This is a genomic window from Candidatus Tisiphia endosymbiont of Myopa tessellatipennis (assembly GCF_964031105.1).
Taxonomy (GTDB): domain Bacteria; phylum Pseudomonadota; class Alphaproteobacteria; order Rickettsiales; family Rickettsiaceae; genus Tisiphia.
Window position 1 is genome coordinate 1268772 of sequence record NZ_OZ035005.1, and the last position, 57671, is coordinate 1326442.

56 protein-coding genes, 1 tRNA gene and 2 pseudogenes (2 of these 59 cut by a window edge) are annotated in these 57671 nt (G+C 32.2%); 35 read left to right on the top strand and 24 right to left on the bottom strand.

All coding sequences use genetic code 11. The annotated features are described in order from the left end of the window. A protein-coding gene (locus AAHN03_RS06340; RefSeq protein ID WP_342278511.1) for a uracil-DNA glycosylase family protein crosses the window boundary here: on the top strand, positions 1 to 489 show its 3' portion. Its footprint begins 420 nt before the window's first position; only the last 489 of its 909 coding nucleotides appear in the window; the start codon falls outside the window, past its left edge; the stop codon is at positions 487 to 489. 274 nt (positions 490 to 763) lie between these two features. Here AAHN03_RS06340 and AAHN03_RS06345 read toward each other — a convergent pair whose 3' ends face one another. The 6 genes from AAHN03_RS06345 to AAHN03_RS06370 all read right to left on the bottom strand — a co-directional run bounded on the left by AAHN03_RS06345 (position 764) and on the right by AAHN03_RS06370 (position 5430). Then, positions 764 to 1405, bottom strand: a complete 642-nt coding sequence (locus tag AAHN03_RS06345; RefSeq protein ID WP_342278512.1) for a hypothetical protein — start codon at positions 1403 to 1405, stop codon at positions 764 to 766. Positions 1406 to 1624: 219 nt separating this feature from the next. After that, complete coding sequence (locus tag AAHN03_RS06350; protein ID WP_341763335.1) at positions 1625 to 2293, bottom strand: glutathione S-transferase family protein; 669 nt, start codon at positions 2291 to 2293, stop codon at positions 1625 to 1627. A gap of 9 nt (positions 2294 to 2302) precedes the next feature. Next, positions 2303 to 3400, bottom strand: a complete 1098-nt coding sequence (gene ychF / locus AAHN03_RS06355; protein ID WP_342278513.1) for a redox-regulated ATPase YchF — start codon at positions 3398 to 3400, stop codon at positions 2303 to 2305. Next, the gene (locus AAHN03_RS06360) at positions 3397 to 3822 is read right to left on the bottom strand and encodes a GNAT family N-acetyltransferase (protein ID WP_342278514.1); all 426 of its coding nucleotides are present in this window, start codon (positions 3820 to 3822) and stop codon (positions 3397 to 3399) included. Before AAHN03_RS06360 ends, ychF begins: the two co-directional genes overlap by 4 nt. Positions 3823 to 3824: 2 nt before the next feature. Further along, the gene (pth, locus tag AAHN03_RS06365) at positions 3825 to 4406 is read right to left on the bottom strand and encodes an aminoacyl-tRNA hydrolase (protein ID WP_341760955.1); all 582 of its coding nucleotides are present in this window, start codon (positions 4404 to 4406) and stop codon (positions 3825 to 3827) included. A 409-nt stretch (positions 4407 to 4815) separates the two neighbouring features. Next, positions 4816 to 5430, bottom strand: coding sequence for a 50S ribosomal protein L25/general stress protein Ctc (locus AAHN03_RS06370; RefSeq protein WP_342278515.1), 615 nt, complete (start codon positions 5428 to 5430; stop codon positions 4816 to 4818). Between the two features lie 280 nt (positions 5431 to 5710). Between AAHN03_RS06370 and AAHN03_RS06375 the strand changes: the two genes are divergently transcribed. The 7 genes from AAHN03_RS06375 (at position 5711) to AAHN03_RS06405 (ending at position 13786) form a co-directional block, all read left to right on the top strand. Next, the gene (locus AAHN03_RS06375; RefSeq protein WP_342278516.1) at positions 5711 to 8065 is read left to right on the top strand and encodes a WH2 domain-containing protein; all 2355 of its coding nucleotides are present in this window, start codon (positions 5711 to 5713) and stop codon (positions 8063 to 8065) included. Between the two features lie 423 nt (positions 8066 to 8488). Then, positions 8489 to 9079, top strand: coding sequence for a signal peptidase II (lspA, locus tag AAHN03_RS06380; RefSeq protein ID WP_342279207.1), 591 nt, complete (start codon positions 8489 to 8491; stop codon positions 9077 to 9079). Positions 9080 to 9090: 11 nt separating this feature from the next. Continuing rightward, the gene (locus AAHN03_RS07730; RefSeq protein WP_410521332.1) at positions 9091 to 9573 is read left to right on the top strand and encodes a hypothetical protein; all 483 of its coding nucleotides are present in this window, start codon (positions 9091 to 9093) and stop codon (positions 9571 to 9573) included. 97 nt (positions 9574 to 9670) lie between these two features. Next, on the top strand, positions 9671 to 10846 hold the full coding sequence (gene nuoD, locus AAHN03_RS06390; RefSeq protein ID WP_342278517.1) for an NADH dehydrogenase (quinone) subunit D: 1176 nt from the start codon (positions 9671 to 9673) through the stop codon (positions 10844 to 10846). Next, the gene (gene nuoE, locus AAHN03_RS06395) at positions 10843 to 11340 is read left to right on the top strand and encodes an NADH-quinone oxidoreductase subunit NuoE (RefSeq protein ID WP_342278518.1); all 498 of its coding nucleotides are present in this window, start codon (positions 10843 to 10845) and stop codon (positions 11338 to 11340) included. Before nuoD ends, nuoE begins: the two co-directional genes overlap by 4 nt. A gap of 425 nt (positions 11341 to 11765) precedes the next feature. Continuing rightward, positions 11766 to 12026, top strand: a complete 261-nt coding sequence (locus AAHN03_RS06400; protein ID WP_342278519.1) for a hypothetical protein — start codon at positions 11766 to 11768, stop codon at positions 12024 to 12026. 494 nt (positions 12027 to 12520) lie between these two features. Further along, a complete protein-coding gene (locus AAHN03_RS06405; RefSeq protein ID WP_342278520.1) occupies positions 12521 to 13786 on the top strand; it encodes an MFS transporter in 1266 nt (421 codons plus the stop codon). On the opposite strand, the gene AAHN03_RS06410 is transcribed toward AAHN03_RS06405, so the two are convergent. The 6 genes from AAHN03_RS06410 to ubiE all read right to left on the bottom strand — a co-directional run bounded on the left by AAHN03_RS06410 (position 13698) and on the right by ubiE (position 17258). Further along, positions 13698 to 14426, bottom strand: a complete 729-nt coding sequence (locus AAHN03_RS06410) for an HD domain-containing protein (RefSeq protein ID WP_342278521.1) — start codon at positions 14424 to 14426, stop codon at positions 13698 to 13700. The genes AAHN03_RS06405 and AAHN03_RS06410 overlap by 89 nt on opposite strands. Before the next feature lie 123 nt (positions 14427 to 14549). Continuing rightward, entirely contained in the window at positions 14550 to 15209 is a 660-nt protein-coding gene (locus AAHN03_RS06415; RefSeq protein WP_342278522.1) for a hypothetical protein, read from the bottom strand. Between the two features lie 47 nt (positions 15210 to 15256). Next, complete coding sequence (locus tag AAHN03_RS06420) at positions 15257 to 15874, bottom strand: hypothetical protein (protein WP_342278523.1); 618 nt, start codon at positions 15872 to 15874, stop codon at positions 15257 to 15259. Between the two features lie 26 nt (positions 15875 to 15900). After that, the gene (locus AAHN03_RS06425; RefSeq protein WP_342278524.1) at positions 15901 to 16239 is read right to left on the bottom strand and encodes a hypothetical protein; all 339 of its coding nucleotides are present in this window, start codon (positions 16237 to 16239) and stop codon (positions 15901 to 15903) included. Beyond that, the gene (locus AAHN03_RS06430) at positions 16224 to 16394 is read right to left on the bottom strand and encodes a hypothetical protein (protein WP_342278525.1); all 171 of its coding nucleotides are present in this window, start codon (positions 16392 to 16394) and stop codon (positions 16224 to 16226) included. The genes AAHN03_RS06425 and AAHN03_RS06430 overlap by 16 nt, the downstream gene beginning before the upstream one ends. 99 nt (positions 16395 to 16493) lie before the next feature. Then, positions 16494 to 17258, bottom strand: coding sequence for a bifunctional demethylmenaquinone methyltransferase/2-methoxy-6-polyprenyl-1,4-benzoquinol methylase UbiE (ubiE, locus tag AAHN03_RS06435; protein WP_342278526.1), 765 nt, complete (start codon positions 17256 to 17258; stop codon positions 16494 to 16496). Positions 17259 to 17335: 77 nt separating this feature from the next. Between ubiE and mutM the strand changes: the two genes are divergently transcribed. Next, a complete protein-coding gene (mutM, locus tag AAHN03_RS06440) occupies positions 17336 to 18154 on the top strand; it encodes a bifunctional DNA-formamidopyrimidine glycosylase/DNA-(apurinic or apyrimidinic site) lyase (RefSeq protein ID WP_342278527.1) in 819 nt (272 codons plus the stop codon). Between the two features lie 339 nt (positions 18155 to 18493). Further along, positions 18494 to 18649, top strand: a complete 156-nt coding sequence (locus AAHN03_RS06445; RefSeq protein ID WP_342278528.1) for a hypothetical protein — start codon at positions 18494 to 18496, stop codon at positions 18647 to 18649. On the opposite strand, the gene AAHN03_RS06450 is transcribed toward AAHN03_RS06445, so the two are convergent. Together AAHN03_RS06450 and AAHN03_RS06455 are read right to left on the bottom strand one after the other, a co-directional pair. Continuing rightward, entirely contained in the window at positions 18601 to 19452 is an 852-nt protein-coding gene (locus AAHN03_RS06450; protein ID WP_342278529.1) for an IS110 family transposase, read from the bottom strand. The two genes, AAHN03_RS06445 and AAHN03_RS06450, sit on opposite strands and share 49 nt — an antisense overlap. A 310-nt stretch (positions 19453 to 19762) precedes the next feature. Beyond that, positions 19763 to 20548 carry a metal ABC transporter permease gene (locus tag AAHN03_RS06455; protein WP_341763320.1) on the bottom strand — a complete coding sequence of 262 codons (786 nt, stop codon included), beginning with the start codon at positions 20546 to 20548 and terminating at the stop codon, positions 19763 to 19765. Between the two features lie 96 nt (positions 20549 to 20644). Between AAHN03_RS06455 and ubiG the strand changes: the two genes are divergently transcribed. From ubiG to AAHN03_RS06475, 4 genes are all read left to right on the top strand, one after another. Further along, positions 20645 to 21403, top strand: a complete 759-nt coding sequence (gene ubiG / locus AAHN03_RS06460) for a bifunctional 2-polyprenyl-6-hydroxyphenol methylase/3-demethylubiquinol 3-O-methyltransferase UbiG (protein ID WP_342278530.1) — start codon at positions 20645 to 20647, stop codon at positions 21401 to 21403. A gap of 282 nt (positions 21404 to 21685) precedes the next feature. After that, positions 21686 to 23092: a glutamate--tRNA ligase gene (gene gltX / locus AAHN03_RS06465; protein WP_342278531.1), complete on the top strand. Its 1407-nt coding sequence runs from the start codon at positions 21686 to 21688 to the stop codon at positions 23090 to 23092. Then, the gene (locus AAHN03_RS06470; protein WP_342278532.1) at positions 23074 to 23670 is read left to right on the top strand and encodes a DUF6314 family protein; all 597 of its coding nucleotides are present in this window, start codon (positions 23074 to 23076) and stop codon (positions 23668 to 23670) included. The genes gltX and AAHN03_RS06470 overlap by 19 nt, the downstream gene beginning before the upstream one ends. Positions 23671 to 24017: 347 nt before the next feature. Beyond that, positions 24018 to 24962, top strand: a complete 945-nt coding sequence (locus AAHN03_RS06475; protein ID WP_342278216.1) for an IS110 family transposase — start codon at positions 24018 to 24020, stop codon at positions 24960 to 24962. A 183-nt stretch (positions 24963 to 25145) separates the two neighbouring features. On the opposite strand, the gene AAHN03_RS06480 is transcribed toward AAHN03_RS06475, so the two are convergent. From AAHN03_RS06480 to AAHN03_RS06490, 3 genes are all read right to left on the bottom strand, one after another. After that, positions 25146 to 25880: a Bax inhibitor-1/YccA family protein gene (locus AAHN03_RS06480; RefSeq protein WP_341760938.1), complete on the bottom strand. Its 735-nt coding sequence runs from the start codon at positions 25878 to 25880 to the stop codon at positions 25146 to 25148. A gap of 128 nt (positions 25881 to 26008) precedes the next feature. Then, positions 26009 to 26236 carry a hypothetical protein gene (locus AAHN03_RS06485; RefSeq protein WP_342278533.1) on the bottom strand — a complete coding sequence of 76 codons (228 nt, stop codon included), beginning with the start codon at positions 26234 to 26236 and terminating at the stop codon, positions 26009 to 26011. 72 nt (positions 26237 to 26308) lie between these two features. Beyond that, positions 26309 to 27823: a hypothetical protein gene (locus AAHN03_RS06490; RefSeq protein WP_342278534.1), complete on the bottom strand. Its 1515-nt coding sequence runs from the start codon at positions 27821 to 27823 to the stop codon at positions 26309 to 26311. Between the two features lie 268 nt (positions 27824 to 28091). Here AAHN03_RS06490 and AAHN03_RS06495 point away from each other — a divergent pair. From AAHN03_RS06495 to AAHN03_RS06510, 4 genes are all read left to right on the top strand, one after another. Beyond that, positions 28092 to 28176: transfer RNA gene (locus tag AAHN03_RS06495), tRNA-Leu, on the top strand. 252 nt (positions 28177 to 28428) lie between these two features. Next, complete coding sequence (tolQ, locus tag AAHN03_RS06500; RefSeq protein ID WP_342278535.1) at positions 28429 to 29154, top strand: protein TolQ; 726 nt, start codon at positions 28429 to 28431, stop codon at positions 29152 to 29154. Beyond that, a complete protein-coding gene (gene tolR, locus AAHN03_RS06505; RefSeq protein ID WP_341755720.1) occupies positions 29154 to 29588 on the top strand; it encodes a protein TolR in 435 nt (144 codons plus the stop codon). Before tolQ ends, tolR begins: the two co-directional genes overlap by 1 nt. Continuing rightward, positions 29578 to 30480, top strand: coding sequence for a cell envelope integrity protein TolA (locus AAHN03_RS06510; RefSeq protein WP_342278536.1), 903 nt, complete (start codon positions 29578 to 29580; stop codon positions 30478 to 30480). The genes tolR and AAHN03_RS06510 overlap by 11 nt, the downstream gene beginning before the upstream one ends. A gap of 269 nt (positions 30481 to 30749) precedes the next feature. On the opposite strand, the gene AAHN03_RS06515 is transcribed toward AAHN03_RS06510, so the two are convergent. After that, positions 30750 to 31274 carry a disulfide bond formation protein B gene (locus tag AAHN03_RS06515; RefSeq protein WP_341763314.1) on the bottom strand — a complete coding sequence of 175 codons (525 nt, stop codon included), beginning with the start codon at positions 31272 to 31274 and terminating at the stop codon, positions 30750 to 30752. A gap of 80 nt (positions 31275 to 31354) precedes the next feature. Between AAHN03_RS06515 and AAHN03_RS06520 the strand changes: the two genes are divergently transcribed. The 16 genes and pseudogenes from AAHN03_RS06520 to AAHN03_RS06595 all read left to right on the top strand — a co-directional run bounded on the left by AAHN03_RS06520 (position 31355) and on the right by AAHN03_RS06595 (position 53108). Beyond that, complete coding sequence (locus tag AAHN03_RS06520) at positions 31355 to 32932, top strand: lysine--tRNA ligase (protein ID WP_342278537.1); 1578 nt, start codon at positions 31355 to 31357, stop codon at positions 32930 to 32932. 190 nt (positions 32933 to 33122) lie between these two features. Further along, positions 33123 to 33284 (top strand): hypothetical protein, encoded by a 162-nt coding sequence (locus AAHN03_RS06525; protein WP_341761540.1) that lies wholly within the window; start codon positions 33123 to 33125, stop codon positions 33282 to 33284. A gap of 255 nt (positions 33285 to 33539) precedes the next feature. After that, the gene (locus AAHN03_RS06530; protein WP_342279209.1) at positions 33540 to 34442 is read left to right on the top strand and encodes an AAA family ATPase; all 903 of its coding nucleotides are present in this window, start codon (positions 33540 to 33542) and stop codon (positions 34440 to 34442) included. A gap of 28 nt (positions 34443 to 34470) precedes the next feature. Further along, a complete protein-coding gene (locus tag AAHN03_RS06535; protein WP_342278538.1) occupies positions 34471 to 37215 on the top strand; it encodes a hypothetical protein in 2745 nt (914 codons plus the stop codon). Between the two features lie 18 nt (positions 37216 to 37233). Then, the gene (locus tag AAHN03_RS06540; protein ID WP_342278539.1) at positions 37234 to 39510 is read left to right on the top strand and encodes a hypothetical protein; all 2277 of its coding nucleotides are present in this window, start codon (positions 37234 to 37236) and stop codon (positions 39508 to 39510) included. Positions 39511 to 39728: 218 nt separating this feature from the next. Further along, positions 39729 to 41267: a hypothetical protein gene (locus AAHN03_RS06545; protein ID WP_342278540.1), complete on the top strand. Its 1539-nt coding sequence runs from the start codon at positions 39729 to 39731 to the stop codon at positions 41265 to 41267. Positions 41268 to 41401: 134 nt separating this feature from the next. Continuing rightward, entirely contained in the window at positions 41402 to 41959 is a 558-nt protein-coding gene (locus AAHN03_RS06550; RefSeq protein WP_342278541.1) for a hypothetical protein, read from the top strand. A 293-nt stretch (positions 41960 to 42252) separates the two neighbouring features. Beyond that, a pseudogene (locus tag AAHN03_RS06555) lies at positions 42253 to 42640 on the top strand (helix-turn-helix domain-containing protein). 239 nt (positions 42641 to 42879) lie between these two features. Beyond that, the gene (locus AAHN03_RS06560) at positions 42880 to 44220 is read left to right on the top strand and encodes a hypothetical protein (protein ID WP_342278542.1); all 1341 of its coding nucleotides are present in this window, start codon (positions 42880 to 42882) and stop codon (positions 44218 to 44220) included. Beyond that, on the top strand, positions 44217 to 46448 hold the full coding sequence (locus AAHN03_RS06565; protein WP_342278543.1) for a tetratricopeptide repeat protein: 2232 nt from the start codon (positions 44217 to 44219) through the stop codon (positions 46446 to 46448). Before AAHN03_RS06560 ends, AAHN03_RS06565 begins: the two co-directional genes overlap by 4 nt. A gap of 113 nt (positions 46449 to 46561) precedes the next feature. Continuing rightward, the gene (locus AAHN03_RS06570; RefSeq protein ID WP_342278544.1) at positions 46562 to 47761 is read left to right on the top strand and encodes a hypothetical protein; all 1200 of its coding nucleotides are present in this window, start codon (positions 46562 to 46564) and stop codon (positions 47759 to 47761) included. Next, the gene (locus tag AAHN03_RS06575) at positions 47748 to 48785 is read left to right on the top strand and encodes a hypothetical protein (RefSeq protein ID WP_342278545.1); all 1038 of its coding nucleotides are present in this window, start codon (positions 47748 to 47750) and stop codon (positions 48783 to 48785) included. The genes AAHN03_RS06570 and AAHN03_RS06575 overlap by 14 nt, the downstream gene beginning before the upstream one ends. A 111-nt stretch (positions 48786 to 48896) precedes the next feature. Beyond that, positions 48897 to 49277, top strand: coding sequence for a hypothetical protein (locus AAHN03_RS06580; protein WP_342278546.1), 381 nt, complete (start codon positions 48897 to 48899; stop codon positions 49275 to 49277). After that, entirely contained in the window at positions 49261 to 50970 is a 1710-nt protein-coding gene (locus AAHN03_RS06585) for a tetratricopeptide repeat protein (RefSeq protein ID WP_342278547.1), read from the top strand. The genes AAHN03_RS06580 and AAHN03_RS06585 overlap by 17 nt, the downstream gene beginning before the upstream one ends. 122 nt (positions 50971 to 51092) lie before the next feature. Beyond that, the gene (locus AAHN03_RS06590) at positions 51093 to 52763 is read left to right on the top strand and encodes an IS1634 family transposase (RefSeq protein ID WP_342278361.1); all 1671 of its coding nucleotides are present in this window, start codon (positions 51093 to 51095) and stop codon (positions 52761 to 52763) included. 72 nt (positions 52764 to 52835) lie between these two features. Further along, the gene (locus AAHN03_RS06595) at positions 52836 to 53108 is read left to right on the top strand and encodes a hypothetical protein (RefSeq protein ID WP_342278548.1); all 273 of its coding nucleotides are present in this window, start codon (positions 52836 to 52838) and stop codon (positions 53106 to 53108) included. Between the two features lie 36 nt (positions 53109 to 53144). Here AAHN03_RS06595 and AAHN03_RS06600 read toward each other — a convergent pair whose 3' ends face one another. Continuing rightward, complete coding sequence (locus AAHN03_RS06600) at positions 53145 to 53573, bottom strand: helix-turn-helix transcriptional regulator (RefSeq protein WP_342278549.1); 429 nt, start codon at positions 53571 to 53573, stop codon at positions 53145 to 53147. A gap of 222 nt (positions 53574 to 53795) precedes the next feature. Between AAHN03_RS06600 and AAHN03_RS06605 the strand changes: the two genes are divergently transcribed. Beyond that, positions 53796 to 54149 carry a hypothetical protein gene (locus AAHN03_RS06605; RefSeq protein ID WP_342278550.1) on the top strand — a complete coding sequence of 118 codons (354 nt, stop codon included), beginning with the start codon at positions 53796 to 53798 and terminating at the stop codon, positions 54147 to 54149. A gap of 52 nt (positions 54150 to 54201) precedes the next feature. On the opposite strand, the gene AAHN03_RS06610 is transcribed toward AAHN03_RS06605, so the two are convergent. The 5 genes and pseudogenes from AAHN03_RS06610 to AAHN03_RS06630 all read right to left on the bottom strand — a co-directional run. Beyond that, positions 54202 to 54810 carry a hypothetical protein gene (locus AAHN03_RS06610; protein WP_342278551.1) on the bottom strand — a complete coding sequence of 203 codons (609 nt, stop codon included), beginning with the start codon at positions 54808 to 54810 and terminating at the stop codon, positions 54202 to 54204. Next, entirely contained in the window at positions 54807 to 55364 is a 558-nt protein-coding gene (locus tag AAHN03_RS06615; RefSeq protein WP_342278552.1) for a type IV secretion system DNA-binding domain-containing protein, read from the bottom strand. The genes AAHN03_RS06610 and AAHN03_RS06615 overlap by 4 nt, the downstream gene beginning before the upstream one ends. A 17-nt stretch (positions 55365 to 55381) precedes the next feature. Beyond that, positions 55382 to 56827: pseudogene (locus AAHN03_RS06620) on the bottom strand (type IV secretion system DNA-binding domain-containing protein); the annotation flags it as partial. A 151-nt stretch (positions 56828 to 56978) separates the two neighbouring features. Next, positions 56979 to 57560 (bottom strand): mobile mystery protein B, encoded by a 582-nt coding sequence (locus tag AAHN03_RS06625; RefSeq protein WP_342278553.1) that lies wholly within the window; start codon positions 57558 to 57560, stop codon positions 56979 to 56981. After that, a protein-coding gene (locus tag AAHN03_RS06630) for a mobile mystery protein A (RefSeq protein WP_342278554.1) crosses the window boundary here: on the bottom strand, positions 57557 to 57671 show its 3' portion. Its footprint extends 338 nt past the window's final position; only the last 115 of its 453 coding nucleotides appear in the window; its start codon lies beyond the right edge, outside the window; its stop codon occupies positions 57557 to 57559. The genes AAHN03_RS06625 and AAHN03_RS06630 overlap by 4 nt, the downstream gene beginning before the upstream one ends.

Below are 57671 nucleotides of genomic sequence, written 5' to 3' on the forward strand. Positions count from 1 at the left end.
AATCCACAAAGTTCTATAATGTTTATTGGGGAAGCACCGGGTAGTAACGAAGATGCACAAGGGATACCATTTTGCGGGGAAAGTGGTAAGTTACTCGATAATGTATTAGCCTCTATCAATATTTCAAGAGAACATAACGCTTATATTACTAACACTGTATTTTGGCGACCACCAGCTAACCGCCAACCGACGCAAGAAGAAATAGATATTTGTAGACCTTTTGTTGAGAAACATATTGCTTTAATAAACCCAAAACTAATTGTTTTAGTGGGAAATGTTGCAGCAACTAGCTTACTTGGCAAAAATGCTGGTATAAGTAAAATCAGACAAGAATATTATTTATACACAAATCAGTATCTTAGCAAACCAATTCAAACCACTTCTATCTTCCATCCTGCCTATTTGCTTAGACAACCAATGCAGAAAAAAACCACTTGGTATGATTTACTAAAAATCCATGAATATATCAATACAAATATCGGGATATAGAGCTAACTAGACTAGCATTACTCTCAATTCACAAACGTCTATTAGCGAGGAGACCATAGCACAACTGTTGAAAGTTAAAATCGTCATCGCGAGGCGTCGACAGACGCCGTGGCGATCTCATGAGGCAAGCTCTCCTTCACAAGATTGCCACGAAGCCGCTATAAGCGGCTTCTCGCAATGACGGTTTAGGGCTTGCAAAGCTCATCACAATGACGGTTTAAGCCTTACAACAGCACTTCGCTAATAGACGATTTTTTAACTTTCAACAGTTGTGCTAAACACCCCTAGTTGCTTGTTTCACTCCTTTTCCTACAATGCTATCTTTTATTGCTACACCTAGATTAACAACACTTTTGGCAAGTTCTCCAGTAGCTATCGCATTGTTTAAAGTACCTTTAGCTATAGTACCAACCGCATGACATGCAGATTTTATCACATTCCCTACTGCATTTAAAATTGGATTGTTTCTAACTGCATTAGTTGACCCTTCAAATATTTTTTCAACTTTCTTTAATTGCTCTTTGGCGAAATCTTTTAAGCGACCGGTAAGAGTTAATGAATCATTCAAGCTGTCTAGGGGTTTTTTATGATCTACACTATCAGCAAATGTCCTCAGTTTCTCAAATGAACTCATAAATTTCTCAAAAACCTCTCCAGCTTTTTCAAATTCTAATTTCTCTACCCCAGAAAGAGCCTTACTAGTAGTACCAGCAAAAAGCCCACGGGCTTTTTCAAGATTCTTTTGTACATCCTCTAGTTGTTGCAAAGCTAGAAAAGTGTTAGGCATTTCTCCTATATGACTCTTTAAATCTTCTTCAGGCAAACGTTCTTGGACTGCTTCTGCTTTTTGAGCTATAGCTTCCTTATAAGACGGTAGAGAACCCACTTTTGGATTATTATCGTCATCTTTACTCATAATATCCTCTATTTTAATTATATACTGCTCGTAAATGAAGAGTTGATAGACGATAGAATCAAAATCATGATAGTAGCAGGAGTCAAAAGGTCGAGGTGCGAGGCGTACATATTAGTACGTGGCTACCTACGATACCTGAAGACAACAACGCAATTCTTGATTTTCATCGAGTATACTATTCACCTAGAAGCTATCATAAAAATAACTATATCGCAACCACTAAAAATCTAAATCAGCATAACAGGTGGGTGGAGTAAAACCTGGTATTTGGTCGTGTAATAGGAAGCGGAAGCTAGGTCTAGATTTTATGATTGCATACCAATGACGAATAGACAGCCATTTGTCCCAATTAATTTCGCCAAAATAATCTAGAACTGATATATGACAGGCAGCAGCTATATCTGCACAACTTAAAGAATTTGATGCAATAAAGCTACGCTTTTCAAATAAATTTGACATATAGCTTAAATGATGTGATAGATTATTTTTTGCTGCCCTAAGAAAATCGGTTCTAGGACCACCTAATTGGCAGAAGGACCTTACTATTTTTTCATCGATAATAATTTTTGTTACTTCGCGGTAAAATTTTTCATTAAACCAACTGAGCAACCTACGAATTTCACATCTAATATCAATATCTTCATCGATAAAATTAAAATTTGGATATTTTTCATGTAAATACTCAGTGATGGGATAAATTCCTGCTATAATTAGAGTGGACGCCTCTTGTAAGACAGGTGTCGCCCCCGCCTGATTTAAAGACAAAAATTCCTTATCCCGAAGCCAATAATCCTCCTTAACCATAGTAAACTGCACATCTAGCTCTTTTAAATACACCCGAACTTGACGTGATAACGGACAAATAGGATAATGGTATAATTTTCTCATATCCCTTATTTAAACATTAAATCTAAAATGCACTACATCTCCATCCTGCATTTTATACTCCTTGCCCTCTAAACGCATTTTACCCATTTCTTTAGCTTTCACTTCACCATTAAAATTTATATAATCCTCATAACTAATAACCTCAGCCCGGATAAAACCTTTCTCAAAATCAGTATGAATAATACCGGCTGCTTGAGGGGCTAGCGTACCATTACGAAAAGTCCAGCCATGTGTTTCTTTTGGACCTACAGTAAAAAAGCTTCTTAGGTCTAATAAGTTATACATTTCTTTGATAATTTTACTTAGACCCGTTTCCACAAGACCCATACTATTTAAGAATTCAGATTTCTCTTCGTCATTTTCTAAAATTGCAATATCCGCTTCAATTTTTGATGAAATAATAACATGTTTTGCACCTTCTTCCCAAGCTTTTTTGGCTACAAGTTCCGTAAATTTATTACCAGTAACCGCATCTTCTTCCAGTACATTGCAAGCATACAAAACCGGCTTAGAAGTTAATAATTGTAATTGATCTAAAGCCTCTTTACTATAAGTTCCAATCATGCTACGCACCGGTTTACCTACCGCTAGAGTTGCTTGAATTTCTTTTAATAACTCTATTTGGTCTTTTAAAGTTTTATCACCTGTTTTTAAACGTTTCTCAACATTTATTAAGCGTTTCTCCACCGACTCAATATCTGCTAAAATTAATTCTGTCTCTATTATTTCAGCATCATATATTGGATCAATTTTATTATGTACGTGAGTAACATCTATATCCTCAAAACAACGTAGTACGTGCAAAATAGCATCAACTTCTCGTATGTGAGATAAGAATTTATTACCCAGCCCCTCCCCTTTACTAGCACCTTTTACCAAACCTGCAATATCGACAACTTCTATGTAAGTAGGAATAATTTTACTAGAACCAGCAATAATGGATAGCTCATTTAGCCTAACATCTGGTACTAATACTATAGCAGAATTTGGTTCTATAGTACAAAAAGGATAATTAGCCGCTTCTGCTGCAATACTTGAAGTTAAGGCATTAAATAGGGTTGATTTTCCTACATTTGGCAAGCCAACAATACCACATTTTAATGTCATAAATCTTTCTTTAAAAAATACAATTCTGAATCTTTATCATAGCCACTTCTTACAAACTCTAATTTAAACCCTAATTTCTCATAAAATGGTCTAGCTTGCCAATCGGTAGTACATAAACTCATAAATCTACAATTACGCTCTCGTGCTAGATTTTCTGCCTTGGACATTAGTAAAGTACCGTAATTCTGACCTCGAAAATCTCCAGAAACCCATAACGTATCAACGTATAAACAACCATAAATAAGTACACCTTTTATACCAGCAACAAAGTTTTTATCATTATCAAAACACGAGAAGGAAAATGATTGGACAGCATCAAGACCCTTCTTGTTTTTGGCAAGTTCATCTAATCCATCCTGCATTATCTTCGAATATTGTGCATCCATGTCATCTGCATAAACACAAGTTAATTGTTGTTTCATATTTAAACGATGCTCCTTTTAAACTCTTCCATTTCACCTGAAAGCAATAAACGGAAATTATTAATTATTACCTCAATGGAATTAACAATAATTTTATATTCCTCTTTAGAAAAAGAAGCTAAAACGTAATCCGACACATCATCATACGCCGCTGGTCTTCCTACCCCTATTCTTATACGATGATAATCATTTCCTATACACTGATCCAATGATTTTAAACCATTATGCCCACCACTACCACCAGCCAATTTATATTTTATTCTACCAGTTTCTAAATCTATATCATCATGCACTACAAAAATATTTTGTAATTTGACATTATAGTAAGAACATATTGCTTGTACTGCTTTTCCAGACAGATTCATATAAGTCAGAGGCTTTGCTAATAGTAATTTATGTCCGCCTATTATCCCTTGTGCAAGTTCTGCATGAAATTTAGCTTTGGTATTCCAAGAAAATTTATAGTATTCTGATAAACGTTCCACAGCTGTAAAGCCAACATTATGGCGAGTATTTTGGTACTCTTTGCCTATATTGCCCAAACCTACAACAACTATATACCCTTTGTCTTCAGATTTAAGCATATTATAATATCATTAGAGAGCGATTTGCACTTATATTTAATCTCATGTAAGACATCGGTTTAATAGCCTAGAGTATCCCTGTACCGATGTCATCCATGCGAAGGCACATAGGCGTCATATATGGACGAAGTCCATGCCATCAACTTAAGAGCGTAGTGATTGAAAATGTATAAATAAATTAAACTCAATGTCATTGCGAGGAGCTGTGCAAAGCACAGCGACGCGGCAATCTAGGATACGCGAAGCGTTACTCTAAAAAAACAGCTTCGCTGTTTACCTAGATCGCCACGGCATCTACAGAGCCTTGCTATGACGGTTTAGGGCTTACAAAGCTCATCGCAATGACGATTTTTTAACTTTCAACAGTTGTGGGTGACAAGACATAGTACCCTTGTAGCTTCAAAAACAACTACTTTGTCGGCTTCACTTCCTCAGTTACAGCTTCTTCATCTTCTGACTTACTACCCTTACGACCAATTATAGTAGCCATAATAAAATCATTTTTACTAGCTAGCTGGACTCCTTCAGGGAGTTTAATGCTTTTTGCTTTTAAAGACTGACCGATATGCATGTTGGTAACATCAATATTAATATTTTTAGGTATATTATTGACATCACATAAAAGAGTTATAGTTCTTTTTATTATATTAAAGAATCCTCCTCTTTTAACTCCCAAAGCTCTTTCTTTACCCTCATAGACTACCGGTACTTCCATTCTTTGGGTCTTTTCCTCTAAATGTACAAAGTCAACATGCCTTACTATGTCAGTAATAGGATGCAATTCTACAGCCTTTGGTAACACTTTATGCGTTTTACTACCCACTTTAATTTGAATAACTGTAGAGATAAAACCAAGTTTTCTATAATGCTTAGTTATCTCTTTTTCTTCGATAGAAACGGCTAGCACTTCTTTACCTGCTCCATAAACCATGGCTGGAACCATACCTTTCCTACGTAGTTCTCTTGCGACTCCCGTACCAAATTTCTCTCGCATTTCTGCTGCAAGTTCTAATAGTTCACTCATCTTTCTCTCCTAAGAGCTTTTAAAACATAGATGATAGTATTAAATGCTAAAAAATTCAAGTATTAATTTGACAAGCTGCTTTAAAGCTGCTTACATAATGCCACAGGGTAATTTCAAAGTTGTAATCAATGCAAAAAAGATGTCATTCCTGCCCGCGTAGGCGGAAATCCATAATCATTTAATAGCCTTTCAGGCTATTTTGTAGATTCCGCTAGCTACGCGGGAATGACATCTTTTTTGCTTACCCTAGATTTAGTAGAGTTAATAAGGAGGTATTTACATGTCGAAAGATAAAGATCAACAAATAGAAAGCGTGTTATCACAGGAAAAAGGTAAATTACTGGATACAATAAATTCTGTAGAGAATCTTTTAAAGGCTAATAAACAACTAGACGATAGTAGACATCTACAACAGAAAGTAGAAGATTTAAAGAAAGAATACCCTTCTTTACCTTGGTTTGAAAGGTTTGTACATACTGTTGCACAAGTAAAATATCTGTTTATAAAAAATGATGAGGAAATTGCTGAAGAAAAGAGAAGAACCAATAGAGCTGTACTCAAAGATGTTGACAATACATTAAGAGATGTAGGTAAAAAAAACTTATCTTTACAGAGAATTATAGATACAGAGTTACAAGCAGGATTTGATAAGATCATAACCAAAAAACTATCAGAGGAACAACTAAAACGGGTACAACGATTAACAGAATCCTTAGTAAATTTGGGTATATCTCATGAAAATTTTAGCCAAATTGTATCACAAGTTTATAATACTGATGAAGCGAAGGCACTACATCAAGAAAGAATAAGACTGGTACACGTACAACAAGATCTAGTTAAGTTGGTAAAGGCTAATGATAATATTAAAGAACTTCTTTCAATAAAGCAAGAATTAGCAGAATTGCGGGAAGAATTACCATCAACATGGCTAGACGGTCTTAAAAAAATTACTGCAAAAATCAAGCATATTTTTGTAAATACTCCAAAACAAATTTTAAAAGATAACATAACCCACAATAATGAAATATTAAAAAAGGTTGATCAGGGATTAGAGATCGCTGGTAAAAACATAGAAGATTCAACAGTAGCTAGAAAAAATAGGTTGCAGAAAGAATTAGAAAAGCTTAAAGGAAGAGATCCAATAAACCTTAGGTTAAACAAAGTAGAAGCTTTAAGCAGTGAGCTTGAGTCCACTTTTACAGCTGCAGTTACTGCTTCACAGCCATTGTCTACAAGCCAAGATTTGGCTCAATCTCAAGCCCTGTCATCATCAATGCCTGAACGGATACCTACACGCCAAGCACCACCTCCGCCACTTATGGGTACTACGTCGATGCCAGATCTAGCTATTCATCAAGCAGCGGAAAACACTATAACAAGATCTCTTTCATCTTCATCCCTTCCCCATACATCATTGCAGGATTCACAAAATATTCAGCATAGAGAGGAAACTAAACAGAAAGCACATACAGCTGGTAAAGGTAAAGCACCATCTCCTCCACCGTTGCAAAATCAAGAGGTTCAGCAAGCAACAGAATTTGCTATACCTCCAGCTCCTCCGTTACCGGGTCAAAATACAGCGCTGCGTCAAGCACCACCGTCTCCATCAGTGCAGCATCAAGAGGGGCAGCAAGCAGTGGAAAGAAATATACCAACACCTCCACCGTTACCACCTGTAAGTAATATACCTTCACCTCCTCCGATAGAAGGTTTACATGCCGCTCAGCAAGCAGTAGGAAATGCTATGGCAGCACCACCTCCTCCATTGCCACAAGGTACTCAGCACACAACTGGAAGTGTGCCACCACCGCCTCCTCCTCCACCAGCTCCGCCACCGCCTGTAGAACCTACGGCAGGTCAAGCTCAGAAGGCAGCAGCAGTAGTAACACCGAAAGGAGAAGATAGGGAAGCATTATTGGATGAAATTAGGACGGGGATACAACTTAAAAAGGTAGCATCCACAACAACTCATCCAGTACCTCTACCACCTTCGCTGTCAGGTTATGATCATGACAAAGCAACAGTAGCAACAGCGAAAGGACAAGGGAACGAGAGGGAAAACTTATTGGCTGAACTGGTACTGAAGGCACAGATGAGGGAAAAAAAGCTATCTGAATCAGGAGAAAATAAAGCACTAGAAGAACTAGAGAAAGAACAAAAAACACCCCCTACTCGCTTTCCTAGCCCACTGGGAGCTGATTTTGATAAGACTATAGAAAAGAGATATCAGGCATTTCATGATGATGAAGATGATGAACCTGAACATGCTGATCTTGTGAAACTTATTGAGGAAAAGATTGTTGATGAGAATACCCTTAAAACTCTTATTAACAAGGCTGGCATTAAAAATGATAAGGAGCTAATTGAACTGATTAATGATAACGACATTTGGGATGATGACGATAGGGAGAAAAAACGAGACAAAGTCATCCAGCAGCTAGAGAAGATTAAGTCTAACCCTGTTGCTAACGTTGATGCAACAAAAGGACAATTCCCTCCAAAGTTACAATCAGCAGCAAAAGCTATTGGAGAAAATCTCCCCATAACCCCAAAAGATGGATACAAAACCCTTCCTCCTACTCCATCCCCCAAACTAGTTGGTATCAAAAAAGAGACTGGTTCTAGGGACGTGTAGCGATTTATGCGAATTTGGGATGACATCTAAGCTGCCTCATGTCTTGTATACTACTCATAAGAATTAACTAATTCTTATCCCAAATTCGGTGAAATTATTGCTTTGTCGACCTACGGTTTCCTCGCTAATAGACGTATATGTCTATTAGCGAGCGAACGTACGTGAGCGCGGCAATCCATTTTGCTAAAAACATGATTTTAAAAGATTAAAATCATGTTTTTAGCAAAATGGATTGCCGCGCTCACGTACGTTCGCTTGCAATGACGGTTTAGGGCTAACAACGCTCATCGCAATGACGTTTATTGAACTTTCGACAGTTGTGCATGCTAGGCGTACATGTAGTATAGTTACGCATGCGAATCCATGATATTTTCAAAAAACAATTCTTCAAAGAAGAGTATAATCAAAAATTCTAATATGCGTATACCATCAATATTTAAGAAAATATTACTAATTATTCGCCAAAGTAGTCGTATAATTGTTAAATTAGTAATTATAGATCAACTAGTAAAATGGTATTTTATAAATTATCTAAGAGGTAAAGTTGGTCTAACACTAGAAGTAACCAGCTTTTTAGATATGGTTTATGTTTGGAATTATGGAATTAGTTTTGGGATACTTCGAAATTATTATCAGTATAGTAATATGCTTTTTATAGTTGTTAACTCTGCCCTTATAGCATATTTGTGGTATATCTTATTAAAATGTAAGACTATGCCAAGCTTTGTTGGTTGTAGTTTTTTCATTGGTGGTGCTATTGGTAATTTGATCGACCGTTTTGTTCATGGGGCGGTATTTGATTTTATTTATTTTCACTATAAAGATTTTAGTTTTCCGGTATTTAATCTAGCAGATAGTTTCATTTCATTAGGTGCAATATTCTTATTGCATGATTATTATAAGACCAAGAAAATTGTTGAACAACAACAAGATGTTGAATATAATCACGCTCGATTGCAAGCTGAAGCGGATAGGATTCGTGAACTTGATTTTAAGAAAAATATAAATTTATAAAGAGGATTGATATGTACCCAAATGATTTGAAGCATGGGAACAATAAACAAGGGGTGAACGAACTAGGCATACATGAAGTACGTGAGCACGCGAATTCCCCGATAATATTTACAGAAACCAATTCTTTAAAGCAAAAGAGTATACAAGATGAATTTCAAGAGTTGGCTAGGCGTAGTCAAACCATTGTTCCTACGCGAAATTCCATCGTGCCACAACGCCAACACTTGAAAGGCGAAGGGTATATGCGTATAATTTTTTTGTTATTTACTACCTTAGTAACACTGTCTGCCTGCAATAAAAAAGTAAAAGAAACAATAGGTATAGTGACACCTGGTCCTGATGAGTATAGGGTACAACGCAATAAAACCTTAGAAGTTCCCCCTCACTATGAATTGCCTTCTATCGAAAAAAAAGATACAAAGAGCCACAAAGTTTATTCTCCAAAAAATCTCAATGATGGAGAGCAAGCTTTAATAGAGGACATGGAAAAATAATACTATTATTTTAATATTATATAATTTTTTTACTTAGTGGACAAAAATTTTGGTATATACTCGATTAAAATTAACAATTGCCGGGGTCTAAAACAAGGTGGGTGATAATAATAAAAGTGTTGTATTAAATTTTGGTCCACAACATCCAGCTACCCATGGGGTATTAAGATTAATTTTAGAAATGGATGGTGAAGTTATCAATAAAGCAGACCCGCATATTGGATTGCTGCATCGTGGTACTGAAAAATTAATTGAGCATAAAACATACCTACAAGCTATACCATATTTTGATAGGTTAGATTACGTATCGCCAATGTGCCAAGAACACGCTTTTGCTTTAGCAGTTGAAGGATTGCTTGGCTGCAATGTGCCAAGACGAGCGGGGTTTATTCGAGTGATGTTTTCTGAGCTTACTCGTATCCTTAACCACATACTGAATATAACAACACAAGCCCTAGATGTTGGTGTTACTACCCCTCTATTATGGTTATTTGAGGAACGCGAAAAAATTATGGAATTTTATGAGCGTGTCTCCGGCTCTAGAATGCATGCAAATTATTTTAGACTTGGTGGTGTTGCTCAAGACTTACCAAATGGTATACTAGAAGATATAAATATTTTTGTTCAGCAATTCTCAAAAAAATTAGAAGACGTCGAGACTCTGTTAAATGACAATAGAATTTGGAAACAACGCTTAGTAGATATCGGAGTAGTAAGTCAAAAAGAAGCTATGGATTGGGGGTTTTCTGGTCCAATGCTTAGAGGCTCAGGCATCGCATGGGATCTTAGAAAAGCTACCCCGTATGATGTATATGATGAGCTAGATTTTGATATACCAATTGGCAAATCTGGTGATTGTTATGATAGGTATTTGGTTCGTATTGAAGAAATGTACCAATCACTTAAAATTATACAGCAATGTCTTGAAAAAATGCCAAAGGGTGCTATTAAAACTGATGATCCTAGAATTGCACCACCCTCAAGAGAAAAAATGAAAGAATCAATGGAAGCCATGATTAATCATTTTAAACTTTACACTGAAGGATATGATGTGCCAAAAGGCGAAATATATAAATTTGTTGAAGCACCAAAAGGCGAGTTTGGTGTGTATTTATACTCTGATGGAACAAACAGACCTTATAGATGTCGGATTAAAGCCCCTGGGTTTGCCCATCTCCAAGGTCTAGATTTCATGTCAAAAGGACATTTGATGGCAGATGTGGTAACTATTATTGCCAGTCTTGATATTGTTTTTGGAGAAATTGATCGATGAATGATGAACCACTAAATTTCAGTTTTAATGATGAGAACTTAAAAAAAGCCCAAAATATCATTAAGAAATATCCTGAAAACAAACAAAAGAGTGCTATTCTGCCATTACTTGACCTTGCACAACGCCAAATGAATGGTTGGTTACCAAGAGGCTGCATAGAGTATGTAGCAAATTTTCTAAATTTACCTTTCATCCGAGCATATGAAGTTGCAACATTTTATACCATGTTTAATCTAAAGCCAGTAGGACGATATCATATACAAATTTGTGGGACTACTCCTTGTTGGCTAAGGGGTAGCGATAAAATTGTAACTATTTGTAAAAAAAAACTTGGTATTAACTTTGGTGAACTAACAAGTGATAAAAAATTTAGCCTTACAGAAGTTGAATGTTTGGGAGCTTGTGTCAATGCACCAGTTGTACAAATTAATGATGATTTCTTTGAGGACTTAGATGAAAAAAAAATGGCTGATTTAATTGATAGCCTCACCTGACTTCTGCTGGTAATTTATTCGTGCTACCTCTGCTCCTCACATACATTTGAGTACGCTGTGGGTCAAGATTCCGTGGCTTCTTTAAATCCTTGCGCATAAGCAAGTTTGCCAAAGATATCTAGTGTTGTAGATATTAATTTGAAGAATTGTTTTTTGAAAATATCATGGATTCGCATGCGTAATTATACTATAGTATACCTAGCATGCTTACCATTCATTTTCAAATCCAATTCTTCAAATCATTTGAGTATATCAAAAAAAATAATATCGAAAATTGAAATAATGAATTCTTGAACAATATCACTACTGGTTTAAACTTTCACTCTTTAAAGATAATTATTTATTACAATAGAAATTAAATTGTTGACATCTAAACTACTTAGCATAGCATAAGAAATATGATATATAATTAAAGAGGTGTATTTATGCTACGCAATGTGATTCTGAAGGAGCTAATGAAATTGGATGTTTTAGGTACATTACAGCAACTAGTAGAATCAGCCAAATTACATCTTAAACAGGGCGATAAGAATAGCTGTATGACTGAGCTTGATAAACTAGAAGAGTATCTAGAAAATTTTCAAGATATTAGTATTATGCAATCAATGTTTGAAAAACATGCAATAGAACAAGGGCTAGAAAATGATGATATCCTAGAGATTGATAAACATAAACGAGATTTATAGCGGTAGATATATCTATAATAAGTATAATCTCAATTCTTATATCGAATTCAAGGGCAAATATACTCGAAGATTTGAAGAATAGGGACAATAAAAACAGTGGGTGAGCGACCAAGTGTAGATCAACTTACGTGAATACGCAAATTCCTCGCAAGTATTTGCGAAGCCAATTCTTTAAATCATTCGATCCACATAACAACAATGTTAGTATTTTATTTTAATAATTTACTAACATGTCATGCACTTTTGACAGCCAATATCTCTTTAACCTCAGATGGTTAGCAATATCTCTTTTTCCCTTCTAATTTGTTTATAGAACCGTGATATTGTTACAACCAAGACTTATTATTTCAATTTTCTGCATTATTTTTTCTTGCTATTAATTAACCAAATCTTCAGTATTTATAAATACTAATAAATATATTTAAAGTGAATAAATGATAGGATACCAGCAAGAATAAAGAAGCCTAACGAAAGAACAAAAAGAAGCGGTAGGATTGCTTTCAATTGGGACATTCCTAGAATATTTTGATCTGATGCTTTATGTACATATGGCGGTATTGTTGAATGAATTGTTTTTTCAATCTTCTAACTCCTTGACAGCTTCTTTGAATACTGCCTTAGCTTTTTGTTCTACTTACGTTTTAAGACCATTAGGAGCTTTAATATTTGGTTGGATAGGGGATAATATTGGTCGTAAGGTTACCGTAGTCGTAACAACTACTATGATGTCTATTTCTTGTGTTGTAATGGCTACTCTTCCAACGTATGCAGAAATTGGTATTACCGCTTCTATACTGGTTACTATATGCCGTATGGTTCAAGGTATGTCTTCAATGGGTGAAGTAATAGGAGCTGAAATATACGTTACTGAAATAACAAAACCACCAGTACAATATCCTGCTGTATCTATGATCACTATATTTTCTAGTTTAGGAGGGTTTGCTGCCTTAGGAGTTTCATCTCTTGCTATTAAACAAAATTTTAATTGGCGTTATGCTTTTTGGGCTGGAGCAGGAATTGCATTAGTAGGTTCTATTGCTAGAACTAAACTTAGAGAAACACCTGATTTTGCAAATGCAAAAAGTAGAGTAAAAAATATTATTAAAAAAGCTGGGTTTAACCATGACTCAATAGAGTCCAATCCAATTGTACAAGAAAAGGTTAAAATAAAATCTTCCATTTCTTTGTTTTTAATTCAATGTGCATGGCCAGTATGTTTTTATTTTATTTACTTTCATTGTAGCAATATTCTTAAAAGTTCTTTTGGTTATAGTGGTGAACAAATAGTAGATCATAATTTCATTATCTCTATAGTACAAGTTTTGAGCTTTATAATATGGACTTATTTAAGTTGTTATATATATCCATTAATTCTTCTGAAAGTTAAATTAATAATATTTTCTATTATCGTCTTAATATTTCCTTATTTATTAAATAATTTAAATTCTCCATCTGATTTACTTATACTTCAACTAGTAACTATTATGTTTTCACTTTCATACTCTTCTGCTATGCCTATTTTCTATAAACATTTCCCAGTATTTAAGCGTTTTACTTATGCAAGTTTCTTATATGCATTGTCTCGGGCTTTTATATATGTGATAACATCATTCGGACTTGTTTATTTAACAAATTATTTTGGAAATTATGGTATATTAATTGTAATAGTTCCTACAATTTTAGGTTTTGCATTTGGGTTAAATCATTTTGGAAACCTAGAGAAAGAAGTAGGGAATTATCCTCAAAAAGATCTAAATTAAGTAAGTTATTACTGATTAAAGCCGTTAAACATAATCTCTCTAACTCCTCTGTTATTTTATTGACTCCAAGGTATATAGAAAGAGGTATGAAGTGAGGCAAAGTCTCTTCTACTATCTTTTTAATTTTCTCGAGAGACTTAGCACTAATAGTTCTCAAATTATGTAATCTATCAAATAATTTGATATGTAATACATCCTTTTTATATTGAGAGAATAGTAAGTTTACAGTCTCTACTGCACTAATTTTTCTATCTATTTTAATTCTTGTCAAGTCTTGCACTTGACTAGCCACTTGCCTACCAAAAATATAGGCAATCATCTTTTCGGTAAGTGTTGTATCTTCAATGGTGTCGTGTAGTAATGCAGTAACAATCATGTCTGTTCTGAAATATTGTGGAAGCTCTAGGGCTGTGTACTGGGCAACCATATAAGCCACTTCAATCGGATGCGAGTAATACGGTTCACCAGACATTTGACTGCCATGATATTTTTTAGCATAGTAGATGCCTTTTTTGACTTCATACATGTTTATTGGTTGCTTTACTTTTTCATTGAGCGAAATTAATTCATTAAGCAACCTCTCAGCATATGCACAAGACTGGTATCTTGAATTATACCAATAATTATTAACATATTCCATAATAAACCATAATATTTTAGTTCTAAAGTTATTTTAAACTAAAATATTGACTATTTAAAGCATTTAATATTTTTTATTTTTAAAAAGGTGCGTATTTTTTAATCCTGTTGTAAAATTACATATTTATGATATAATGCAACCAATTCTAGATGAAGATTTAGTAGCCTTTCTAGGTACATGGTTCATAGTAGTTGTGATTGGTTTATTCTGATTTGACAGATTCTTTGTTAATTCTAATGCTTTGGACTTTAAATCTTTTTCTTTAGAAGTAGTTTTAGCACTTTTCTCAATAAAACAACTCTGTAGTGACTTGCCGGATGGTAGTTTGATGGCGTGGTTGAACTTAGTTAGTTGCTCATTAAATACTTTTACATCCACTCCCTCAACTGGCAACTGATCACGAGTTTGTTTTACTAATTTTACTAGTGCATCGATTTTAGGTTGCATAGATTTAGCAATTATTGGTTTATTTTCAGGTTTGACCTTATCAGCACAGTCCTGAGGTGTAAGTTGTAATGCTGCACCATACATGAGATCTCTCATATAAGGATCTTTCTCTACACCAACACCTTGTCTAAAACATTTAAACAAGGAGAGAGGAGCTTTTTCACTACCTAAAGTTAATGCAAACCAAAATTCCATAGCAGCCATTTTCCAACTTGCATCTATTTTGCTTTGTGGTGCATCCTGATCTTCCATGTCAGCAGCTAATCCATAATAATACTCTCCCCAACGGTGATGATGTTCAGACGTGAGTTTATTTTGTGATGGTGATTTTGCCATAATACTACCTATTATTTATCTTTAAATATTTTAATTCTGCTATAATATTACCAATCTCTTCCACCTATACCTTTGCTAGGATCTTTAGTCTTTGGGGTATTAAGATTTATAGAATTCATTCTTTGTAATTGAGTGTCCTTATTTTCTTTAGCACTTAATATTCCCATATGTTTCTCTAACTTATAATCAGAAATTATTTGTTTTGTATCTAACTCTTGTTGAGATGCTAGAACGGCTAGGTTTTCTGACGATAATGCACTTCTAGCTTTCGAAGGTAGCAAAGTAATAAAAGTTTGGGGCTGTTTTTCCGTTGGAGTTAACTTTTTAGCCATTTCCTCTGGAGTAACATCGTATATCTTATGAAATACTTCTTCCCAAAATTGTGCTGTATTTTCGTTACATCTATTGTTCTCAGCTAACTCTTTATTAAGACAAATATTGTAAGCATGTTGTTTTATTCCTTGCTTGTATGCTTTGTACTGATCTATTTTCTTATTAACTAAATTACGGTAACCTTCATGATGTTTTTTCTGATTAGCCAACAAGACTCTTTCCGGGTGATCCTCTGATAAATGCTTAACTTGTTCCTCACATTCCTCAATTTTCTTTATTTCATTAGAATGATGTTCTCGTTCTATTTTAGCTAGCTTTTTAGTTAGCCGCATGTGTTTACTACGAGCGTTTTCTTCTTTTATTTGTTCAGTTTTATTTGTTCAGGTGTTTTACTAAATTTCTGCTTTTCTTCCTCAGTAAGTTCTCGACCTGCTTTTATAGCTTCAAAGATTTCGTGTAAACTTTCATTATCTTTCCTTTGCCTATTAAGAGAATCCTCATAAAAAGAATCAAAAGCTTTATAAATGCCTTGAACTTTATACTCTCTATCAATTCTTTCTTGTTCTTTTGCTAATCTTATGCCCTCATTGAAATCCACAACTTGGATTTGCTCAGTTGTTTCATAATCAAGAGTTTTACTTACTGCAGTTGCTATTAATTCCAGTATTCCAATATCTATCCCTAACTGACTAGCCATAAAGCTAAACTACCAGCATCAGCTATAATCAAAGCTAATTGCGTCCTTGAAGTAGCATTACGTACCCTCCCCTCAAGTTTTTCATACTCTTTTTTAATGAAATTCCTCTTAGAAGCATCATTATCTAAATCATTGGTCATTTTATATTTCACCATGTTATGGTTTGGTTAACTACTTATATTATTAAAACTAATACTAAATTATTAGTCAAGCATTCTTAAATTGTAACTATTATTAATTTTCTACTATTGTTTTTATTTATAAGCACTATGAATAGCAGCAACACCTAAAGTAAGATTCTTATAACTAACATCAGTAAAGCCGACATCCTTTAGCATAATTGCAAAACTCTCCTGATCTGGGAATACATTAATACTTTCCACCAAATATTGATAAGCTGATTCATTGTTTGCTATAATTTTACCAATCTTAGGAATAATATTAAACGAATAAAACTGGTATAATTGCTTCAGACAATCGTATTCTACTTTAGAAAATTCTAAACATAAAAATTTACCCCCAGGCTTTAGTACTCGATATGCTTCTTTTAGGGCATTGTCAATTTTTGCCACATTCCTAATACCAAATGCTATAGTATAATAATCGAAACTATTATCAGGAAAAGGTAAGTGTTCTGCATCAGCAACGACATACTCTAATCCCTGTAATATATTACTATCAATAGCTTTGTGACGTGCTACCTCCAGCATATCATGATTTATATCACACATCGTCAGCTGCACTAATATATTTTTTACCGATGCTCGCTTTATTATTTTAAAAGCTATGTCACCTGTACCACTTGCCACATCCAATATATTTGATTTTAAATTGGGGATTTGCCTAACAAATTCATCTTTCCACAAACGATGTACTCCCAAACTCATTAAGTCATTCATTACATCATATTTATTAGCAACACTAGAAAAGATATCTTTAACTAAATCTCTTTTTTGATCAAAGCTCACTTTTGAGAAGCCAAAATTTACTTGATCAGATTGCTTATCATTATTTTGCATATTATTACTTAGTGCTAAGTTGTTTATGTGTTATATTATGTTATATTATGAATTATTAATAGTATTAAAATGTAAAAATGCCAGAACTTCCTGAGGTTGAAACATTAAAACGTTGCCTAGAACAGCGAATAGTAGGGGCTACCATCAATAAACTCGATAAGAGACGAGATGATATACGCTATAAACTAAGCGATCAGTTAGAGTCAAATGTAGAGTCAGCAAGAATTGTAGCTTTAAGGCGTAGGGCAAAATATTTGCTAATAGATTTGGATAATTATTATTCCATTATTGTACATCTTGGCATGACTGGTAGGCTGACCTTACAACCTAGTGATTATAGGCTACAAACGCATGATCACGTGGTTATATCTTTGACAAGTTGCGAGAAATTAGTTTTTAATGATCCACGACGTTTCGGGATGATTTATAGTATGCCAACAAACCTCGCCCCAGAAAAATTTTTACTAAATTTAGGTGTAGAACCTTTGTCAAATGATATGTCTGATGAGTATCTAAAAACAAAATTATTGAATCGCTCTGTTCCAATAAAAATTTTATTAATGGATAATCGGATTATTGTCGGTGTTGGTAATATATATGCTTCTGAAAGCCTTTTTATTGCTAAAATACACCCAAGCAGACTGGGTAGTAGTTTGTCAAACAAGGAAATAACTAATTTGGTATTAGCCATTAAAAATGTTTTAACAAAGGCAATATCAGCAGGAGGTACTACTCTCAAAGATTTTGTTAGCGGTGATAGTAAACCTGGTTACTTCCAACAAGAATTACAGGTTTATGCACGAGAAAATCAAAAATGCCTAAACTGCGAGGGAATAATAAGGAAAATAAAACAATCCGGCAGAACTAGTTTCTATTGTTCTATTTGCCAAGAATGAGAGGGATACCACTCGTAAATGAAGAGTTGATACAGGGCAGTTTAAAAGTCCCAACTAATGATAGAAAATTTGTTTTTTTAAAATGCATAAATGTCTATTAGCGAGGAGCCGTAAAGCGGCGACGTGGCAATCCAAAAGTTGCAGTGGCAAAAAATAAAACAGCAAGCTTATATCTTAAAAACATGTTATAAGTAGTTGTAAGAGGGTGACTTGAAGCAATCTAGACTGAAATAGTCGTGAACAGAATAAGTACCCTCTATCGTTAAGTTTGCTTTGAACAAATTGCAGAAGGTACTGCAGTACAGTAGCCTTGCACAATAAGATGAAGGAGATTATACTATGAAAAAAATAATAGGTCTAGATGTAAGTAAAAAATGGCTTGATGTATGTATATATATTTCAAACAGTAAACCGAAATATCATCGTTTTGCAAATGATAATTTAGGTCATGAAGAGCTTATAATAAGTCTGTCATATAAAGCTTTTAAATATTGAAAGCCATTTTTACCTGTTAGTACTGCCATATATAGTGCATCTCGTGGTATCTTTCTGCCTCCTCTAATGAATCTTCGACCTTGTTTATTACCACTATCTCGAGCATATGGCGCTATTCCAACCATAGCTGATAATTCGTTGCCGCTATAATTTTTATTTCCCAACTCAGGTAAAAAACTAATTAATTTACTAGCTAGACATTTGCCAATGCCAGGTACAGTTTCTAATATTTTTGTTTTTTCTTGTAGTTCTTCTGATCCATCTATTATCTCATTTAATTTATCATCAATTTTAGATATTTCCTTTTGTAAGCATCCCATCAATGTTTCTATGCTTTCTTTGTCAATACCATCGACACTATTATGCAACCTCTTTTTTTCATTACTAAGCATCAATACTAAATCTTCCCGTCTTTGCTGATATCTCTTCAAATTTTCTGATTCAATTTGATGTATATAATTTGCTGTAAGTTGCATCTTATCACCGTAATACGCTAATTTAAAAGCATCTTGCTTGTCCGTTTTACAAAAATTTACTGACTTACTAAATGAATTAAAACTATAGGTATTTACCTTATGAATCCGTTGCTCATTACTATATAATTTTTGGCAAATTTCATCCTCGTAGCCTCCTGTGGGTTCGCACACTATTAGCTCAATTTTTTGCTCTTTTGTTAATTTTATAAGCTCTTCATGACCTAAATTATCATTTGCAAAACGATGATATTCCGGTTTACTGTTTGAAATATATATACATACATCAAGCCATTTTTTACTTACATCTAGACCTATTATTTTTTTCATAGTATAATCTCCTTCATCTTATTGTGCAAGGCTACTGTACTGCAGTACCTTCTGCAATTTGTTCAAAGCAAACTTAACGATAGAGGGTACTTATTCTGTTCACGACTATTTCAGTCTAGATTGCTTCAAGTCACCCTCTTACAACTACTTATAACATGTTTTTAAGATATAAGCTTACTGTTTTATTTTTTGCCACTGCAACTTTTGGATTGCCACGTCGCCGCTTTGCGGCTCCTCGCTAATAGACATTTATGCATTTTAAAAAACAAACCTTTCTATCATTAGTTGGGACTTTATAAATTACCCTGGACTATAATCTAAAAAATCCTGTTTTATTTGCCCGTGAAATTATATAGAATACACAATAAACTATGGTGTTTATTACCGTAATTATTGGGGTAATTGGTATGTCAAGATATAATGACACTACTAAGCCAAGGAAGTCTACAATTAAAGCTACGATAACTGAATTGATAATCATTTGTGCTGGATTACTAGAAATCATCCTAGCGGTCATAGCTGGAATCAGCAAAATACTAGTAACGAGTAATGCCCCAACAATCTTAATAGTCGAGAATACTGATAAAGATAACAGTAACAAAAATGCCAATTCAATCGTTCTTACTTTCACCCCCTTAATTTGTGCAATATCTCTATTAATGACAATTAGAATAATCTGGTTATAGAAATACCAAACGAAAGAAATAACGAATATAAGTATAATTGATAAGGTTAATATATCATTTAAAGAGGCAGATAAAATATCGCCAAATAATAGGTTAGTGATCTTAATCTGTAGTGGGTACATATAACCTACTACTAAGGCTAAAGATAACATAAAACTTGATATTAACATTACCACGCTACTACCACCTGACCTATGTTTTAACGTAAACACCAAGATAGCAAATATAATGGCAACAACTAGTCCTGAATAAACAACAGGCAAATGGACAAGGATACTAATACTTCCAGCAAGTAAACTTGCGTGCGAAAGACCATCACCAAAATAAATATATTTTTTCCATAAGCTTATACAACCAAGAGGAGCAAAAATTAGACTGATTAGAATTATAGTTAATATTATTATAGTCATTTTATACGATTTTTGGTAGATAATTTGAGAATAGCACTTAGCGCTTCATGATTTTTGTGGTATATTAGGAATGGATTCTATAACCAGTGAAGAAATATGTCTACAAAATCTTCTATTAATCAAATAGAACTAGAAAAGTTTAGTAAAATTTCTAGCAGGTGGTGGGAGGAAGATGGAGAATTTAAAATTCTTCATCAAATAAATCCTATTCGCCTTGGTTACATAATAGATAAGATAAAAGAGCATTTTAATATAGATGATGATGTAGTACTACCTTCAAAATTAGATATTTTAGACGTAGGATGTGGCGGGGGATTAATTACCTCTGCTCTCTATAAACTAAATGGCACAGTCACTGGCATAGATGCACTACAAAGTAATATAGATATTGCGATGAAGCATGCTGAAGAAGAAAATTTGAATATACAATATCTTAAATCAACTGCTGAGGAATTAGTATACTCAAATAGCAAACAGTATGATGTGGTACTATGTTTAGAAGTCATGGAACATATAGACAATCCTAGTGATTTTGTAAAAAACCTAGCTAGTTTAGTAAAACCAAATGGCATGATTATAATTTCAACAATTAACCGTACTGTCAAAGCTTATATGTTAGCTATTTTGATGGCAGAATACGTGCTTAGCTGGATACCAAAAAAAACCCATGACCATAGTAAATTTCTTAAACCATCTGAAATTTATTCTATGTTTAGTAAAAATAACATAGAGCTTAAAGAGCTTAAGGGCTTAACCTATAATATCGTCAATAGAAGTTGGCAGTTGAGTGATGATATAGAGGTAAATTATTTTGCTTATTTAACTAGACCTCTTGCAGAACTCGCTCTGAATTAACTTTAAACCTCAATTTCGGATTAATTTCATTAATCCGAAATTGGAATGAGAATGTAAACAATAAGGTTTAAAGCGGTTTGATGCCTGATTGTTAAATATTTCATTTGCTAATAATCTTATTTTTATTGATATAAAAATAAGATTATTAGCGATAATAGATTAAAATGCATTCGTAGCAGCCGCTTCAAGAATGCATTTTTCTGAAGAACTTAAATTATTCTAGCCAGTTTTGGATTAAAATTTTTAATTTTAATCCAAAACTGAGGTTATAAAGGAAATACTATGACTACAATTACTAGATTCGCCCCCTCCCCTACTGGCTTCTTGCATATTGGTGGGGCAAGGACAGCATTGTTTAATTATTTATTTGCCAAACACCATAATGGCAAATTTTTACTGCGAATTGAAGATACTGATAAAACAAGATCAACCGAAGATGCAGTAGATGCTATATTTTCCGGTTTGAAATGGCTTGGTTTAGACTGGGACGGTGAAGTGGTTTTTCAGTCTAAAAGAAATGATTTATACAAAAAAGCAGCTCTGAAATTACTAGATGAAGGAAAAGCTTATTATTGTTTTACGCCTCAAGAAGAAATAGATCGACAGCGAGATAATGCTATAGCTAATAAACAACATTTTTTATTTCAAAGCCCTTGGCGAGATGCTGATCCTTCTAACTTTTCAAAAGGTTACCAATCCACAGAACCAGTGATTAGGCTGAAAGCTCCAAGAACTGGCTATACAACTATCCATGATGCTTTACAAGGGGATGTTACTATTGAAAACTCCCACCTAGATGATATGGTGCTGTTACGTAGTGATGGAAGTAGCACCTATATGTTGGCGGTAGTAGTGGACGACCACGATATGCAGATTACCCATATTATCAGGGGGGATGACCATTTAACTAACGCTGCTCGCCAAATCCTACTTTATCAAGCCTTTGGTTGGCATGTACCACATATGGTACATATACCGTTAATACATGGTGATGACGGGGCAAAATTATCTAAAAGACATGGAGCTCTTGGAATAAAAGCATACCAAGATATGGGATATTTACCCGAGAGCTTGTGTAATTATTTACTAAGGTTAGGATGGAGTCACAAAGATGATGAGATTATTTCAAGACAACAAGCTATAGAATGGTTTGACCTTAAAGGACTTGGCAAATCACCTGCTCGTCTTGATTTTGCCAAAATGGATAATTTAAACGCTCATTATCTACGTCAGCTTGATACTACGCTATTAACAAAAATGATTTGTGAGAGTTTGCAAAAAACTTATAAAATTACCACGAAAGAAACGGACTATATTAAGCAAGCAATGCCAAACTTGAAGATAAGAAGCACAAATTTAGTCGAATTAGCTAAACTAGCCAAGATTTACTTGATTAACGTTCCTATTATCTACTCTGAGGAAGCCAAAGAGATAATCAAGAATTGTGATAAAAATTTGCTAGAGCAAGTTATTGAGGAATTAGAGAATTTACAAAATTTTGATAAAGAGTCAATTCAAATAAAATTTAAAGAAATAGCCAAGAATAATAATATTAAACTTGCAGATATCATGCAATCCATTAGATCTCTAATAACAGGCATGACTGCTTCCCCAAGTATTTTTGAAATTATCGCCATAATTGGTAAAGAAAATGCTATTGCTAGGTTGAAATGTACTCAAATGATTTAATAGATTTAAATGATCCTATGAATGAGAACAATAAACAAGCGATGAGCAGGCTAGGCGTACATGAAGTGCGTGAGTACGCGAATTCCCAGCAAGCATTTGCGAGAACTAATTTAGAGAATCACTTAAATATATTTCACAACCTAGTTGGAACATATGCTATTACAAGAATTTTAGGCAATTATGGTACAGCTAAAGGAATCGCTTACTTTATAGAAGATAAAGAACATATATATTTACCTCATTCACGTATATTATATAGAGAGGAGCTTGATGTTGAATATTATGGTAATACCAATAGGGTGAAAGCTTTTAAGGAGTATCTATACTCTCTAGAGCAAAACAAAATTGTTAAATATTTTGTTAATGAAAATAACAATGCTTTATTTTACCAATTACATTTTATCTCTAATACTCCTTTTCAGGATAAAGTTCAGGCTAAAGGTACACATCAATGCAACTTGGATTTTTATCAAGCTAATTACACATTCTTGAATAAGAATTCTTTTGAACTGAGTTATAAAGTTTTAGGTCCTAACAAAAACTATACGATAAAAACTAGTTTTACTAGAATATCCTGAATTCGATATAAAATTGCCGTACCTTCGATGCCCCCACCCCACAACTGTTGAAAGTTAAAAAATCGTCATTGCGAAGCAGCACTGTTGTAAGGCTTAAATCGTCATTGCGAGAAGCCGCTGCAAGCGGCGACGCGGCAATCCAAAAGTTGCAGTGGCAAAAAATAAAACAGCGAGCTTATATCTTAAAAACATGTTATAAGTAGTTGTAAGAGGGTGACTTGAAGCAATCTAGACTGAAATAGTCGTGAACAGAATAAGTACCCTCTATCGTTAAGTTTGCTTTGAACAAATTGCAGAAGGTACTGCAGTACAGTAGCCTTGCACAATAAGATGAAGGAGATTATACTATGAAAAAAATAATAGGTCTAGATGTAAGTAAAAAATGGCTTGATGTATGTATATATATTTCAAACAGTAAACCGGAATATCATCGTTTTGCAAATGATAATTTAGGTCATGAAGAGCTTATAAAATTAACAAAAGAGCAAAAAATTGAGCTAATAGTGTGCGAACCCACAGGAGGCTACGAGGATGAAATTTGCCAAAAATTATATAGTAATGAGCAACGGATTCATAAGGTAAATACCTATAGTTTTAATTCATTTAGTAAGTCAGTAAATTTTTGTAAAACGGACAAGCAAGATGCTTTTAAATTAGCGTATTACGGTGATAAGATGCAACTTACAGCAAATTATATACATCAAATTGAATCAGAAAATTTGAAGAGATATCAGCAAAGACGGGAAGATTTAGTATTGATGCTTAGTAATGAAAAAAAGAGGTTGCATAATAGTGTCGATGGTATTGACAAAGAAAGCATAGAAACATTGATGGGATGCTTACAAAAGGAAATATCTAAAATTGATGATAAATTAAATGAGATAATAGATGGATCAGAAGAACTACAAGAAAAAACAAAAATATTAGAAACTGTACCTGGCATTGGCAAATGTCTAGCTAGTAAATTAATTAGTTTTTTACCTGAGTTGGGAAATAAAAATTATAGCGGCAACGAATTATCAGCTATGGTTGGAATAGCGCCATATGCTCGAGATAGTGGTAATAAACAAGGTCGAAGATTCATTAGAGGAGGCAGAAAGATACCACGAGATGCACTATATATGGCAGTACTAACAGGTAAAAATGGCTTTCAATATTTAAAAGCTTTATATGACAGACTTATTAATAATTTTAAACCTAAAAAAGTTGCGACAGTAGCTTGTATGCGTAAATTACTGGAAGTTTGCCATAAGCTTATTCAACAAAAACGTGTATTTGTTGTTAATCAATAATATTTTTTATTTATATAAAATACAGATAAAAAATATTTAATTTTTTTAAAAAGATAATTGCTGTTTATTTGGATCGCCACGCCACTTTGTGGCTCGCGATGACAACTATTTATTTCTATAATTTAGTATTTTCTATCATTAGTTGGGATTTTTAAACTTCCCTGAGTAACTACAACTGTAATACTAGTTTCTTCTATTACCAAAGAATCTTAGAAGATGTAAGAACAAATTAATAAAGTCTAAATACAAATTAAAAGCGGCCATTATGGACATTTTTTGTCCTAACTCTCCACCTCCAGACATAAAATACATAGACTTAATTTTTTGAGTATCCCATGCAATAATACCCATAAATATACCAACCCCAATGAGAGACGTTGCAAAATATATAGCTGAGCTTTGTAAAAACATGTTGACTAGCGACACAATGATAAGACCAAATAACCCCATGATAAGAAATGAACCCATTGATGTCAAATCCCTATTGGTAGTATACCCATAAAGGCTCATTGCACCAAAAACAGATGAACAAATAAAGAAAGTTCGAGCAATTGACTCTCCTGTATAGATAAACCCAAGAGATGCCAAAGACATACCAGTTAAAGCAGCATAAACCCAAAACAATACTTTAGTAGTATCTAGACTCATCCTACCAAATCCCATAAAAAAGTACAAAGCAATTCCCACGGGAGAAATCATTACCAACGTTCCCAAACCGGTATAGCCCATGAACTGTCCATTTGCTTCAACTTGAAATAAAAGCCTAGTTAATGGCTCAAATGATATAGTAGCAAAAGCCATTACTCCAGTTAGCACAAGAGCTAAAGCCATATAATTATAGACTTTCAGCATGTATTCTCTCAGTCCGACATCATATGTTTTCTGAGTAGCAGTAAAAGTCTTTGTGTAATCAATCATAAGAAACCCCATGAATCATGTTATTATTTATACTATAATAGTATAAGCTTCATACCTTTTCTTTTCAAGAAGAAAATTGTGAAATATTTATTTAAATTTTATAATTTAGTTTCCTAGATTAATATTTATTATTCACTAACACTATCAGAATTATTAGCATTACCAGCAAGTTTCAGCTCATGTATCTTGCCATCCGCTGCATTCATTTCGTTCCAAATAGAAATATTATAAATTTTAGTACTTTCAGCATTATTATTAGTACTTCTATTTTTAGGTAAATTATCTTCATTATCTTCCAAGTCAGCTAGATAACCCTTGTCTATATCATCTTTTATCTTTTTAGTTTTTTTGGGCATACAATACTCTTATGTCAAATGTAAGATTTATAAAATTAAAAGTAGATATCGATCCTATGAGTTTTTATTAAGTTATCTTTTAAAACCACTAGATTGCCCATGTTTTTTGCCTGTATTGGGTGTATTGGGTGTAGCATTACTTTGAGATGGGGAAGCCATATGTGGAAACATAGTTTTTCCCAGCTTTTTTGCCTCTGCTTGCATTTTTGGGTTATCTTTATGTTCTAGTGTAGCTTTTTTAGGAGTAACGGACGATAATCTAGCTGTTGTTGGTACATCTTGATCATGAACAATTGTCCTAGTTAGTAGGGGGTCATCATTACCTAAAATTGTCATCGTTAGTGGGTCAAAATGATCTCCAGTTATTGTACGCATTTCTGCCCCTTCTTCTAGACTAGGAGTAAGTGTGTCTACGAGATTATACTCTCGTAGATTTCTTTCCTGCATTCTCTGTGCTAGATTAGGCGAATTTGGAATATCATTAAGCTGTGCATACGCTCCTTTCACGCCTTCATTACCTGCTACTGATGTCAAAAATGATTCTGTTACATTCTGAGCAGTAGCATTCTCTAATGACAGAGCGTCTACTCCTACTGTTGTGTTGAACCATTTCTCATCTAGTGGAGGTAGCTCGCCTTGTTGCACTGCTTTTGATTCTTTTGCTGATTTATGATTGGAAAGAAAAGTTTTTAGATCAGGATTATAAACCTGGTCTTGCATTGGCTTTCCGTTTGCATCAAGAGTATTCAGGTCAAATAAGTAAGGTTTATTAGAGTTTGTCACTAAGTCCTTAAAAAGATCTTTCCACTTGGGATGTGGTACAATACATTCCCAAACTAGTTTATTAAATTCTTTCTGACTTTCTTTATCAAAACCATTGGAATCTCTAATTTTAATTATAGTATCAAATAATTTTTGAGCATACACTTCTATCTCATTTGAATCTTTCTCCTTTGTATCCTTATCCACACAGTTAATTGAGTGTACGTTGTCGCTGTATTGTAACGCTCTTGCAAAACGTGCAACAGCTTCTTCTGGAATATAAGCAGAAACTAAAGAAATATTAGTAGTGTTTCGATTAAGAAGAGATGATGGTAAATGTAACAGACCGTCTGTTCCAATTTTGTTACTATCTAAATTTATATCAATAATAGTAGAATTATTAGCAAGAAGTGTTGCAACTTTTTTAGCTCCTTCATTTCCTAGATCATTATTCGATAGATCAAGATCAGTAACAGTTTTATTATGATCAAAAGCGGATGACAAAGCTCTCATGCCCTCACTTCCAATTTGGTTATTACTTAACTTTAGAATCTTAAGATTAGTACTATTCTGAATAATGCCTGCAACTACCTTAGCTCCGTTATTTCCCAAATTGTTACCAGATAAATCAAGCTCGGAAATTGGATTTTCTATAATAGCCTCTAATATCTCTTTGTCCAATTGAACCTTACTATTAGATAAATCAAGAGCATCAACATTCTTTTTTCTTAGCTGTGTCATTAATTTTGCTTTTTCTTTAGGATTTGTAAGGTCTATGTTCTTGTAACTAACAGAAACTGGTTTTGGTTTGAATATATTTTTCATAAGAAACTTTAATTAATTAAAATTAACTGTAATTTACTATAATTCACTATGCTTCTTATCACTTTGTCAAGATAAGGTAACAAATACGACAAGGATAATTTAGGTTGTGTGAACATTTCTATCTAATGGTCTTATAGATCGTTATTTCCGTTCTCGAATTCGTAACGGAATTTAGTCCAGGGCAATTTAGTTATTTACATGATACAAAGATATTGCTATTTTGTCTACAAAACTTAAAAAAATATGATCTAATTTTTAGGGATTTAATGCCTCTGTGGTGGAATGGTAGACACGGTAGACTCAAAATCTACAGCTCAAAAGGCGTGCTGGTTCAAGTCCGGCCAGAGGTACCATCGTATAATACCATTTCCCAAAACTAAATTGCTACTCGGAGTACGAGTGTCGAGTACCGGAGCGGAGATCATGAAGTACGACGACGTGATGATTAGTTTTCAGAAATGGTATAACTTCAAGAAGAGCTAGCTGTGCGTACATGAGTAACGAAGCAGCTGAAATTTTTAGGTCGCGGAAACCTTAATTCTTGAAGGTCTAGCTGAGTATATATACAGAAACAATATTTAGGCAATGAAGGTTAGTTACATCCAATGAGTACACATAACAATATTAATAACGTTGTAGAAATTACAGCACAAAGTGGTTCATCAATTTTCTCTATGATATCATCCACTGATATTATAGGAAAATCTGTTATGATAATTTTGGTAATTGCTTCAATTTGGGCATGGACAATAATTATAGATAAAATAGTTCATTTAGTTCAAATAAGAAAGAGAATTGCAGCTTTTGAAGCTACTTTTTGGTCTGGAGCAGTTTTAGATCAGTTATATGAAACTATTAAAAGAACAATGAATAATCCTCTTGCCGCAGTTTTTGTAGCAGCTATGAACGAATGTAAACGCCAAAATCCTAACAACCTCACTGATGCACTTAAAATTAGCCATAAAGAGCGAATAATACAATCTATGTACTTGATAAGGAATCGTGAACTTGAAAGATTAGAGCAAAATTTAGGTTTTTTGGCAACTGTTGCTTCTAGTACACCATTTATAGGATTATTTGGTACTGTTTGGGGGATTATGCATAGTTTTCAATCTATTGCAGCATCAAAAAATACCTCACTTGCTATCGTAGCTCCTGGCATTGCAGAAGCTTTACTTGCAACGGCAATAGGTCTATTTGCAGCAATTCCGGCGGTGATTTTTTATAACTACCTTTCTTCACAAATAATTAAGATTAATAACAAAATTGATGATTTCATTAATGAGCTTAGTTCTATACTATCAAGAGCCATAGATGAAGGGAAAATGTAATGGCTATACAATTACCAAATTCAAACAATCAAAGATCTAGACGTAATTTAGTCAGTGAGATCAACGTTACACCACTCGTTGACGTCATGTTAGTGCTATTGATCATCTTTATGATAACCTCTCCAATGCTAGTGTCCGGTATTAATGTTGATTTACCAGAAACAACTTCTAGCCCACTGTCAGGACAAGATGAACCGTTAGTGATTAGTATTAACAATAAAGGAGAATTATATTTATTGGAATCTAAAATAGAGAGACAAAATTTAGCTACTAAGCTAACTAATATTACAAAAGAAAAAAAAGATATTAGAATTTTTGTAAGAGGCGACAAAAATGTGCCATATGGCGAGGTAGTTAGCGTTGTATCTGAAATCCATGCAGCAGGCTTTTCTAAGGTAGCACTAGTTTCAAATATTAAATATAATGAAAAATAATAATATAAATAATAATATTTTTTCTATTTCTTTTATTTGCTCCGTAGTACTTCATTTACTAATAATATATTTCTTCTTATTTGGTCTTCCATCATTGTTTAAAAAATCTCCTGAAGAACAAGTAATAGTTTTTGAAATGTTACCAATTAATAGTAAATCTAATGTACCCAATAAAATAAAACAATCTGAAAAAGCTATAGAAAATCAAGATACAAAAAAAGTAGAACAAAGCAAACCTGATGATACAGAAGAGCAGAAACCCTTAGAGAAACCTCTAGAGAAACTTCTAGAAGAAAAGAAACCTCTTGAAGACAAGCTTCCTATCGAGGAAAAGAAGGTTATAGATAAAAAACCTATAGATACAAAACCTATAGAAGAGAAGAAACCTATAGAAGATAAAAAGCCTGTAGAAACAAAGAAGCCACTCGAGAAAAAAAAGAAAATTCCTAATAAAAGTGACTTAGATTCTTTGCTTAAAAATTTAGAACAATCATCTGAAGGGTCGAGTGCAAAATCAAATAAACAAGCTAGGTCCAAAGAAAATAAAGAAACCCAAGAATCAAAAGGTCCTTACGATGAAACATTGCCTCTTTCCATCAGTGAAATATCTTTAATTAAACAACAAATAGAGAGAGTATGGAGCAAACCTATTGGGATACAAAACCTTGAGCAGCTACGGGTAACTTTGTATATAGCTTTAAATCAAGATGGTAGTGTCAAAGAAGTAAAAGTTAAAGAAACAATATGCCCAAACATAACAAAAATAGCTTGTGACGCTCTATCTGACAGTGCAATGAGGGCAGTATGGCAAGCAAGTCCTATTAATAATCTAGACCCTAAGCGTTACAATAGCTGGAAAGAATTTAATTTTCTTTTTGATCCAAGTATGTAAAATATCATAGTATCATACATTTTTTGTATAATCGTCATCGCGAGGCATCTTTAGATGCCGTGGCGATCTCATGAAGTAAGGTTTGCTATCGTGGTCATACTTCAAAAGATTGCCACGTCGCTGCTGTCGCAGCTCCTCGCAATGACGATCAGCAGCCCTTTTAATAGTGATTATATAAAAAATGTAGATACTATGGTAAAATATTTGCATACTTATTATATTTTTCAAGATTTATACTTAGTGCTAGTCAAATTTCCTCTATATTAGTATTAATTTTCGGATTTGGGATTAGGATAAAACCAAATAAAGAGTACGGTAAATAATAAAGATAGGTTTAGTAGTAAATTCCATTCTGTCATAGATATATCAAATAATTTAACTGCCGGTTTTGTACAAGTTGCAATAGGTTGGCTATAAAATATTTCTTTAATATCTTGGATGGATAAGTGCTTTGGAATATGGATTAAAGTTGAACAAAGACTACTTGGTTCAAATATCCCTCTTTCCACTCCACTATGATAGCCTGCTAATATGCAAGCACCTAATAAGTTTAGAACGATAAAAAATAAAGTATATTTGCTTATTTTCTTGATAAGAATCGCTACAACTGAAATCTTGATTATAAATAAATATGGAAATCTTTGATAAATACACAAAGGGCAAGGTGAAAAATGTAATATATATTCGACAAAATAAGCCAAAGATAAGGCAAAGATGCACGTACAAACTAGGGTTATATGTAAAACTCTAAAACTATCTTTGCGAAGAAAATGTACAATAGAAGAAACTAGCATAAGTAAATATTATTTTTTTAAGTCGCTATTGTCTAGGAATATTACCAAAAACTCAAGAGATAATTTATAAGGATATGTAGATGTCAGAATTAGAAATTTTAGAAAATGCCGTTAAATCAAACGCTTGGCCTTTTTTAGAAGCAAAAAAAATATTAGATCAACTGGGTAGCAAAACTCCAGCTAAAGGTTATGTATTATTTGAAACTGGTTATGGACCGTCAGGGATACCACATATAGGTACATTTGCAGAAGTTGCTAGATCTATAATGGTACAAGAAGCATTTAAACAACTATCCAATATCCCAACTAAGATTATCTGTTTTTCTGATGATATGGATGGTTTGCGTAAAGTACCAAATAATATCCCAAATCCTGATATGGTAGCATCACATATTGGCAAACCTTTAACATCTATTCCCGATCCTTTTGGTGAATGTGAAAGTTATGGACATTATATGAACGCTAAGCTTCGCTCATTTTTAGATAGGTTTGGCTTTAAATATGAATTTTTTAGTAGTACAGAATGTTATAAATCCGGTTTATTTGATCAGATGATGCTTAAAGTCATAGACAAATATGATGAAATAATGGCTCTAATGTTACCAACTTTTCGAGAAGAACGACAGGCAACTTATTCACCTTTTATGCCAATTTGTCCAAAAACCGGTATTGTACTACAAGTACCTATTGCAAAGATCGATCGCTTAGCCGCTACTATTACCTATAAAGACGATGAAGGAAAGTTTGTGGAAGTTCCTGTGACAAAGGGACATTGTAAGCTACAATGGAAACCTGATTTTGGTATGCGCTGGGTCGGTTTGCAAGTTAACTATGAAATGTATGGCAAGGAGCATATGCCTAATGCTGGGTTATATTCTGGGATTTGTCGAATCTTAGAGGGAATCCCACCAGTACAATTTTTTTATGAATTATTTCTTAATGAAAGCGGAGAGAAAATCTCTAAATCTACAGGCAATGGCATTACTGTTGATCAATGGCTGCAATATGCACCGGTGGAAAGTATGTCGTTATTTATGTACCAAAATCCAACAAGAGCCAAACGTTTACATTTTGATGTGATACCTAAAAATGTTGATGAATATATTACCTTCAATAAAAAATATCATTTAGAACTAGATCAAGTAAAGCGTTTTGCGAATCCAGTACATCATATTCATCACGGGAATGTGCCTAATATCGAAACTTTTGGCATTAGTTTTAGCTTATTGCTAAACCTTGCATCGGTTTGCAATCCTGAAGATAAATCGGTACTTTGGGGATTTATCAGTAAGTACGCCCCGAGTGCAACGAAACAAAATGCCCCATACCTTGATCATTTGACAGATTTTGCCACTCGTTATTATAATGACTTTATTAAAGCTAATAAGTGCTATTTAGTTCCTAATGATCAGCAAAAAATTATCTTACAAGAAATTATTGCTATGTTAAATGTTTTGCCGGGAGATATTACTTCCGAGAAAATCCAAGAAAAAATTTATGATATTGGTAATAAGCATGGTTATAATAATTTAAGAGATTATTTTAAAGAATTATATCAAATATTACTTGGGCAAACTGAAGGACCAAGGCTGGGGTCTTTTATTAAACTTTTTGGTATTAAGGACACTATAAATTTGATTCAACAGAAACTAATTTAATCTTAAGTATTGATGTAAGACTCGATAATCAAGTTTTTTAGAATTATTAAAAGATACGTCTATTAGCGAGGAGTCGCGAAAAAGCGGCGACGCGGCAATCTTTTGAAGTAATGCTTGTCCCTACTTCATAACAAGATTGCCGCGTTGGCGATTCCATCGCCTCCTCGCAACTCATCTTCGAGACGAAAAAGTGCTTGAAACGTCTAAAGAATCAGGTTCGCAGTGGTTTTGGCATGAAGTTTGTAGTCATGTAAACATCACTTTTCTACTTGACATACTAAAAATTAGTCAACATAATGCTTCTTATGTGTATTACCATTGTTTTGTTTCAAATAAAAACTCTTGTCATTAAAGTACACTTTTATCAGTATTTCTTTATTATAAAATTCCACAGGTGAAAAAATGTAGTCAGTAACGAGAATTTAATTCTACACTCCACTCGTCGCATAATACTCACGTTCTATAGCATAATTTCTGCTCATATTTATCTCGAAGATGAGTCGTAAACAACAAAACAGGGCTAAAGATAGAGTTAATTGATAAACAATGCGAGCCTTTAACAAATGAGCAACGTAAGGCAGTAAGAGAAATTGTCAATTGTAAAGATATCAGCGTATTAGAAGGATATCCTGGAACTGGTAAGACTTTTGTCATGCGGGAGATAGTATGTCAATATAACAAGGCGGGTTACAGGGTAATAGGAACAGCCCCAAGTAGTACCGCTACACAAGTTCTAGCAAGTAGTACGGGTATTGAATCAAAGAATACAGCACTACTGCGTAAAGAATGGCAAGAAGCTAAGGGACAAACGTTTGAGTTAATGCTGCGTTCTGATTATTATAAGGAAATAGAATATCAACATCAAGGCAGAATAGAGACTAGTTTGAGTTTGTATCAAAATATTAGTGGAGAGTTAGATGATAAGACCATATTAATCATAGATGAAGCTAATATGGTCGAGTTGGCAAATATGGACTATTTACTAAGTACAGTATTAAAGTCAGGGTCAAAAGCGATAATAGTGGGTGATAATAATCAGTTTGCTGCAGTTGGTATGGCTGGGGCTTTTAAGAAGATTTGTACTGTTGCAAAGGTAAGTACATTAACTGAAGTGATGCGTCATAAACACCAAGACGACTGGACTATGAGACTACAAAGGCAAGCTACCAAGCTAATGGGTCTTTATAAGATAGAAAAAGCATTAGAGATTTATCAAGGGCTTGGAGTATTTAATATTTATGACAATGTACAAGTAACTAAAGAAGCGTTAGTAACAGATTATATTAATGAGTATTTAGAGCAAGCCAAGAATTTAGCTAGAGATGATTTAGTATCGATTAGGTCGATAGTAATAGGTGCTTATACTAATGTGGCTGTGAATTATTTTAACATACAAGTTAGAGAGAAGTTAAAACAGGCTGGTATTTTAAAGGGACTGAGTGGTAATTTTAAATCTGGCTATGAGATGATAGAATTGTTGCGAGGTGAGCAAATAGTTTTTTGCCAGTAACAAGGCAGAATACAAGGGGTTTAATGGAGTGCTAAATGGCGAGGTAGCAACAGTTATAGATTTTAATAAGCCTGATAATTTTGGTCATGGCTGCGTGCAATTGCTAGTACATAAAGCAGATGGCAGTAAGAAGATAGTTAAGATTGATACATCTGACCCACTATATCCTGTTCAATTTCAATATGGTTATGCAGTTACTGGATATAAGCTAGAAGGTGAGACAGTGGACTATATGAAAATATACCATGAAGCTATTATGGGTTATGAAGCATTTAATGTGTTGATGAGTAGGTTTAGATATGAGGTAAAACTGTATGGAGCTAGAGATGTATTAGAAGATATAGTTTATAGAAGAGTGGAAGAGGATGCGGCAAAAGGACGGGAACGGTTTAGTATAGAATCATATACCTATAAGGTATCAGGTGGAAAAGATTCAAAGTTAGTTAGGAAAGAAATACCTACTTGGTATATTGGTTTAATGTTAGGGGTCAGTAGAAGAGTAGATAATAATTTAGCAATTGATTACCGTAAGCTTGATAATTTAACCCCTAATCAACAAGTAATTAAGAATTATTTAGACTCTAGACGAGAAGTATTTGATTTACGTGGTAAGATGCAAGAATGGCGAGAGCGTCAAGAAATGCCTATTAAACTAGTTGGACTATGTATGCTATTTAAGCAAAGTGCTAATGTCGAGATACAGAATGTTAGAGAAATTATTATAGACCCGTATGATTTAATATTTAATAGAGAGGTTGATGAAAAGATTGATAGTAAAGACACCAGTAGTAAAAAAATATTATGGGCAACATTATCAAAAGAGAAGCGTAATCAGCTTATTTGGCAATATCTGTCAGAGTATGATAGGGAGGAACTAGAAACTATCTATAAGGAACTACAAGAAGCAAAGGCGAAGTTGCAAAAACATGCTAAAATTATTTGTGATAATTATCATGGTAGTGTCAGTATTAAAGACGCAGGAGGTAGCGATGTTAAGGATCAAGTAAGGATGGGTGATAGACTTATCCAGCTTAATTTAAATTATCAGACAATCCAAAAACATGCCGGCTATTCAACTTATAAATACTTCTTGAACAACATCAATCAAGGAGCAACATTAATTACAAATAATCATTGGGGACAAATGATGGAGATTTATCATGGTTTGCATTCCACCCAAAATGATAGTACCGACTCCTTAAATAATACAAACTTGATAAATATCTTTACCACTAATTTGGCTAATCTCAATGAATTTATTACTGAAACCAAGCTGTTACTAAAAGAGAGAACTGAACTATTAGAAAAGACTAGTATAGAGCATCAAGAGATAAAAAAAGAACTAGCAGAAATAATTACTTATCGGGAAAAATTATTCCCTGAATTCTTAAGTCGTATATATAAAACTCCTGTATCAAAAATACTGCAGAAATGGCAAGATTTGTTAGTAGAATGCCGGTATGAGCAATTAGCAGATACCATTTCTAAAGTAAAGAAAAATCCTAAATTACTGGGTAATTTTAGAGGTATTGGCTTTGGTAACATTTTGGGTATTAGCCAGCGTCGGAAAGATGCTATTAACAATTTTGAGGTCATAGCTAAAAGGTTCAGAAATTATGAGCAAGGTGCAATTAAAGCACAAGAACTACAAAATAAACTAACAGCAGGAAACTATCTGAAGTTACTTGAGAGCTTATCAGCAGAAATACCGTCGTTAACTGATGGTTTGCCTAATAAATATGAACAGAGCTTTTTGGATCAGCTTTACCTTTTACAAAAGGAGGGAAAACTAACTATAGAAAATTTGGCAGCACTAGCAAAAGAAGATGATCTACAAGGGCTTATTTATGAATATTATAACTATATTAATGATGCAGAACTAGCTAAATTAGCCATATCCATCTCGGCTGATATTCAAGGTGAAGATCAGAAAGAAATAACTAGCAACAAAATAGAGGAAGTAAGAGACGGTAAAGTTAGACTAGAAACTAACAAATATGATAGCATTAATGCAGCTAGGAATGAGAGATTAGACTTCAATGAAGTTATCCAAAGTTTGAGTGAATATAATTATCGTAATATTTTTGAAAGCTATGCTAGAAGGATTAATAGTGATGGCAAAAATTTTAAAAGGAGTGGTGCTGAGATTAGCCTTGGCAGTTTGAGTATGAATTTAAGGAAAGGATTATGGATTCGTCATAGTACTGGAGAGGGAGGCAATATATTTTCTTTTGTTCAGAAGGCTCTTAACTGCAGCAAATTAGAAGCATTAGAGCAAGTAGCCTCGATATCTAGTATTAGGGCTAGAGCAAATAATTATCATAATGATAACTACAGCAGCAATAAGCAACTACAAGAAAGTGATGGATATGAAAAGATAGTGACACACTTAATCAATGAATGGTATGCACAGCCTTACGTCCCTGAATCTGCACCTAAATTCGATCCTAATATTCACTTGGCTGGTATACTGAAAAGTAATACTATTGCAGGCATCTATTATTACAGAAATGATAAGAGCCAGCTAATAGGTTTAACGGTTAGACTGATAAGTAACCAAGATGGAACGAAGCAAGTACTACCAGTGAGCTATTGCCAAAATGAATCATTAAATAAAGAAGCTTGGCGGTTAAAGGGTTTTAGTGATAATGGTTATAAACCGATCTATCATATAGAGAAAATAACAGATGAGCAGAAGAGTAAATTAAATACTACTATATTAATAGTGGAAGGTGAGAGAACCTGTGATAAAGCCCAAGAATTACTGCCCTAATATATTGTACTATCTTGGTTGGGTGGTAGTAATTCGGCAGATAAAGCAAATTGGCAGCAATTGCGAGGTAGAAGAGTAGTTATTTGGCCTGATCATGATCAAGCCGGCATCAAAGCGGCTAGAACAATATGCCACATGATTAATGAGGCTAATGGTCATATTGGCAATGTAACTATCATTGACCCAAGTCAACTAGAGTTTAATGGTACTATCCATACCGACATCTTACTAGAGAAATGGGATTTGGCTGACCAATTACCAGTAGGTTGCAATATAGACAATATCAGGGAAGCTATTATAAATTGTCAGCAGCAAAATAGTTTCTTATCTTATAGTTACTCTATGGCTGCAAGACTACAACAATTACTACCACAGAAAGCACTAGCGATAGGGGAAAGAATATTGTGGCAAGCTAGAAGTAGCGGTACTATCCTAGCCATAGAACACATAAGACAAGAAGCTGCAAAAGAAGTCAGCTGGCAAGAGAAGCTTACCTCATCAGAAGCTAACTATTACATGAAATATGCTGAAACTACCAAAAAAGATGGGAGTAAACATGAGTTTTTAGGATTACAAGATAGCTTATACCGAGATACACTAGTTGCTATAGCCATGAATAGCAAAATCAAAGATAAAGAGTGTCTAGAATTACCGAAATTAATAGCAGAACTGCAACATGAATACGAGCAAAAACAAAGAACTTTAAGTTATGACAGTAGTGGTCATAGTTTCGGTGATGACGATCATTATCAATCTCACATTGCAAGTTTAGAATCTTATGGTGCTGATAGGGTAGAACTATATCATATTATGGTCAGGGATGTAAGCTTGCTACATCAAGAACAATTAAGTGGGATAAAGGGTAAAATAATTAAAGCTCACCAAAGAGCTATAGAGCAAACAGTATATCAGCAAATTAAAACTTATCAAATAAGGCAAGCGAGAAATCAAACAAGTAATAAACTAGACTATGATGATAAAGTAAAAATATCTAGTAAAATATATGATAGTCTTTGTAGTAGTAAATGGTGGCAAAGTTTAGTAGTAAAAGATATAACCTACGTACAAAAACTACAGCAAAAAGTTCAAACAAAACTGGCTAAGAATAATAGTTATGAGAGAAGAATAGAGGAGATAGTAGAGAAATATAAAGGACAAAACCCTGAATTAGTAAATAAATGGACTTCAGAGTTAGAAGAAATAAAAACATATAGTACAGATAGTTTAAGTGACATTATTAAGATAGGGGAGGAAAAAGGCTTAGAACAAGCATTTAGAGAAACTGTTAGCATTAATGATAATAAAAATAGAGAGTTAAAAATAGTACTTGAAGTATATAAGGATAGGATAGATGAAATACAAAAATTTAATGATAAGTTCAATGTAGAGGATATAAATCATCAAATAAAATCATTAAAATATGACAATATGGTAAAGGCGGTAGATAAAATACGGGTCGATAGTTTTAGAGATTGGATAATTCCACAATTTAATAGAATAGAGCAGGAACGGCAAGAATCACAACAAGTTAGTGGATTACTGAATAGCCTCGAGCAAGAGAGGAACTTAAGTGTAAAGATGGGTAAGGATTATCAAAGTTTAACTTATCGTATATCAGAAGAAATGGAAGAAGAGAGCATCAATAATAAAAGGAGAGTATATGACTGCCAGCCTGATCTATTAGAGAATATTAAAAGGGATAGTTTATATATAGCAAAGCATAATATATGGGAAGAAGAACTGTTAATTAGGGAATTAAAACGAAATACTTCAGAGTTAAAGGATAGAGTAGCACCATTAATGTTTAAATTTAGTCAACAACATTGTAAGAAGCAAATTGAACAAGATATAAAAATAATAAAAGAACAAGGAATATTAATTAAAGAAAATAAGCAACAATTTAAGACCATACAAAGTTATTTAAATGACTTAATGAATAATCAGGAAATAAAGCCTTATATAAGAGGGGCTGATTTTGAAATAATGCTAGTGGAAGGAATAAAAGATACAAAGCAAGTAGCTGTGCTAACAAGGCAATTATATAAAGAACGCCAAGCACATGTACTAAAAGAATTGAGTCCTGAAATACAAGAGCTTAAAGAACACGGGATGATAAAAATTAACAATAATACTTATGATGCAAAATCTTATTTAGAATATAGGATGAATGATAAGCTAATTGCTCCTTATTTGAAGAATACAGAAATAGAAAAAAGATTAACAGAGATATATAGACAAAAACAACAGCTAGATCAGCAAAAACAATCAGAGCTAACACGGGAAAAAATAATATAATGAAGATGTAAATAACTCCTACTTCAAGAGTTGTGAACACAACTCTTGAAGTAGGAGAAGTATACTACATTACTAAAAGATAAGACGTTTTATTATCTTATTTTGAAGCATTGAAAATGTTTACTAAATCGATGTCTTGGGGGATGCTATCGCATCTGTTGTAAATGGTAGAAAAATTAGGTATAGTCAAATAAAAGATATATGCAGAAGCTCAGTGTATGAAAAAATTTTTAACATTATTTATATTACTAATTATTTATAGTAATACTTTTGCTCAAGAACAAGTATCTAATTTAATCACTCCAGTTAGTTATTTTGTCAACCATGAGCAACAACTTAAGACTATTAAGGACAATTTAAGTAAATATAAACAAACAAGTTTAGTAGGTACTAGCGGAATAGGCAAGACTCAGCTATCTAGGATGTATGCTTATGAAAATAAAAATAATTATGATCTTATTTGGTTTTTTGATTGTAACCTTGATTTGAACGAACAATTTGTTAAGTTAGCTAAGCAGCTAAATAGCACTAGAAAAACTAATATATCTGAAGAAGTTGCTTTAGCAAAAAAAGAAGTAATATCATATTTAACTTCTACTAATAAGTGGTTATTGGTGTTTGATAATTTAAAAGTTAATGAAAATAAAAAAGTACAGGATTTAATTGATTGGGAACATAATGGTCATGTCGCGTTTTGTTCGCAAGATAATGAAAAGTTACCTAATATTATAGCAATGACCCTACTTGATAGACCTACTATTGTAGCTTTAGCTAATAACTTATTAGACAACAAGGATAATAATAGTATCGAATTTTTAACGCAATCTTTTAGTGGTTACCCAATATTGATAGTGCAAGGAACTCAATTGCTTAATAAAATTAAAGGTTTAGATAAAGAGGAATATAAAAAGAAAATTTATCAAGCGACTGATAAAATAGCAACAAATATTAATATGGTTATTCAACAATTAAAACCAAGTGCAATAAAGTTGCTGAATAAAATAGCTTTATTGAACAATCAAAGTTTTTCAAAACAATTACTTACTGCCATCACTGATAATCCGGATACCCTTAATGACGATATATATCAATTATCTAAATTTATGCTAATAACTAATATTAATTCTAATGATAATAACCCTATTTTTGAAATGCATGACATAGTTAGCAATAAAATAATGGAACTAAATGGTGATAATAATAAAATATATTTAGAAAATATTATTGCCAAATTACCTAAACCTACAAGAACTCTCTCAGGATATTTGTGGAGAACCGCTCAGACTATAGCAGAAAACTTAGAAATTATTCTTAAAAATTCTGAAGGATATAATATTAACATATATACAATACTTAAATTAAGAAGTGAGTTATTACTTTTATATATAAACGTTGGTGATAATAGCAAAATCCAGCAAATGGTTGATTGGTTTAATCAAAAAAATCAACAAATTAAATTATGGCAAATGCCTGAGAATTACAAATTTTATTACAGTAGATATTTAGGGGCAATAGGAATCTATAATAGGTTAATAAGAAATTTTGAAACAGCGATTTCTTATTTTACTAAATCATTAGAAATTTTATATACACTTGATAATGATGAAGGCAATGATGCTCTAAAATTTAATTTAATTCATCAAATATGTATAACGTATATAAACATAGGTGAGATAAAATTGGCTGAAGAATTACTTAAAAAGATTGAAAAATTAGCAACACAAGAAGTAGAACATATATATACATATATTTTTTAAAGGCTTACTTATTTTATACACAAGGAAAATATAACGAAGCTTTAGAATATAGAGATCAAAGTATTGAGCTTCTTATAAAAAATGGATTCCATGCTAATGGCTTATACCTTAACAGAATTTATATTTATAGAGTAATGGTACTGAATTGTCTTGGTAGATATCAAGAAGCTTATGCTCAAGCTCAACAATTATATAACACATCTAAGAAACTCATAGGGTATGATTATGATATTAAATTTTCATGTATTTATACAGAAATGGCAAAAAGTAAATTAGGTTTAGGTAAAGTATATAAAGCTTCTGAATACATTAATAAGGCTATATTGTTAGCAGAGGAAAACAACAATTCGGAGAACATAAATTATTCTAAAAATTTTGATTTAGCAGCTACTTATGTAGTACAAGGTGATATTTTGTTTGCCCAAGATAGGCTTAAGCAAGCTATGGAATCTTATAAAAAAGCTTTTGTTATATATCATTATTTATATGGCAATAGAAGTAAAAATGTTGCTCAAGTAAGTGAATTATATAACAAAGGGGCAAAAGCCGCCTGTAAAAGCAAAGATTTATATAATTATAAATTCTTTGGCAAGCCACAAATTAAGGAATTTGGCATACACCATCCTAACACAGTTGATATGTTTGAATATTGCAAACAATATGACATGGATTTGTGGGGCAAAAATCATTAAGGAGATATAAGCTGCGTGATTTATATAGGTCTAGGTAAGGATCATCAGATTTTAAACAACTTGCTAAAGATGAGATGGGTTGCTATTTTTAGCCTTACCCCAATTACGATTATAAATTTGGAGGAATTGTGACAAACAACAAATTAGTTATATATCAAAAAAAAAAATAAGGTTACTTTTTATAATAAATTAAATTATTGACACGTTAAGTAACTTATCATAGCATAATCTAGAAAACTTGAAGAGTATAATGAAGGCTTTTAAGATATGATACAATCAATGTTAAAAAAATGATATCAAGAAAAAATGACTATTTACATAAGATCGATCAACTTATTGGAGAAAAGATTTATTCTCTAAGACTTGCTAAAGGATTGTCACGACAACAACTGGCGCATATAGTAGAAGTAACGAGGCAGCAGTTACAAAAATACGAAAGGAGCATTAATAGAATATCAATAGATAGATTAGTTCTTATTGCTAAAGCACTAGATAAAAATTATAGAGTATTTTTATAAAGATTTAGAAGATACTGATATTGTACAGCTAATATTTATTGAAAATCAGCATATGTACATAGAGGTTTCAAAGAATTTTATGAAAATTCGTAGTTCAGAGCAACAGCAAGCGGTTAATGCATTGATACGATATTTAATTACTAAAGAAGTTGAAACATCATAAAGTTATAATAATTAGTAATAGTACTTGAAAAACAAGATATGGAATAAGAGAAAGCGATAAACAGACACAAGATTTACAACAACTAGTATATCTTGTTAAAATTAAATCGGATATGATTTTTAAATGCATATAGACGGAAATATGCCTAGATTATGAATACATGTTATTGCCATCTATATGAGGTTTGAGTTTGAAGAGCAATAGATATATTGAGTACAAGTTTGGTTCAAACTAATATCATGCAACAATTAATACAGCAATTCAAATCGTTCATTATTGCTATTATTGTTTTTTTATTTTTTAATATTGGTTTTTATATTTACCTTTTACATCTACAAAAAGAAAAGGAAAAATTAATGCTTTCTGGTTATTTAGATAGTGTTGGTAGTTTATTATCTCATGATTTGACAACAGTCTTCAACAAATCTAGCTATAATAAAACCTTTTTTTTATTTAAAAATTTTTCAAGAACAAATAATGGTATAAGCGAGAATACAATAAAAACCACACCATATACAATTTCTATTAAAAATTCAGCAGAGGAGTTTATATTTGATTTACAAGAACTAAAGGATAATTTAAATAAAATATTTCCCCATTACATAGGTTATGCAATCATAATCAATGATTATAGTGTTGCATTTGGTCTAGACTATAAAAAAAATTTAAATGTAAAAAAAGATTATCAAATTGATTTAAACACAGTTTTGACCATAAAAGTAGGAATTAACAAAAATTCTAAATTTTATCCTTTAAACAATAATAAAGTGTGCCAATATACTTTTATAACTGTCGTTTTGACTTTTTTAATTTGCTCATTGTTTTTGTATGTTTACCTCAGAATAAAAAAAAGAAGGGAAGAGAGACTGTATATATTAGAGCATGATTTATACGAAGAAAAAAAGATTAATAGTACATTGCTGAGCAACAAAAGAATTAATCAAAAACTAAAGAAGCTCTTTATAAAAAAAGCAACCGAGATGTATATCAAGCAAGAAATGGGTATAAGTGATAAGAAAATAATTCAGAATATATCCCCAAGTAACTATTTATTTCCAATGTGCTTATACGATACATCTCCTGAAAAAATAGATATAGTAAATTTAACTAAGTATTTAGAAGAATATTTTTCTCCTTATTTTATTACAATAGCCTTAAAGGTACAAACTAATATAGACACAATTAATATTAATTGTACGACCGAAGTTTTTTATCAGTTAATTTTTAGCCTTATTTTTAATTTAATGGAATTTATGGATAGGCAGAGTGAAATTCCTAAAATAATGGAAATAAGTTTTACTAACAAAAAAGTTATTATTAAATATGACAGTTTTCCTTTAAACGAAAAAAGAATGGTGGATTTATCTGAAACTATAGTGTTAGAATATATGGATGTATTTCTACTTAGTTGTCGTAAAATATTCAAATCTCTAAAAGAGCATAAGTTTAAGTACAGTGTATCTTCTGATGATGAATCTAATATAGTTGAAATTACTTATCCTATAATAATAGATAAATCCGTACAAAAACAAGTGTTAGATTTTACTAAATATGTGAATAATATTAGAAAGAAAAAATGAAAAAATATTTATTAATAATAATATTAGTTATGTCCAGTATTTCACTTGCTCAAGACCAAGTATCCAATTCTGTTGTACCGGTCACTTATTTTATTAATCACATCAAACAACTAACTCTACTCAATAATAATTTAACTAAATATAAACAAGCCAGTGTAGTAGGTGTTAGTGGAATGGGGAAGACTCAGCTTGCGAGAATGTATTCTTATGAGAACAAACAGAATTATGATATTATTTGGTTTATTGACTGTAACTTAGATATTAATGAAGAATTGTTGAAGATAGCAAAAACTATTAATAGTACTTTTAAATCTAATCTAATATCAGAAGATATAACCTTAGTAAAAAAAGAACTAATTGCTTATTTATCCAGTAAGGATAAATGGTTGTTAATATTTGATAATTTAAAGATAAAAGAAAATCATAAGGTACAAGAATTTGTTAATTGGGAACATAATGGTCATGTTATTTTTGCTTCCCAAGATAGCGAGGGATTACACAATATAATTAAGATGACAGCATTTGATAAGCAAGATGCTATTACTCTTGCCAATAATATTTTAGAAAATAATAATCCAAAATCAGCAGAATTTCTAGCACAAGAATTTGTTGGTTACCCTATCCTTATAGTACAAGGGGTACAATTATTGAACCAAGTACCGGGTTTAAACCAAGAAGAATATAAAAAGAGGATACGAGATTCTGCTGATAAAATTAAATTAAACATTACTCTAGCAATTAAGGAATTAAAGCCAAATGCTAAAAAATTACTAAATAAAATAGCACTAATCAATAACCAAGGTTTTTCTAAGGATCTACTAAGAATTATTACTGATGACAAGAATACTATTGATGATGATATTTATCAACTGTCTAAATTTGCTTTAATTTCTAATACCGATCCAAATGAAACCAATCCTGTTTTTGAAATGCATGATGTTATTGCTAATAAGATAATGGAGATAAATGGAAATAAGAATAATAAAGCTTTTTTAGAAGACATTGTTACTAAATTAATGAACTCTATACCAAGTAGTGTGGTAAAAGCCCATATTTTTAGGAATGCAAAAACAGTGTCTGAAAATCTTGAAATAATCAAAAAAAATGAACAAAAATACAATATTTATGTTTATAAACTTATGGAGTTAAATTTACAATTAATAATAAAATATATTAATTCTTTTGATTTCTATAAGGCAACAGAACTAATTAATTGGTTTAATAAAAATGATCAGGATGGAAAATTCAAGTTATGGTTAATGAACAATAATGAAAAGCGGGTATACGCAGAGTATTTACATATAATAGGACAGTATGGACAATATGGATATTATAGAAGTTCCGATAATAAGACAGCGATTGAATATTTAGTAAGAGCAAAAAAAGTATTAGATAACGTACAAGGATATGACACTTTAAAATTTAATGTATTTTTCAATTTAGCAATGTCTAATATTGTATTAGGGGATATTCAAGAGGTAGAGAAAAATACTCAAATTATCGATCGGATGTTTAATGAAGGTTCTGTTGACAAAATAGATATACCAATGCTGTATTTTGTTAAAGCTAGATTATTTTTTATACAGGGAAAATATCTTGAGTCATTAGAACAAGCTAATAAAACTATGGAGGCATGTATAAAAAATGGATTAAACCAAGATGATCTATTGCTTACACATCTTTATTTATTTAAAGCTGAGGTGTTAAACATCCTTGGACAATATAAAGAGGCCTATGCTCAAGTTGACAAGTTATATGATATGCATAAGCCATCTAAAAAGGAAGACCATGAAGTATTTGGTCGAATCTTTACTGAGATGTCAGGAGCAGAACTGGGATTAGGAAATATTAGGAAAGCTTTAGAATATGCTCAAAAAGCTAAAAATATATTCATTAATGATCCAACTAAAAAAAATACTAATCTTACGGAATTACAAGACCTACGTTTGGCGAAAGCTTTTGTTGTTGAAGGAGATGCGTTAGCGGCTCTTGGTCAAAATGAGAAAGCAGCTGAATCCTATGCTTCAGCAGAAGTATTATATTATAATAATTATCGGGACAATATGAAAAATGTCGATGAAGTAAGCTACCTGTATTGGGCTGCAGCAAAAGCAACCTGCAATTTACCAAATAAATTTTGGTATATAAAATTTAGCACCCAACTCATAGAAAAATTTGGTGAAAACCACTTTAGAACTATAGATCTTTTGAGTAAGTGTAAAAACTAATAACAATTTGATGTAGAAGTTATTTGTACTACAATAATAAATAATTCGAAGTAAACACAAGGATAAATATTATATTTTGCTAAATATATGAATAATATTATTAGAAAGAAAAAATGAAGAAATATATATTAATAATAATGGTATTAATAATGCCTTATACATCAGTTGCTCAAGTGGAAATATCCAATCTTGTTATACCAGTAAGCTATTTTGTAGATCATGTTAAACAATTAACTTTAGTTAAGAATAATTTGATCAAATATAGACAAACAAGTCTCGTTGGCATTAGTGGTATGGGCAAGACTCAGCTTGCGAGAATGTACGCCTATGAGAATAAAAATAATTATGATCTTATTTGGTTCATTGATTGCAATTTAGATATTAATGAAGAGTTTCTAAAACTAGCAAAATCAATTAATGAAAAAGCTAAGACTAATTTAATATCAGAAGATATAAGAACAGCAAAAAAAGAAGTATTGTCTTACTTATCTAGTAAGAATAAATGGTTGTTAGTATTTGATAATTTAAAGATCAAAGAAAATCATAAGGTGCAAGAATTTGTTAATTGGGAACATAATGGTCATGTTATTTTTGCTTCCCAAGATAGTGAGGGATTACCCAGTATAATTAAGATGACAGCATTTGACAAGCAAGATGCTATTACTCTTGCCAATAATATTTTAAAAAATAATAATCCAAAATCAGCAGAATTTCTAGCACAAGAATTTGTTGGTTACCCTATCCTTATAGTACAAGGGGTACAATTATTGAACCAAGTACCGAGTTTAAACCAAGAAGAATATAAAAAGAGGATACGAGATTCTGCTGATAAAATTAAATTAAATATTACTCTAGCAATTAAGGAATTAAAGCCAAATGCTAAAAAATTACTAAATAAAATAGCACTAATCAATAACCAAGGTTTTTCTAAGGAACTACTAAGAATTATTACTGATGACAAGAATAATATTGATGATGATATTTATCAACTGTCTAAATTTGCTTTAATTTCTAATACCGATCCAAATGAAACCAATCCTGTTTTTGAAATGCATGATGTTATTGCTAATAAGATAATGGAGATAAATGGAAATAAGAATAATAAAAATTATTTAGAAGACATTGTTACTAAATTTACTGACTCTGTACCAAAGAACACAGTAAAAGCGTATATTTTTAGAAGTGCTAAAACAGTGCATGAAAATTTAGAAGTAATTTTAAGAAATGCGGAACTATATAAGATAGATATACATGTACTATTAAGTAAATTTACATTTACTAATAGACTACGTTTATTCTTTGGATTGCTGTAATTCAAGAAAATTGGTTGATTGGTTTATTGCAAATGATAATAATAATGTATTTAAATTATGGCTAATGAATAATAATAAAAAATATAATTATACATCTTATCTAGAATTAGTAGGTACATATTATAGAAATAACAATTCTGATTATAATACAGCAATTTACTATTATACAAAAGCACAGAAAGTGTTTGAAAATATAGATGGTTATGAATCTACTAAATCTAATATAATTTATTATTTAGTTATATCCAATATTATGTTAGGAAAAATTAAAGAAGCAGAAGAAAATATACAGATTTTGAAAAATTTGCTTAACACTGGCTTAACCGGTAAAAGTGATAATATATTTATATATTTTGCAAGAGCAAATTTATTATTTGTACAAGGAAAATACCTAGAAGCATTGGAACAAACTAAAAAAACTATAGAAGTATGTATTAACAATGGATTACAGCCTGAGGATTTATTTTTTATAAATCCTTATGTACTTAAAGCTGAGATATTAAATATTCTTGGACAGTATAAGGATTCTTATGCACAAACTGAGCAGTTATACAATATGTGCAAATCATCTAAAAAAGATGATCATGAAGTATTTGGTCGAATCTTTACTGAGATGTCAAGAGCAGAACTGGGATTAGGAAATATTAGGAAAGCTTTAGAATATGCTCAAAAAGCTAAAAATATATTCATTAATGATCCAACTAAAAAAAATGCTAATCTTACGGAATTACAAGACCTACGTTTGGCGAAAGCTTTTGTTGTTGAAGGAGATGCGTTAGCGGCTCTTGGTCAAAATGAGAAAGCAGCTGAATCCTATGCTTCAGCAGAAGTATTATATTATAATAATTATCGGGACAATATGAAAAATGTCGATGAAGTAAGCTACCTGTATTGGGCTGCAGCAAAAGCAACTTGCAATTTACCAAATAAATTTTGGTATATAAAATTTAGCACCCAACTCATAGAAAAATTTGGTGAAAACCACTTTAGAAGTATAGATCTTTTGAGTAAGTGTAAAAACTAATAACAATTTGATGTAGAAGTTATTTGTACTACAATAATCAATAATTCGAAGTAAAAACAATGGATAGATATTATATTTTGCTAAATATATGAATAATATTAGAAAGAAAAAATGAAAAAATATTTATTAATAATAATGGTATTAATAATGCCTTATACATCAGTTGCTCAAGTGGAAATATCCAATCTTGTTATACCAGTAAGCTATTTTGTAGATCATGTTAAACAATTAACTTTAGTTAAGAATAATTTGATCAAACATAGACAAACAAGTCTCGTTGGCATTAGTGGTATGGGCAAGACTCAGCTTGCGAGAATGTACGCCTATGAGAATAAAAATAATTATGATCTTATTTGGTTCATTGATTGCAATTTAGATATTAATGAAGAGTTTCTAAAACTAGCAAAATCAATTAATGAAAAAGCTAAGACTAATTTAATATCAGAAGATGTAAGAACAGCAAAAAAAGAAGTTATTGTCTTACTTATCTAGTAAGAATAAATGGTTGTTAGTATTTGATAATTTAAAGATCAAAGAAAATCATAAGGTGCAAGAATTTGTTAATTGGGAACATAATGGTCATGTTATTTTTGCTTCCCAAGATAGTGAACTATTACCTAATACAGTCAAAATGACGGCATTTGAAAAAAATGATGCTACTACTCTTGCTAATAATATTTTAGAAAAAGATGATCCTAAACTAGCAGAGTTTTTAGTTCAAGAATTTAGTGGTTATCCTATATTGATAGTACAAGGCACACAGTTATTGAACCAAGTACCGGGTTTAAATCAAGAAGAATATAAAAAGAGGATACGAGATTCTGCTGATAAAATTAAATTAAACATTACTTTAGCAATTAAGGAATTAAAGCCAAATACTAAAAGATTACTAAATAAGATAACCTTAATTAACACCCAAGGTTTTTCGAAAGAACTACTAAAAATTATTACTGATGACAAGAATACTATTGATGATGATATTTATCAACTGTCTAAATTTGCTTTAGTAGCTAATATTGACTCAAATGAAACCAATCCTGTTTTTGAGATGCATGATGTTATTGCTAATAAAATAATAGAAATAAATGCAGATAATAATAATAAAAATTATTTAGAAGACATTGTTACTAAATTAATAGATGCAACACCAAAGAATTTAGTAAAAGGTCGTATATTTAGAAGTGCTAGAACTATGCTTGAAAATCTTAAAATAATAGAAAGGAATGCCACCAATTATAATATTAATATATATAAATTGTTGGAGTTAAATACTCTATTAATGGTTCAATATATAAGCTCTTTAGATCATTACAACGCAGAAAAACTATTTCACTGGTTTAATATAAATGATCAACAAGGTAAGTTTAAATTGTGGTTAATGAATAATGATGAAAAATATTTTTATGCTAGATATTTGGGTAATAGCGGTGTCTATTATAAAAATAGATTTGCTGATTTGCACAAGGCTTTTGAATATTACTCAAGAGCTAAAGAGGTGTTTAATAAGGTAAAAGGTTATGAGGCTAGTAAGTGTGCTGCAGTTTATAATTTAGCTACTTTCTACATTGCATTAGGTAAAATTACTGAAGCTCAAAATGAAATTAATGAAATGGAACAAATATTTAAGACTGCTAATGTAGATCTTAAAGAAATAGAGAGTATGTTAAATTTAATAAAAACTAAATTATACCATAATAATGGTAATGAGGAAAATGCTTTAGAAGAAATTAATAAAAATATAATTAGAACTTTTAAGAGTGGGATTAGCCCTAAAGACTTATTTTTTACAAATTGTTACATGTTAAAATCTGAAATATTAAACTCTTTAGGTAAATATCACGAAGCCTATGAACAGTTACAGCAATTATATGAAATGCATAGGTCTGTAAATAAGGAATATCAAGAGATATTTGCTCGTATTTTTACCCAAATGTCAAGAGCGGAACTTGGTTTAGGTAATACTAACAAAGCTCTAGAATATGCCCAAAAAGCTACAACCATATTCATTAATGATCCAAGTAGGGCTAATAAAAATCTTACCACCTCACTAGATATAAATTTAGCCAAGGCTTTTGTTGCAGAAGGAGATGCATTAGCAGCTCTTGGTCAAAATGAGAAAGCAGCTGAATCCTATGCACCTGACTTCCGCAGATTTTTTGATATTAGTTGTTATAAGTGGCATTAGTAAGGAGGTGAAGTGGTACTCTCGTTCTGTTGTGCCTAGTAGATATTTTATTATTGACTTTAACTGCGATGTTGTTTATTATTTAATTAATTAAATATAGCCCCATATTTTATAGCCCTAATATGTACATACGTCGTAAAAAAACTCCTAATAGTCCAAGGCAATCTATTCAAATAGTGGAAGGTTATCGTGATAGTAAAGGTAACGTCAAACAGCGTATAGTACGTCATTTAGGAGTCTTCGTAGATGAAGTAGAAGAAGCTAAATTAGTTGCCCTAGCACAATATTTGATTGCCAAGATTAAAGCTGAGAGAGAAGCTGCAACTGGGCAGGGGAATTTGTTTACTGATGATACTAACGAGGTTAAAAGAGGTCGTCCAACTAACAAGCTGCTAAAAGATATTCTACCTGTTAACGAAGTAAAACTAAATGAGGTTGTAGAAGTCAAGCGAGTTGTTGAAGGAGTGCATCAAATAGGGGGGCATGTTTATGATCAAATGCATTTTAACCAGTTACTAGCAAGGAAACGTGACGCTGGGATGCTGAAGGATTTAGTGTTAGCCCGTATGGTAAGACCAAATAGTAAAAAAGGGATAGTTGAGTATTTAAGCGATCAATTTGACAGGCATCATGATCTAGATGCTACTTATCGGATGATGGACAAATTACATGAGCAAATACCTAAAATTAAAGAATTATGCTTTAAAAACACCCTAACCCTGATTCCTAATAAAGAGATTAGCCTAGTATTTTTTGATGTTACTACACTATACTTTGAATCAGTAGAAATAGATGAGCTAAGAGCCTTTGGCTATAGTAAAGATCATCGCTTTAATACTACCCAACTAGTTCTTGCCCTAGCAACTAATGAGGATGGATTACCACTTGGCTATGAGCTGTTTAGTGGTAATACCGCAGAAGTTAGCACCTTAATTAAATCAATTAACAGCTGGCAAGCGTATCTTAAAGTTAAAGATGTCTGTTTTATTGCTGATCGTGCAATGTTTAGTAAAGCTAACTTGCAAGCTCTCGATGAAGGTGGTTATCGTTATATTGTGGCAGCAAAGCTTAAAACACTCAAGAAAGAAAAGAAAGAAGAAATATTATCAGAGGAAAACTATAAGCCTACTGTTATAGGCAATGATCTTACTTGGATTGCCGATCTAGAGCATGATGGTAAACGTCTAATTACCAGTTATAAATCTAAAAGGGCTATTAATGATGCACAGGAGCGACAAAAAATTTTAGATAAAATTAATAAGACTATTGGTGAGTTTGGTAGTACTAAAAAACTTATATCTAATAGTGGAGTAAAAAAATATACTTCTAGTGAAAATGGCAAGAGCTATATTGACGCAGAGAAGATAGAGCAGGATGCGTTGTGGGATGGCATACATGGGGTAATCACCAATGACCAGACTATAACTCCACATGAAGCAATAGCAAAATATGCTAGATTATGGGTAATTGAAGAGCAATTTAGAATCAATAAACATAATTTACAAATGCGTCCAATTTTTCACTGGACTAAACAAAGGATAGAAGCACACATAGCTGTGTGTTATATGAGTTTTGCAGTGCTTAAAACTATAGAATACAAGGTTGCTCTGACCCAAAAGATCAGTGTAACTAACATCGTTGAATTATTAATATCAGTACAGGATTCAATCTTAAGACATACAAAGACTGGTGATCTTTATAGACTACCAAGTGCAATAAAAAACGAAGCTAGAAAAATCTATAAAACCTTTAACATCAAACGTTCAGACCATGCTGCAATATATTTAAAATAACAAAATAATGTTGTGCCTAAATTTTAAAAATCCCAGCACTATGACCCTTCTAAGCTTATGCCTTATTAAAAAATGCGGAAGTCGGGAGGAGATGCATTAGCAGCTCTTGGTCAAAATGAGAAAGCAGCTGAATCCTATGCTTCAGCAGAAGTATTATATTATAATAATTATCGGGACAATATGAAAAATGTCGATGAAGTAAGCTACCTGTATTGGGCTGCAGCAAAAGCAACTTGCAATATACCAAATAAATTTTGGTATATAAAATTTAGCACCCAACTCATAGAAAAATTTGGTGAAAACCACTTTAGAAGTATAGATCTTTTGAGTAAGTGTAAAAACTAATAACAATTTGATAAAATATTCATTTTTGCCCCAAATTTACTTTTTTTGTATGCGTTGTTGTAATATCCAATTAATAAACCTTTTCTCTAGTTCTTTTTTGGGTTCGGGTTTCGAGTAATTAAACACTTCTAACATAATATTGACTAGATCCACTTCAGTAACTTCTAACTTAAGATTTTTTATCTCTTCTATTACAGTCTTAAGTATTTTTTCCATCAATTCAAAATCATCATTATTTAAATAATTTTTTGTTTCAATAAAGGGATTATATAAATCTTTAACGGTTACACCTAGTACATCGGCTACCGTTTGTAACAACTCTGCTGAAGGTTTTTTAGATATCCCCTTTAGAATATTGTATATATTATTTTTCTTTAAACCAGCTTTTCTTTCAAGTTCAGTAACTTGGTAATTACGGTCTTTAATAATTTTATCTAAATTTTTTTGTAATGTTGTATATGACATTATGTTCTAAGTAATTCAATTATTTTTTAGTTACATTTATGTTCCACTATGTATTAATTCTCACATAAATGTTTTTTTGTCAAATTTTATATGCATAATTATTGACATTAGAATAAAAGTATTATACATATAATTCTATATATAGAATTTAAAGGCAGGACATAATTGAACAACATCAAAAGTGATGTTTTTTATTAAAAGCTAATCATAATAAAGTAGAACATGAATTACCAAATATTAGCCTTGACCATTGGAGTATTTAGCCTAATCATCGGACAAATATTATTAATACTACTTTCGGTCAAATGGCTTAATCAAATCAGATCAACCTGTAGTGACATCAAGGTTATTTGCAATAGTTTTTCTAACGTCTACATTAAAGCACAAGATGAAATATCAGCTCTATATCAAAAGACCACAGAGCTAGCTAATAGTACAGCTAAGAAAGAAAATTACATATTAAATTCTACCTTTCAGTTAGCAGATATTAATCTGCATCTTAAAATACTACTTGATGAGTTTAAAGTATTTGCTAACTCTAGCAATACTACGTCACAGACCAAGACACAAAAATAATTAACATTAACTAACCCCAGTTGCCAATTAATTTTGTATATCAAAAAGTTCTTCAATCCTTGATTATTTTTGCTTTATTACAGAAATTACCTTGCATATCAAATATTTGTACTACTCCTTCTGTATGAATATCGTGAGCTTTATCAACTAGATATTTTTGCTGTGGTGGAAACCATTGTAACACAAAATAAAGGACAGTGGTTGTAGTAATAGTTGATAAGCTAAGACTAATCGCTACCACAGGAAAGAAATTCTTGCTACGATTAATCCTAAGAGACTCAATATCATCTTTAATTTTATTGAGATTTTGACTACAGCTATTAATCGCTATAGTCATTTCATCTATTTTAAGTTGGTTGTGACTTTGAATTTCCTCAGCAACTTTAGGGGCTATAGCTATTATGCTTTTATCTAACTTCTCCGGTATTTTGCTTAAGATATAGCACTCCTCACTAAGCTTAGAAAGATTTTTTTTAAAATCTTCCAATTGAATATTAATATTATTACTATATTGCCTAGTGGAATCACTAAAAGATGTTAAAATATCTTGAACCTCCCGTTTAATATATGGCAGTTCTTTAATAAGTTCTATACATGTAGTAAAGTGCTTGTCTACTTTGTCATAAACTGTAGTAAAGTCAGTCGTTATTTTTTTACTCATTTTTTACCATGAATATTCGTTAATGTATTATACTCGTTAGTTATAACAACATATTCTTGCCTAGCTTCTTGCCACCAAGGTTGATCCTTGCGTGGATATTGTGGTACTACTTGCTCAACATCTGTTATACTTGCTTGGTCATTTGAAATATCAGAAACACTAACTTCCTGAACATTATAACTATCAATGGAATTATTATAATGCTCAGGAAACTTGCTTGCAGCAACAAAATATGGGTGTTTTTTAGGAACATCCACAGCTAAAGGCACTTTAATTCTAGCTATTCTAGCTTTTGGCTCAGGTAGTCCAACAAAACACTCTAAATCTGCTAAAGTAGCAAGATCATCGGTAGTGATTAAAGCTTTATGTTTAGTATTTTCACTATAGCTAATACCATCTCGAAACTCATGAGCTCCATAAGAAGTATTTTTTTGACTAGTAGCATATTCCAGTTGCCCAAATATCTCAGTGATAATTTTAGCTGTAGCTGGCTCATCACTTCTAAAGAGAAACTTAGTAGCAAATTGGCCAAAGATACTACTACCTTGCAACATACCAAAATTTCGAATATTTGGTTAATTGATTGAGTAGCACAAAGAACGCATCCACCATATTTTCGTGATTCTGATATTAAAGTAGGAAAGCTAGGCAAATTGCCTAAAGAGGCTAGTTCATCGATAATAAACCACATACGTCTTTTCTCATTGATCCCTATGCCAATTAGACATGAAATTGCTAGTTCGAATAAACAGCTAGTTAGCGGCATTGTAACGTTTCGCATATCTGGTCTGTTACTCAAGAATAACCAAGCGGGATTGCCTTGTGCTACTTCAGTAAAATATTTGGTCAGGGAAAACTTTTTCTCAGAGTCAAATAAGAGATTTAGAGGAGCAGTACTAGTTGCCAACACTGATAAAATAGAACTAGCAGTAGTCTTATTACTGGCTGTTAAATATCTAGCGGCTACTGTATTAGCTAACTTTTTCTCAAGTGATTGCCTAGAAGATAGCTGTAACATTTTCTGCAGTTCAGTAATTGATTTATTGCCTTCTTTTATTAAGGATTGAACACAAGCACAAAAAATAGCTGCACTACTATTATTCCAAAATGGATCAAAGCCGCTACTAGTCTTCTTGTTAAACTTAAACAGTACTTTAGCAAATTTATCTAACTTTGGATCAATATATTCTGCTTGTTCATGATCATTACTATTATTAGAACTAGTATCAGTCCAAAAATCCCAACTGTGAGATCTAGCATCTAATGGATTAAAGATAATATCTCCTCTATCCGGGTTATAATATCTTTCTATCATTTCCCCTGTTTGATCAACGACCAATGCTGGTTGTTGAAAGTTCCTGATTTGCGGAATTAAATTATTAAACAAATTAGTCTTACTAGAACCGGTAGTGCCAATAGCTATAATATGCCTAATTTCGCTATCTTTAACAAGTCGCATGCTACCTACAATGAATTTACTTGCTTTATTAGCTTTATTTAAATAGTTAGTTATTTCTTTTGCTGACTTGATAGTACTACCGCTAATTTGTTTTTCTAGTGATACCGACTTACCAAATTTTGCCCACAGCAGAAAGATGCTAACAAAAATAGCAAACATCAAACCAAGGCAGAGTAGTAACTTAGCTTTGATAAAATTAACCAGCTGATAATAATTCTTACTAAATTTAGAGGAAGTCAAGATCAGTTGTGGATCAATATTACTCCTATATAAACCAGCATGATTATAGGCATTAATTAGGGTAACATATTCTTTGCCTTTAGGATTGATCATTACCTTAATAGGACGCACGCTATTATCAAAGTTACTGGCTAGTAAGGCTTTCTGATAAGTTACAGCAGCAGATAAATCATACAGTTTTAGCTTAGGGTAAGCTAAAACTATGGTAATTATCACACTTACAATACACGAAATAGCAATAGAGCGATTAAATACCTGCAAAAACATCCTAATCTTATGCAAGAATATCTGACCACCACCTATAAAATTACTTAGCATACAATTTGACTAAATTTAAAGTAATAAGTTTATAAAATATATCTTATTTTAAAGACCAACCATTGGTATGTATATTCTCTTAATTTATTATCTATTATAATACATTTTCGATTAACCACTAAGTCCATGATGCTACTTTTCTTGAATATTTTTAACTATCAGCAAATATTATTAATTTACTATAATCATTATTATCAGCAGCTCTTAGAGCTTCTAAATATTGTTTTCTAGTAGCATTATTGCAAATTAAATTGCTTCTACCCCAACTAAATCTATGCTCATTATGACTTACTAATATAAGATCAGCGAAGAGCCTAGAAAACCTTCCATTACCGTTTGGGAATGGGTGGATAAATACCAGCCTATGGTGAAATCTTATTGCAGTTTCTCGTAAAGGGTAAATTTTATGTGTTAACTGGTAAATAGTATCATCAAATAATAATTTGAGTTCCTGCCCTATATAAATACTATTTACTCCTATATTGGTTTGAGTTTTTCTAAACTTACCCGCCCAACTCCAAGTGTTATCAAACATTTTATTATGTAATTTTTGTGCAAAACTTATTGATAAAATATCTTGCCTTTTTCTCTGCAATACCCATTCTTCTGCTTTTAAAATATTATATTGCTCCCATTCATTTAGCTCACTTTGAGTGGTTAAATGTTTTGGTAATAAATTATTAATTTCATCTTGGTTTAAAGGAGTAGCACCTTCAGCGTAAATAAATCTCATTGCCAAATAGTTTTTATATTATTTTTCATTAATTCTTCTTTTAGAATTTCAATTTGCTCTTGCTGTTTTTTATCAATTACTTTTTGATCTTCCAATATCATCGAATGTGAT

What these genes read in the sequence shown, in the direction of transcription:
- AAHN03_RS06345 (WP_342278512.1), bottom strand. Translation starts at nt 1,405, where the DNA reads ATGAGTAAAGATGACGATAATAATCCAAAAGTGGGTTCTCTACCGTCT.
- AAHN03_RS06350 (WP_341763335.1), bottom strand. Translation starts at nt 2,293, where the DNA reads ATGAGAAAATTATACCATTATCCTATTTGTCCGTTATCACGTCAAGTT.
- ychF (WP_342278513.1), bottom strand. Translation starts at nt 3,400, where the DNA reads ATGACATTAAAATGTGGTATTGTTGGCTTGCCAAATGTAGGAAAATCA.
- AAHN03_RS06360 (WP_342278514.1), bottom strand. Translation starts at nt 3,822, where the DNA reads ATGAAACAACAATTAACTTGTGTTTATGCAGATGACATGGATGCACAA.
- pth (WP_341760955.1), bottom strand. Translation starts at nt 4,406, where the DNA reads ATGCTTAAATCTGAAGACAAAGGGTATATAGTTGTTGTAGGTTTGGGC.
- AAHN03_RS06370 (WP_342278515.1), bottom strand. Translation starts at nt 5,430, where the DNA reads ATGAGTGAACTATTAGAACTTGCAGCAGAAATGCGAGAGAAATTTGGT.
- AAHN03_RS06375 (WP_342278516.1), top strand. Translation starts at nt 5,711, where the DNA reads ATGTCGAAAGATAAAGATCAACAAATAGAAAGCGTGTTATCACAGGAA.
- AAHN03_RS07730 (WP_410521332.1), top strand. Translation starts at nt 9,091, where the DNA reads ATGTACCCAAATGATTTGAAGCATGGGAACAATAAACAAGGGGTGAAC.
- nuoE (WP_342278518.1), top strand. Translation starts at nt 10,843, where the DNA reads ATGAATGATGAACCACTAAATTTCAGTTTTAATGATGAGAACTTAAAA.
- AAHN03_RS06400 (WP_342278519.1), top strand. Translation starts at nt 11,766, where the DNA reads ATGCTACGCAATGTGATTCTGAAGGAGCTAATGAAATTGGATGTTTTA.
- AAHN03_RS06410 (WP_342278521.1), bottom strand. Translation starts at nt 14,426, where the DNA reads ATGGAATATGTTAATAATTATTGGTATAATTCAAGATACCAGTCTTGT.
- AAHN03_RS06415 (WP_342278522.1), bottom strand. Translation starts at nt 15,209, where the DNA reads ATGGCAAAATCACCATCACAAAATAAACTCACGTCTGAACATCATCAC.
- AAHN03_RS06420 (WP_342278523.1), bottom strand. Translation starts at nt 15,874, where the DNA reads ATGCGGCTAACTAAAAAGCTAGCTAAAATAGAACGAGAACATCATTCT.
- AAHN03_RS06425 (WP_342278524.1), bottom strand. Translation starts at nt 16,239, where the DNA reads ATGGCTAGTCAGTTAGGGATAGATATTGGAATACTGGAATTAATAGCA.
- AAHN03_RS06430 (WP_342278525.1), bottom strand. Translation starts at nt 16,394, where the DNA reads ATGGTGAAATATAAAATGACCAATGATTTAGATAATGATGCTTCTAAG.
- ubiE (WP_342278526.1), bottom strand. Translation starts at nt 17,258, where the DNA reads ATGCAAAATAATGATAAGCAATCTGATCAAGTAAATTTTGGCTTCTCA.
- mutM (WP_342278527.1), top strand. Translation starts at nt 17,336, where the DNA reads ATGCCAGAACTTCCTGAGGTTGAAACATTAAAACGTTGCCTAGAACAG.
- AAHN03_RS06445 (WP_342278528.1), top strand. Translation starts at nt 18,494, where the DNA reads ATGAAAAAAATAATAGGTCTAGATGTAAGTAAAAAATGGCTTGATGTA.
- AAHN03_RS06450 (WP_342278529.1), bottom strand. Translation starts at nt 19,452, where the DNA reads ATGAAAAAAATAATAGGTCTAGATGTAAGTAAAAAATGGCTTGATGTA.
- AAHN03_RS06455 (WP_341763320.1), bottom strand. Translation starts at nt 20,548, where the DNA reads ATGACTATAATAATATTAACTATAATTCTAATCAGTCTAATTTTTGCT.
- ubiG (WP_342278530.1), top strand. Translation starts at nt 20,645, where the DNA reads ATGTCTACAAAATCTTCTATTAATCAAATAGAACTAGAAAAGTTTAGT.
- gltX (WP_342278531.1), top strand. Translation starts at nt 21,686, where the DNA reads ATGACTACAATTACTAGATTCGCCCCCTCCCCTACTGGCTTCTTGCAT.
- AAHN03_RS06470 (WP_342278532.1), top strand. Translation starts at nt 23,074, where the DNA reads ATGTACTCAAATGATTTAATAGATTTAAATGATCCTATGAATGAGAAC.
- AAHN03_RS06475 (WP_342278216.1), top strand. Translation starts at nt 24,018, where the DNA reads ATGAAAAAAATAATAGGTCTAGATGTAAGTAAAAAATGGCTTGATGTA.
- AAHN03_RS06480 (WP_341760938.1), bottom strand. Translation starts at nt 25,880, where the DNA reads ATGATTGATTACACAAAGACTTTTACTGCTACTCAGAAAACATATGAT.
- AAHN03_RS06485 (WP_342278533.1), bottom strand. Translation starts at nt 26,236, where the DNA reads ATGCCCAAAAAAACTAAAAAGATAAAAGATGATATAGACAAGGGTTAT.
- AAHN03_RS06490 (WP_342278534.1), bottom strand. Translation starts at nt 27,823, where the DNA reads ATGAAAAATATATTCAAACCAAAACCAGTTTCTGTTAGTTACAAGAAC.
- tolQ (WP_342278535.1), top strand. Translation starts at nt 28,429, where the DNA reads ATGAGTACACATAACAATATTAATAACGTTGTAGAAATTACAGCACAA.
- tolR (WP_341755720.1), top strand. Translation starts at nt 29,154, where the DNA reads ATGGCTATACAATTACCAAATTCAAACAATCAAAGATCTAGACGTAAT.
- AAHN03_RS06510 (WP_342278536.1), top strand. Translation starts at nt 29,578, where the DNA reads ATGAAAAATAATAATATAAATAATAATATTTTTTCTATTTCTTTTATT.
- AAHN03_RS06515 (WP_341763314.1), bottom strand. Translation starts at nt 31,274, where the DNA reads ATGCTAGTTTCTTCTATTGTACATTTTCTTCGCAAAGATAGTTTTAGA.
- AAHN03_RS06520 (WP_342278537.1), top strand. Translation starts at nt 31,355, where the DNA reads ATGTCAGAATTAGAAATTTTAGAAAATGCCGTTAAATCAAACGCTTGG.
- AAHN03_RS06545 (WP_342278540.1), top strand. Translation starts at nt 39,729, where the DNA reads ATGAAAAAATTTTTAACATTATTTATATTACTAATTATTTATAGTAAT.
- AAHN03_RS06550 (WP_342278541.1), top strand. Translation starts at nt 41,402, where the DNA reads ATGGTACTGAATTGTCTTGGTAGATATCAAGAAGCTTATGCTCAAGCT.
- AAHN03_RS06560 (WP_342278542.1), top strand. Translation starts at nt 42,880, where the DNA reads ATGCAACAATTAATACAGCAATTCAAATCGTTCATTATTGCTATTATT.
- AAHN03_RS06565 (WP_342278543.1), top strand. Translation starts at nt 44,217, where the DNA reads ATGAAAAAATATTTATTAATAATAATATTAGTTATGTCCAGTATTTCA.
- AAHN03_RS06570 (WP_342278544.1), top strand. Translation starts at nt 46,562, where the DNA reads ATGAAGAAATATATATTAATAATAATGGTATTAATAATGCCTTATACA.
- AAHN03_RS06580 (WP_342278546.1), top strand. Translation starts at nt 48,897, where the DNA reads ATGAAAAAATATTTATTAATAATAATGGTATTAATAATGCCTTATACA.
- AAHN03_RS06590 (WP_342278361.1), top strand. Translation starts at nt 51,093, where the DNA reads ATGTACATACGTCGTAAAAAAACTCCTAATAGTCCAAGGCAATCTATT.
- AAHN03_RS06595 (WP_342278548.1), top strand. Translation starts at nt 52,836, where the DNA reads ATGCGGAAGTCGGGAGGAGATGCATTAGCAGCTCTTGGTCAAAATGAG.
- AAHN03_RS06600 (WP_342278549.1), bottom strand. Translation starts at nt 53,573, where the DNA reads ATGTCATATACAACATTACAAAAAAATTTAGATAAAATTATTAAAGAC.
- AAHN03_RS06605 (WP_342278550.1), top strand. Translation starts at nt 53,796, where the DNA reads ATGAATTACCAAATATTAGCCTTGACCATTGGAGTATTTAGCCTAATC.
- AAHN03_RS06610 (WP_342278551.1), bottom strand. Translation starts at nt 54,810, where the DNA reads ATGAGTAAAAAAATAACGACTGACTTTACTACAGTTTATGACAAAGTA.
- AAHN03_RS06615 (WP_342278552.1), bottom strand. Translation starts at nt 55,364, where the DNA reads ATGTTGCAAGGTAGTAGTATCTTTGGCCAATTTGCTACTAAGTTTCTC.
- AAHN03_RS06625 (WP_342278553.1), bottom strand. Translation starts at nt 57,560, where the DNA reads ATGAGATTTATTTACGCTGAAGGTGCTACTCCTTTAAACCAAGATGAA.